This is a genomic window from Thermoflexibacter ruber (assembly GCF_900113045.1).
GTDB classification, from domain to species: Bacteria; Bacteroidota; Bacteroidia; order Cytophagales; family Thermoflexibacteraceae; genus Thermoflexibacter; species Thermoflexibacter ruber.
Genome location: NZ_FONY01000008.1, coordinates 115,344 through 164,367 on the forward strand (window position 1 = coordinate 115,344; position 49,024 = coordinate 164,367).

28 protein-coding genes (1 of these 28 running past the window's edge) are annotated in these 49,024 nt (G+C 38.3%); 12 read left to right on the forward strand and 16 right to left on the reverse strand.

All coding sequences use genetic code 11. From position 1 onward, the window contains the following. Nucleotides 1–12,287, reverse strand: partial view of a PKD domain-containing protein gene (locus BM141_RS06280; RefSeq protein WP_091541928.1) — the 5' portion only. The gene continues 4,720 nt to the left of window position 1, outside the view; the window shows 12,287 of its 17,007 coding nt (coding positions 1–12,287); it begins with the start codon at nucleotides 12,285–12,287; the stop codon falls past the left edge of the window. A 757-nt stretch (nucleotides 12,288–13,044) separates the two neighbouring features. Between BM141_RS06280 and BM141_RS06285 the strand changes: the two genes are divergently transcribed. Continuing rightward, nucleotides 13,045–15,471 (forward strand): tetratricopeptide repeat protein, encoded by a 2,427-nt coding sequence (locus tag BM141_RS06285; protein ID WP_091541932.1) that lies wholly within the window; start codon nucleotides 13,045–13,047, stop codon nucleotides 15,469–15,471. Between the two features lie 132 nt (nucleotides 15,472–15,603). After that, nucleotides 15,604–15,756, forward strand: a complete 153-nt coding sequence (locus BM141_RS23400) for a hypothetical protein (RefSeq protein ID WP_221407638.1) — start codon at nucleotides 15,604–15,606, stop codon at nucleotides 15,754–15,756. Nucleotides 15,757–15,807: 51 nt separating this feature from the next. On the opposite strand, the gene BM141_RS06290 is transcribed toward BM141_RS23400, so the two are convergent. The 3 genes from BM141_RS06290 to BM141_RS06300 all read right to left on the reverse strand — a co-directional run bounded on the left by BM141_RS06290 (nucleotide 15,808) and on the right by BM141_RS06300 (nucleotide 19,185). Then, nucleotides 15,808–17,166: a glycoside hydrolase family 140 protein gene (locus BM141_RS06290; protein WP_091541936.1), complete on the reverse strand. Its 1,359-nt coding sequence runs from the start codon at nucleotides 17,164–17,166 to the stop codon at nucleotides 15,808–15,810. A 30-nt stretch (nucleotides 17,167–17,196) separates the two neighbouring features. Further along, the gene (locus BM141_RS06295; protein WP_091542026.1) at nucleotides 17,197–18,573 is read right to left on the reverse strand and encodes a purine-cytosine permease family protein; all 1,377 of its coding nucleotides are present in this window, start codon (nucleotides 18,571–18,573) and stop codon (nucleotides 17,197–17,199) included. Nucleotides 18,574–18,738: 165 nt separating this feature from the next. Further along, nucleotides 18,739–19,185, reverse strand: a complete 447-nt coding sequence (locus tag BM141_RS06300; RefSeq protein WP_091541939.1) for a hypothetical protein — start codon at nucleotides 19,183–19,185, stop codon at nucleotides 18,739–18,741. Nucleotides 19,186–19,415: 230 nt separating this feature from the next. Between BM141_RS06300 and BM141_RS06305 the strand changes: the two genes are divergently transcribed. The 3 genes from BM141_RS06305 to BM141_RS06315 all read left to right on the forward strand — a co-directional run bounded on the left by BM141_RS06305 (nucleotide 19,416) and on the right by BM141_RS06315 (nucleotide 22,056). Next, on the forward strand, nucleotides 19,416–20,114 hold the full coding sequence (locus tag BM141_RS06305; RefSeq protein ID WP_091541942.1) for a DCC1-like thiol-disulfide oxidoreductase family protein: 699 nt from the start codon (nucleotides 19,416–19,418) through the stop codon (nucleotides 20,112–20,114). A 70-nt stretch (nucleotides 20,115–20,184) separates the two neighbouring features. Beyond that, on the forward strand, nucleotides 20,185–21,558 hold the full coding sequence (locus tag BM141_RS06310) for a caspase family protein (RefSeq protein WP_091541946.1): 1,374 nt from the start codon (nucleotides 20,185–20,187) through the stop codon (nucleotides 21,556–21,558). Between the two features lie 54 nt (nucleotides 21,559–21,612). Further along, a complete protein-coding gene (locus BM141_RS06315; RefSeq protein ID WP_091541950.1) occupies nucleotides 21,613–22,056 on the forward strand; it encodes a hypothetical protein in 444 nt (147 codons plus the stop codon). Nucleotides 22,057–22,199: 143 nt separating this feature from the next. Here the strand turns inward: BM141_RS06315 and BM141_RS06320 are convergent, their stop codons facing one another. From BM141_RS06320 to BM141_RS06335, 4 genes are all read right to left on the reverse strand, one after another. Beyond that, on the reverse strand, nucleotides 22,200–22,757 hold the full coding sequence (locus BM141_RS06320; protein WP_177217286.1) for a CAP domain-containing protein: 558 nt from the start codon (nucleotides 22,755–22,757) through the stop codon (nucleotides 22,200–22,202). Between the two features lie 85 nt (nucleotides 22,758–22,842). Continuing rightward, nucleotides 22,843–25,449 carry a SpoIIE family protein phosphatase gene (locus BM141_RS06325; RefSeq protein WP_091541957.1) on the reverse strand — a complete coding sequence of 869 codons (2,607 nt, stop codon included), beginning with the start codon at nucleotides 25,447–25,449 and terminating at the stop codon, nucleotides 22,843–22,845. 9 nt (nucleotides 25,450–25,458) lie between these two features. Continuing rightward, entirely contained in the window at nucleotides 25,459–27,552 is a 2,094-nt protein-coding gene (locus BM141_RS06330) for a TonB-dependent receptor plug domain-containing protein (RefSeq protein WP_091541960.1), read from the reverse strand. Between the two features lie 32 nt (nucleotides 27,553–27,584). Continuing rightward, on the reverse strand, nucleotides 27,585–31,496 hold the full coding sequence (locus BM141_RS06335; RefSeq protein WP_091541966.1) for a fibronectin type III domain-containing protein: 3,912 nt from the start codon (nucleotides 31,494–31,496) through the stop codon (nucleotides 27,585–27,587). Nucleotides 31,497–31,803: 307 nt separating this feature from the next. Here BM141_RS06335 and BM141_RS06340 point away from each other — a divergent pair, with 307 nt between their 5' ends. Together BM141_RS06340 and BM141_RS06345 are read left to right on the forward strand one after the other, a co-directional pair. Next, entirely contained in the window at nucleotides 31,804–32,487 is a 684-nt protein-coding gene (locus tag BM141_RS06340; RefSeq protein WP_091541969.1) for a hypothetical protein, read from the forward strand. Nucleotides 32,488–32,583: 96 nt separating this feature from the next. Then, nucleotides 32,584–33,324, forward strand: coding sequence for a ParA family protein (locus tag BM141_RS06345; protein ID WP_091541971.1), 741 nt, complete (start codon nucleotides 32,584–32,586; stop codon nucleotides 33,322–33,324). Between the two features lie 11 nt (nucleotides 33,325–33,335). Here the strand turns inward: BM141_RS06345 and BM141_RS06350 are convergent, their stop codons facing one another. Further along, a complete protein-coding gene (locus BM141_RS06350; RefSeq protein ID WP_091541974.1) occupies nucleotides 33,336–36,620 on the reverse strand; it encodes a ligand-binding sensor domain-containing protein in 3,285 nt (1,094 codons plus the stop codon). A gap of 89 nt (nucleotides 36,621–36,709) precedes the next feature. Further along, nucleotides 36,710–37,246: an inorganic diphosphatase gene (locus BM141_RS06355; RefSeq protein WP_091541977.1), complete on the reverse strand. Its 537-nt coding sequence runs from the start codon at nucleotides 37,244–37,246 to the stop codon at nucleotides 36,710–36,712. 168 nt (nucleotides 37,247–37,414) lie between these two features. Here BM141_RS06355 and gnd point away from each other — a divergent pair, with 168 nt between their 5' ends. Continuing rightward, on the forward strand, nucleotides 37,415–38,311 hold the full coding sequence (gene gnd / locus BM141_RS06360; protein ID WP_091541979.1) for a phosphogluconate dehydrogenase (NAD(+)-dependent, decarboxylating): 897 nt from the start codon (nucleotides 37,415–37,417) through the stop codon (nucleotides 38,309–38,311). Nucleotides 38,312–38,316: 5 nt separating this feature from the next. Here gnd and BM141_RS06365 read toward each other — a convergent pair whose 3' ends face one another. The 5 genes from BM141_RS06365 to BM141_RS06385 form a co-directional block, all read right to left on the reverse strand. Then, nucleotides 38,317–39,099 carry a glycosyltransferase family 2 protein gene (locus tag BM141_RS06365; RefSeq protein WP_091541984.1) on the reverse strand — a complete coding sequence of 261 codons (783 nt, stop codon included), beginning with the start codon at nucleotides 39,097–39,099 and terminating at the stop codon, nucleotides 38,317–38,319. 39 nt (nucleotides 39,100–39,138) lie between these two features. Beyond that, nucleotides 39,139–39,885 (reverse strand): WecB/TagA/CpsF family glycosyltransferase, encoded by a 747-nt coding sequence (locus BM141_RS06370; protein ID WP_091541987.1) that lies wholly within the window; start codon nucleotides 39,883–39,885, stop codon nucleotides 39,139–39,141. A 33-nt stretch (nucleotides 39,886–39,918) separates the two neighbouring features. After that, nucleotides 39,919–40,851: a GDP-L-fucose synthase gene (gene fcl / locus BM141_RS06375; RefSeq protein ID WP_091542028.1), complete on the reverse strand. Its 933-nt coding sequence runs from the start codon at nucleotides 40,849–40,851 to the stop codon at nucleotides 39,919–39,921. A gap of 71 nt (nucleotides 40,852–40,922) precedes the next feature. Beyond that, nucleotides 40,923–42,044 carry a GDP-mannose 4,6-dehydratase gene (gene gmd / locus BM141_RS06380; RefSeq protein WP_091541990.1) on the reverse strand — a complete coding sequence of 374 codons (1,122 nt, stop codon included), beginning with the start codon at nucleotides 42,042–42,044 and terminating at the stop codon, nucleotides 40,923–40,925. 101 nt (nucleotides 42,045–42,145) lie between these two features. Then, the gene (locus BM141_RS06385; RefSeq protein ID WP_091541993.1) at nucleotides 42,146–43,543 is read right to left on the reverse strand and encodes an undecaprenyl-phosphate glucose phosphotransferase; all 1,398 of its coding nucleotides are present in this window, start codon (nucleotides 43,541–43,543) and stop codon (nucleotides 42,146–42,148) included. 575 nt (nucleotides 43,544–44,118) lie between these two features. Between BM141_RS06385 and BM141_RS06390 the strand changes: the two genes are divergently transcribed. The 4 genes from BM141_RS06390 (at nucleotide 44,119) to BM141_RS22820 (ending at nucleotide 47,778) form a co-directional block, all read left to right on the forward strand. Beyond that, a complete protein-coding gene (locus BM141_RS06390) occupies nucleotides 44,119–44,742 on the forward strand; it encodes a T9SS type A sorting domain-containing protein (RefSeq protein ID WP_091541996.1) in 624 nt (207 codons plus the stop codon). Between the two features lie 102 nt (nucleotides 44,743–44,844). Beyond that, on the forward strand, nucleotides 44,845–46,143 hold the full coding sequence (locus BM141_RS06395) for a DUF5690 family protein (RefSeq protein ID WP_091542000.1): 1,299 nt from the start codon (nucleotides 44,845–44,847) through the stop codon (nucleotides 46,141–46,143). A gap of 74 nt (nucleotides 46,144–46,217) precedes the next feature. Next, nucleotides 46,218–47,594 (forward strand): high affinity choline transporter 1, encoded by a 1,377-nt coding sequence (locus BM141_RS06400; RefSeq protein WP_091542002.1) that lies wholly within the window; start codon nucleotides 46,218–46,220, stop codon nucleotides 47,592–47,594. 13 nt (nucleotides 47,595–47,607) lie between these two features. Continuing rightward, nucleotides 47,608–47,778 (forward strand): hypothetical protein, encoded by a 171-nt coding sequence (locus tag BM141_RS22820; RefSeq protein ID WP_177217287.1) that lies wholly within the window; start codon nucleotides 47,608–47,610, stop codon nucleotides 47,776–47,778. A 41-nt stretch (nucleotides 47,779–47,819) separates the two neighbouring features. Here the strand turns inward: BM141_RS22820 and BM141_RS06405 are convergent, their stop codons facing one another. Beyond that, nucleotides 47,820–48,917, reverse strand: coding sequence for an MFS transporter (locus BM141_RS06405; RefSeq protein WP_091542005.1), 1,098 nt, complete (start codon nucleotides 48,915–48,917; stop codon nucleotides 47,820–47,822). Nucleotides 48,918–49,024 lie beyond the last annotated feature (107 nt).

Consider the following 49,024-nt stretch of genomic DNA (forward strand, 5'->3'; position numbering starts at 1 on the left):
TTTGTCCAAGTCCCTGTACCTGTGATAGGTGCGGTAGCAGCTAAGGTAGTAGAAGTAATGCCTACCCCACAAAGGTTTTGGTCTAACCCTGCATTGGCAGGAGTGGAAACTACCACAATCACATCATCAAAAGAAGTAGCACAACCGCCTCCTGAAATTGTCCAACGGAACGTATAAGTTCCACTTGTTAAACCTGTTACAGTAGTATTTGGCGAGTTTTGATTATTAATGGTTGCACTTGCTCCGCCGATTTGTGTCCATGTGCCTATTGCACCTCCTAATGGCGTATTTCCCGATAGAGTAGTAGTCGTTACATTACACAAGTTTTGGTCAAGTCCTGCGTTTGCGTTTGGTGCAGCGGTTACGGTCATGCTTTGCGGAGTCAAAATACAAGGTGTTCCTGTAATAGTCCAAGTGAAAGTATAAACCGTTCCTATCGTTAAGCCTGTTACCGTAGAAGTAGGCGAATTAGGAGCGGCAATCGTTACTCCTGCATTTGGCGAAACCGTCCAAGTTCCTGTACCGACTACTGGAGCGGTTGCTGCCAAAGTGGTACTTGTTGTATTGCAAAGCACTTGGTTTGCACCAGCACTTGGCTCACCTACGACGTTGATTACTACATCATCACTGGTCGTTCCACAAGGACTTCCTGAAATTGTCCAACGGAAAGTATAGGTGCCTGTGTTTAAGCCTGTAATAGTTGGAGTAGGCGAATTGATATTGCTAATCGTTGCGGCAGCCCCCCCGACTTGTGTCCAAGTTCCTGTGCCTACTATCGCCGTATTGCCTGCCAAAGTAGTAGTTGTTACCGCACAAAGGGTTTGGTCCGGTCCCGCATTGGCTGGCTCAGCCACACGAATAGTTACATCAGAAGAAGAAGGAGAGCAACTTCCACCCGTCAATGTCCAACGGAATACGTAAGTTCCTACTGTCAAACCTGTTACAGTAGTATTTGCTAAATTTATATCTGTAATAGAAGCCAAACTTCCGCTAATTTGTGTCCAAGTTCCTGTTGCTCCTGTGGCGGTATTTCCTGCTAAAGTAGTTGATGTTACTCCACAAAGATTCTGATTAGCCCCTGCATTAGCTGTAAAAGTCGTAGGGATTACTGAAATCGTTACATTTGCCTGAGAAGGCGTACAAATACCGTTGCTGATTGTCCAAGTAAATGTATAATCGCCTGCCTGAGTCAATCCTGAAACCGTCGCATTAGGCTGGTTGGCATTGTTGAAGGTAACAGTACCCGTAAAGCCCGAGGGAGCAGAAGCCAAAGACCAAGTTCCTGTTCCTACCATTGGTACGTTTCCATTCAAGGTCGTAGAAGTTGCACAAATAGACTGATTTGTGCCAGCATTGGCAATGGTTGGTGCCTCTTGGCGAGTAATAGTTACAAAGGCATCTGTGAATCCACAAGAATTAGCAATTCTCCAACGGAAAGTATTGATACCTACTGTTAAACCTGTAACACCTGAATTAGGGTTAGAAGGGTCAGTAACAGTTGCTCCACCAGCAGTTACTGTCCACTGCCCTGTGCCTATGAGAGGCACGTTGCCAGAGAGAGCTGGGAATACGTCTGAACAAACTACTTGATTTGTACCTACGGTAGCTACAGTTGCGGGTTGTTCTCTGATGATACTTACTTCTGCAAACGAACTTCCACAAGAGTTAGCAATTGTCCAACGGAAAGTATTAACCCCTAAACTCAATCCTGTTACCCCTGAGTTAGAGTTATTCACATCTGTTACTGTAGCTGTTCCTGCTGTTACCGTCCAAGTGCCTGTACCAGAGATAGGGGTATTTCCAGAGAGGGCATTCCAAGTAGTAGCACAGGTAGTTTGATTTGTTCCTACTGTCGCAGTAGTCGGTGGACTTTCCCTCGTAATAGTCAAGAAAGCATCAGTGAAACCGCAGGCATTAGCAATTCTCCAACGGAAAGTATTTACCCCAATGGTCAAACCTGTAACTCCAGAAGTCGGATTAGAAGGGTCTGTTACCGTCGCCCCACCTGCCGTTACTATCCAAGTTCCTGTACTTCCTGCGTTAGGTACGTTTCCTGTAAGGTTAGCTGTGGTTAAACATGTAACTTGGTTTGCCCCTACTGTGGCGGTATTAGCCGCTTCTACCCTTGTAATATTTACGCTACTAACAGAAGGCGGACAAGAACCGTTGGTAACTGTCCAAGTAAAGGTGTTGATACCTAATCCTAAACCTGTAACCGTAGAGGTTGGGGAATTAGGGTTAGTAACTACCCCCGAACCGGCAGTAACAGTCCAAACGCCTGTTCCTACTGCTGGCGTATTTGCTGCTAAGGTGAAAGTTGTATTACAAGTGCTTTGGTCTGCCCCAGCAAAAGCAGTGCTTGGTGGTGCTTCACGCGTGATGATTACTTCACTTGTAGAAACAGGGCAAGTACCATTACTTGTTGTCCACCTCAATATATTTGTTCCTACGGAAAGATTAATGACTTGAGAAATAGGCGAATTAGGACTTACTACTGAGCCTGTCCCACTTACGACTGTCCAAGTACCTGTGCCTACTGTAACAGGAGTAGCATTTAAAGTAGTATTATCCGCACATATTGTTTGATTTATTCCTGCAAAAGAAGGGGTAGGTGGTTCTTCTCTGATAATAGTAACTTCATCAAAAGAAGGCGTACAATTCGGACTCGAAATCGTCCAACGGAAAGTATTTACCCCTATGCTCAATCCGCTCACTGTAGTATTAAATAGACCAGAATTGGCAAAAACTCCCGAGCCTGCTACTAATGTCCACTGTCCTGTTCCTACGGTAGGCTGATTAGCAGAAAGTTGTGCAGTAGGCGTACAAACAGTTTGGTCTGTACCTGCATTGGCAGGAGTTACATTGTCGTTTCTTGTAATAACAATACTTGAAACAGAAGTAGCACACCCGTTAGTAACCGTCCAAGTAAATATATTGAAACCAACGGCTAAATTCGTAGCTACTGCATTCGGATTGTTAATATCAGCAGGAGCAATGGTTGCACCTCCAATCACCGACCAAGTGCCTGTTTCCCCTGCGGCAGCATTAGGTACATTGGCATTGAGGTTATAAGTAGAGCCACAAATCGTTTCGCTGACTCCTGCTACTGAAAGACTTACGCTTCCTCTTCTTGTTAAAGTTACATCAGAAAAATTCCCTGCGGAAGGACACACTCCATTGGTAACCGTCCAACGGAATACGTTATCACCTAAACCCAAACCTGTTACTTGGGTAGTTGGGCTATTCGGGCTAATAATTGCCCCGCTACCACTTACCAACGTCCAAGTACCCGTTCCTGCTGATGGGGCAACCGCATTCAAGAAGCCATCAGCAGAGCAAACCAAAGAATTTGCTCCTGCATTGGCAGTAGAAGGAGGTGCAAAACTATTGACTAATAAATCTGCACTAGAAGCAGGACAAGTTCCATTGGTGATTGTCCATCTAAATCTATTGACACCGGGAGTTAAACCACTTACTGTAGAATTAAATTGGTTGGGGAAATCTACCGTCGCTCCCCCTGCAATCACTGTCCAAGTTCCTGTCCCTACGGTTGGATTATTTCCTGTTAAGGTAGTGGTTGAGCCACACACATTCTGGGTTGCCCCTACTATAGCAGTAGTTGGCGGTGCATTGACGGTAATGGTTACTGAACTTGCCGAACTTCCACAAATTCCATTGCTAATTGTCCAAGTGAAAGTATAATCTCCATTGACGGTTAAACCATTAGCGGTGGCAGTTGGGCTATTGATATTGGAGAAAGTTACGGTTGCTCCTGTGGGTGCGACTACTGACCAAGTGCCTGTTCCCACCGCAGGCGTATTTCCATTTAGCACAAAGGAAGTTGCGCAAACAGTTTGGTTTGCACCTGCATTAGAAACAGTTGGAGAAGCTAGACGAGTAATACGAACTTGACTTTCCGAAGGATTACAAGCTGTTCCGTTTCGAGATGTCCAACGCAAAATGTAATCTCCTGCGACTGTAAAACCTGAAGCTGTGGTATTATGCAAATTGGCATTACCAAAAGTAATTGTCCCTGCACCACTTGGCGCACTTACTACCGTCCAAGTCCCTTGACCTGAGGTGATTATATTTCCGTTTAGTGTTGTATTGTCTGCACAAATTATTTGGTCTGTTCCTGCATTGGCGATAGTTGGGGGAGCAGTTACTGAAATCTGAACAGTAGAGCTACTTGGAGTACAAGCTCCGTTGCTAATCTCCCAACGTAAGACGTAATTACCTACCACATTGAAGCCTGTGGCTACTGTATTGGGCAGGTTTGGATTGACAAAACTTATATCTGTTAAGTTCGCTCCCGCAGGCACGCTGACCACCGACCAAGTTCCGCTACCAATAGTAGGCGTATTGCCATTTAACGTAACACTTCCTATGGTTTGACAAACAGTTTGATTAGGTCCTGCATTGGCAGGAGTGGTATTTTCTACTCTTGTAATATCTACATCAGAAATGGCACTTGAGCAACCTGTACCTATGTAACCCACCGTCCAACGGAAAACGTTAGAGCCTAATTGTAAGCCTGTTACAGTAATAGTAGGTGTACCGTTTGCGCCACCTGGGACTCCCAAAGTCCCTGAAACAAGCGTAGTGCCAGGTGCCAATATCCAATAGTGATTTGTCCCTGCTGCAGGGGTATTGGCGGTTAAAGTTACTGTATTTCCGCATTGAATCACATTCGGACCTGCATAAGCAAAAACATTAGAATTTTGGCTGGTAATACTTACTTCGTCAAAAGTAGTAGGGCAAACTCCTCCTGTACTATTAGAAACCGTCCATCTCAGTACGGTAGTACCTACTTGCAAGTTGGTAACTACAGAATTAGGATTACTTGAATCTACAATAATTGGTGGAGGTCCCGAAGGCTGGCTCATGATTGTCCATTGACCTGTTGAACCCATAGGGAGTGGAGTTGCAGCTAAGATAGTCGTTCCACCGCAGAAAGTTTGGTCTGGTCCTGCATTGGCAACTGGGGGAGGAGGTACGACATTGATAGTTACTTGTGAACTTGATGTGCCACAACTGTTAGTGATTCTCCATTCAAAAACATTATTTCCATTAGAAAGTCCTGTTACAGTGGCATTAGGAGTATTATTATTTGGGCTAAAAATGCCTGTCCCAGAGATAATTACCCAAGTTCCTGTTTCTCCATTACTTGCATTTACGGTATTAGCGGCTAAAGTAGCGTTATTTACTGCGCAAAGCGTCTGATTAGCCCCTGCATTAGCGGGAGTGGGGGCGGCATCTAAGAAAATATCTACATCATCGGTAGAGGTATTGCCACAAGCATCTGTTACTGTCCAACGGAATCTATTTAAACCTGCAGTTAAGTTCGTAACTGAAGTAGTATTGCTTGCTGAATTAGTGATAGTCGCCCCTCCTAATATTCTTGTCCACTGCCCTATTCCATTTACTGGGAGGGTTGCATTTAAGTTTGTCGTTGTGGTTGTATTAACACAAAGCCTTTGGTCAGGTCCTGCATTGGCGGGAGAACCCAAAGGATTTACTGTTACAGTTACTTCGGTAAATTCGCTACCACAAGCATTGGAAACCGTCCAACGGAATACATTTGCTCCATTGGCTAAACCTGAAACCGTAGTAACAGGGTTAGTATTATTGCCAAAAACACCGCTTCCTGAAACTAATGTCCACAAGCCCGTTCCGTTGATAGGAGCCGAGGCTGTGATAGTAGTATTGTTTGTACCACAAAGATTAATAGGTGCTATTGAACTTGGTGGAACGACAGGGTTCTGAACATTAATCGTAACTTCGTCAAAGGTAGTAACATTGGTACATTGGTCTAAAACTGTCCATCTAAAAGTATTTGCACCTAAGGTTAAGCCACTTACTGTTGTATTAAACTGACTTGGATTATCAATGGTTGCTCCTCCACTAATCCTTGTCCAAGTTCCTGTTCCTGTGGTACCGGGATTGTTTCCTGCCAAAGTAGCTGAGGTAGGCATTGGATTTGCACATATTGTTTGGTCAGGACCTGCATCGGCGGGAACGCCCACAGGTTTACCTGTAATAATTACTTCTGAATCAGAAGGAGGACAAACCCCGTTAGTAACTCTCCAACGCAATCTGTTTGTTCCTAAACTTATATTAGTTACTGTAGCATTGGGGTTAGTAAGTTGTGCAGGGGCAATAGTGGCGGTTCCTTCTAAGACTGTCCAGAAGCCAGTACCTGTAGTAGGTACAGAAGCATTCAAAGTAGCAGTAGTTCCACAAACCTCGAAGTTCGCTCCTGCAAAAGAAGTAGAAGGAGGTTGATTGACAACTACAGTTACCGTAGAACTAAGTTGTTGGGAGCAGCTTACACCGTTAAAAGTAGGTGAAACGATTAATACATTGTAAGTAGCGGTAGCTGTGGGGGCGAATGCTGCAAAATTTTGAGCATTGCCATCGCCTGTAAGGATAGGCACACCTGATACTGGAGTAGCTCCTACCCTTAACTGGTAGGAATAACCTACCTTAGTTGTTGAAAGTCTGATGGTTACATTATCTCCCAAACAAATCGGGTTAGCACCCAGCACGCTTATAGTTTCTGTATTATTTGGCAGTACGATTAGCTGGGCATCGTTGCTTACATTGGTACAAGTAGTTGTTGGATTAGTAACTCTTACTCTATACCTATTCCCGTTGAACCCTAAAACTGTTGGATTAATCACTGTCAGGGTTTGAGTGGTAGCTCCTGCATAGTTCACTCCATTAGAAATATCTACAAAACCACTTCCACTGCCATCATCTACCTGCCACTGATAGTTCAAAGCACCTCCTGTTACTGAGAAAGTAGCATTTTGCCCTGCACAAACTGTTTGAGGTGCAGGATTAGTAACTGTAGGTAAAGGGCTATTTAAAACTTGGACATTGGCATTGGTAGTACCACAGCCCGCCGCGCCTGTAATTGTCCAACGGAAAATGTAAGGCGTAGCAGAAGCGATTACACCATTTACTGTAACGTTAGGCGAGGCATCATTAGGAGCAAAAGTAACTGCACTTGGTCCAGAAACCAATGTCCATTGACCTGTACCACCTCCCGAAAGAGCAGGATTATTCCCTGTTAAAGTAAAGCTACCTGCATTACACAGGTTTTGGTTGGTTCCTGCATTGGCAGGCTGAGAATTGGTTATAGTTACATCAGCAAAACTTGAAGGGCATGCCCCGCTTGTAATTTCCCAACGATATACATAAGTACCGAATTGTAAGCCTGTAACTGTGGTAACAGGATTTAGCTCATCTGTAATAGCACCACCTAGAGGTCCTGAAATCTTTGCCCATCTGCCCGTTCCTACTGTGGGCGTATTGCCGTTGAGCGTAGCAGTTGTCCCATTACATAAGTTAATTACTGAAGGATTGACAACTGCTGTAGTTGCCACTTGGCTTACAGTTAGACCTGCTACGCTTGATACGCCTACGCACTGAGTTGTATTTTGCTTAGTAATAGCCAATCTATATCTATAGCCATTCAAAGGCAAACTACCATTTGTAATAGTAAGCATATCGGTAGTAGCTCCCGCATACACCGCACCGCCTAAAGTTGCACCATTGACTACATTAAACCAAGTCATGCCTCCGTCATCGCTAAATTGCCACTGATAAGTGACTCCTGGTGCGGCTAATGAAGCGGCAGAGGGCTGAGCAGTAAAAGTAGCTGTACCGCCTACGCAGATAGACTGATTGGTAGGACCTGAAACAAAAGTAGGCAATGGGTCGACATTAACTACTTGGGTGGCTACTGCTCCCCCTGTACAAAATGCGGCATCTGTTACTATCAATTCTATGGTATAAGTACCAGAAGCAGAGAAAGCATAGTTTCCTATCATACCCCAAGGTGCAGGGTCAGGATTAGGCGTAACGGTGGCATTAAAAGTAGCTACTAAAGGTCCCGCAGTAGAGGGAGTAGTAACACCCGCAGGATTTTGATATACGTTCCAAACTCCTAATAAGTTTTTCGGATTTACGTTTGTATTGGCTTGACCTGTAAATAAAACAGGCTCATTAGGACATCTATCAAATGGCGTAACGGAGATAATAGAAGCTACTATGGTAGGGTCGACTATGGTAATGAATTTTTCTATTTCCGCAGGACACCCGTCAGGCACACCACCTTGATTGAAGGCACTACGTACCTGCAAACGCACTAAATAAGTTTTTGCAGTAGTAAAAGTAAAAGAAGGATTTTGGTCGCTGGAGGTAAATAAAACTGGGTTATCGGGACCTGGCTGATTAGGACCATTATCTCCATCATAAATTGTCCAAGACCACCTATTTACTTGCGGATTCATTACCGGACCTGTCTGCGGGTCAGGAGTACTTAAGTCTTGGAAATTCACCACTACGTTTCGGCATATCTGTCCCCCACCTGTCCAAGTAAAGTTCGCATTAGGATAACCACTTACGTTTACTCTCACTCCACCGGGAGAAGGATAAGCTACTCTACAAGAGGGAACAGAGCCATCTACTAAGGTAATATTAGGCAAGAAACTCCCTGAGGTAGTATAAGTATGGGTAATGGTTTTAGAGGTTTCGCCGGATGTAATTGTTTGTGTTTGAGTGGCAGAGCCATCGCCAAAATCCCAAATAATTTGTGTAGGATTTCCTGTAAAATTGGTAGCCGTAAATGTTACCATATCAGGTTTACAGAGGTTCGCAGGAGTGAAACTGAATGTGCCTCTGGGACCTGTAATTGTAACGAAGTTGGTCAAAGTCCTCACAATAGAACAGCCAGTAGCTGTATTAGTGGCAGTAAAAATCACATCAAATTGACGAGGAGCAGTAGGTGCATTGTATTCATTCGTAGCATTTTGGGAGTTAGCTTGGTTGCCATCACCAAACTGCCAATTGAAAGTCCAACCCGTTGGGTCGACATTAGAAGGAATAAAGCTACTTGTAAAACTGACGGCTTGTGGTGGGCAGTTTACGGTAATTCCTGAATTGCTACCATTCGCTCTGATGTCAAAATCCACATTGGTTACGGTAAAGTTTTGGCTTACAGTCCTCGAGCATCCTCCTACTGTATTGGTAACTGTGAGGCTTACGTTGTAAGTAGTAGAAGTTCCCGGTACAGTAGGAGCAGCGTAAGTATGCGTAGGATTTGCCGCAGTGCTTGTATTACCGTCTCCAAAGTCCCAAAAATAGGTAGCTGTGCCACCTGCATTGGTAGATGAAGTAAAACTCACGGGCGAACCTACACAAGCCGTTGTCCTATTGATAGTAAATGAAGCAGTGGGTCTATTGAAAATCTGCACAGTTACCGTTCTGGTTGCGATACAACCAGGTGCAGAAGGGCTGCCTGATTGCAAGGTATTATTATCTCTTACTCTTAAAGTTACTGTGTAGCTTCCTGCGGTATTGAAAATATGAGAAGCATTTTGTCCACTTGCCGTATTATTTATTCCAGAAGCAGGGTCTCCGAAGTCCCATTCCCAACTTACGATGCTATTGCTATTAGGTACTATATTCGCCACGCCAGCAAAGTTGATAGGTACACCTGTACACCCTGCCAAACTTGGGGTAGCGTTGATATTGATATTCGGACCTTGAATATTAACGGTCTTGACTGCTCCTGAGTAAGCCTTTGTACAGCCATTGCTCAATACCAAAGTAAGCGTAGGATTGTAAAGCGTGTTACTTGGGGCATAAGTATGCACTACATTAGCCCCCACTGGATGTGGTAAGGTTACAATAGGCGAACCATCTCCAAAATTCCAAATATATTGACTTATAGTAATGCCGGGAGCGGTTATTGTGGAAGTACTTGCAAAACTGACTTGGTTGGCTGAGCAAGAAATAGCAGGATTAGGAGAAATCGTAAAATCCACATTCACAGAAGCATCTGGCGAGATAGTGATTGTTCTTTGGGCAGTAGCTACGCACCCCATGCCGTTGTTCCCTGTGGCAGTCAAAGTAATGGTATAGGTGCCTGGGTTCAAATATGTATTACAAATATTAGATAGAGTAGCAGGCGAAGAGGCACTACTAAAAGTTTGTGTATTCCCATCACCAAAATTCACTACATAAATGGTAGGAGAGCTTGGTGAAGGAAGCGTACCACTAATATTTACACAAACTTGATTATTCGTAGGTGTTCCCGTACATACATCTGGTATCCCACCTACTACTTGCAAAGAAGGGATAGGACTTTGTATTCCACCGGGGACGCTGTAATTAAATGGGACAGAAATAGGGCAGCCATTAAAGAAGGCAGTAGCCGTAAAACCTTGCGTTCCATTTTGAGTAAATAACCGACTTACATTAAAAGGTGAATTGGTAACACTAACAGGCGAACCTCCATCACTGAAGCTATAGACTATGCTATCTGCTTCAAAACCAGGTGCAAATACAGGCGTAAAAGTAATTCCCGAGTCTTGACAGCCACCTGCTCCACCTGTTTGAGAAAAGCTTGTAATTTGTGGAGGAGTACCTACCTTAATAGGAACAGGAGAAGTTACTCTTTTCACACAACCGTTAATGGTAGTAATTTCTATGGCAGGAATATAATTTCCTCTGGTATTATAAGTATAATTCACCAGAGCAGTAAAAGGAGTAGGCGGAGTATGCGTAGGGCTTGCTGTTACCTCATACGTACCGTCGCCGTCATAGTCAATACGATACTGAGCAATTGGCTCTATCGCATTCATGCTTATATCAAAGTTGACCGTCAAAGGAGCGCATCCGATTCTTGGATTTCTTGGCACTATGGACAACTCTGGGTCAACCAAAGTAAGCACCCTTGTAACCGTAGTTTCACAGCCTGTAATATTATCTCTTACTGTAAGTTGTACATTATAAGTTCCAAACTGTTCGTAGATGTTGCTCAAAGAATAACCAGTTGCAATAGGTCCTGTCAATCCTGGTCCTATGTTTTCTCCAAAATTCCAAGTATAAGTATAGTTAGGATTTTGCGCTTGCAGAGGAATAAAAGTTACATTTTTGGGCGTAAAACAAAATCCATCTGTTGGGGTGTTGGTAAAATTGGCATCAGGAGGGCTAACTACTGTAACGTTGTATGGCTTGGTAACACTTCTTACGCAACCATCAGGATAGGTTACATCTAAGGTTACATTATACATGCCAGAGGTGGCAAAAGTTACATTGGGGTTAGCTTGAGTAGAGGTGGCAGGCGTACCTCCGGGAAAATTCCAAGAGAAACTCACTGCACCCGGCGAAGAGGCGTTAGTAAACTGTACCGTGCTTCCAGAACATATCTGATTAGTATTAGGCAAATTAAAATCTGCGGTCTGAGCGGCATTGATGGTAAATATTCTTGTAGCTATATCCCTACAACCTGTCGAGGAGATTGCCTCCAAAGTAATCGCATAAGTGCCTGGTGCATTGTAGGCATTGGGCGGTATGCTTGGGGGAGCGTTAGTAAGCGTAGTGATAGGAGAAAAAGGCAACTGGGGAAAAGTATTGTCAGGTCCGTTATAAAATCTCCATACATAACTGGTAATAGAACCCGCAGGGGCAGGGGTTGATGCAATCGTAGAAGTATTAGTAACCGAAGGTGCATAAGGGAACGAACAGGCTGGCGGTACGGGATTGATAGTAAAACTTGCTTGTGGGCGATGCCTTACCCTAATGTAAGCTGGTCTTTGGCGAATACCTACGCACTCCTCGCCGGGTCTGCCTCCAAAAGTGCGTGTAGTCAAAGTTACTTGATAATCACCTGGTACAGGATAAGTGTAGGTAAAAGTAGTCTGGTTAGGGTCGGTAATGTCAAAAAAGTTCCCATTTCCCATATTCCACCTTCTACTTAGTACATTCCCAACAAAAGGCTGCGCCCCGTAATTCGCAATATCTGTAAAAGTAACAGGGTCGCCTACACAAACTTCTGTAATGTCTGCTGTAAAATCAGGCGTAGGAGTAGTATAAACAATGACTTGCTTAGTTACCTGTGCCAATAAGCGGCTATCCGTAGGAAAAGCAGGCGGTGGTGGGGTACTATATACCCTCAGTAAAACAGAGTAAATGCCAGGGGATAGATAACTTCTGCTTGGGCTGCTAATAGGAAAACCTCCAGACAATGTCGTTCCCAACTCCTGCTGCGAACCTGTATTGGTACCGTTACCAAAATCCCAGTGGTAGTACAAAGTAGCTGGCGACTGAGGGACTCCATTATTCGTAACTGTAGAGGAAAAATTGTAAGTCGCTACCCCGCAACCATTGGCAGAAATGGTGGCAGTAAAGTCTGCTACCCATTGAGCCTTTGAAGAAGTGCTTACAAACAACGTGCTAAGCAAAAAAATAATAATACGTATATATGGCTTCATATAAATTAAAGAAAATTATCTAAAACAAAATTTGAAAGGAGCATAACAGATTGTTTAGGAAGAAGAAAGATGTAGATAGATGATAGCTTTTATTGATAAGTATTTTCCTTAGGTACAAAGGTATAGAGTTGTAGTGTTTGTTTTTTCTTTTTTCTATCAAACGGACTTTTACTCGTACTAATGCGTCTTTTTAAAGACTACTAACTTGTATTTTTAACTTGCGATAAGAATTTATATTAATAAAAGTTAATACGATGCTATTTTAATAGCAAATGTAGCTAATTTACAGCCCTGTGAGAAGCAATATTTGTTCAGTCAATAAAGTTTACTTTTTATCAATTATCATTATTCATAGTAACATTTAGATTTTTCAAATTTTGTATTATGTTAAAACTTTAACTTATGAATTTTTTACTGAGATGTAATGTAATTTTTCTTATTAAATGTAGAATTAAAAGATACTTACACATTTATTAATACTTTTTTAACCTTGTAGTGCTTTTCATCTACCTTCTAATAGTTTCAAGGGTTTTATTCATGCGAAAATAGGCATATTACCTTTCCCAAGAGCTATGTAAGTTTTATTTTGTAATAAGGAAAAAAAAGCAATAAATGTAACAACTTAATTTTCACTTATCGTGTTGTCTAAATATTAAATTCTTGTTTTTCAATATATTGTGTATATTTGTAAGAAAGACTTCTCCCCTTGTTGGACTTAATGCCTTTGATTTGTGAGTAAAAATTGCGATTTGAAATCATGAGAATAACATATTTATATTTTTTAACTTTCTGCCTTGCTCTGTTGTGTTGTATAAATACTCACACGCTGCTTGCTCAAAATGACGAATTGAATAATTTGCTTTATGAACTAAGCAAAGCACCAGATGCCAAAAGTAGAGTGTTGATTATTAATCAGATTGCCTTATGGTATCAACAGCAAAATGCTCCTAAAAAAGCGGCAGAGTATTTTATCCAAGCGTATCAAATTCAGAAAAATACCAATGATGAGGAAGCTATCAGTACTACTCTCCACAATATTGGGAATGCTTATAAATTAGCAGAGGAATATCAATCTGCGATTTTGTACTATAATGAGTTACTTAATCGCAAACAACAACAAGGCGATATACAAGGGCAATGGGAAGCGATGACTGAACTGGCTAACTTACACAAAGAAACGGAGAACTATAAAACAGCCATAGAATATAGCTTAAACGTATTGAGGTTAAGTTCTGAACTAAATAATGCCAAAGCTATCGCAGATGCAAGTAATAACTTAGGTTTTTTATATCGACAAATAGGCGACCAAAAGCAATCTTTGAACTACTTTCAGCGTGCCTTAGGTATGTATAATGTACTTACTCAAACCTCTGCCAATAGTACAGAAAAAATTATTGCCCTCACCAATACAGGACTTACCTACTCAAAAATAAAAGATTATAACAAAGCATATAGTTTTTATAATCAGGCACTTGATTTAGCACAGCAAAGTAAACTTCCCGTACAAGTAGCCAATGTCTATAACCATATTGCCGCAAACTATTTTGCGGCAGGAAATATCAACAATGCCTTGAACATTGTAAATAAAGCAATTCCATTAGCTCAGCAGAATAATGCAGATGATGTACTGATGTCAAGCTATCAGATTTTGTTTGAGATTTATCAAAAGCAAGAGGATTTTCGCGAAGCCAATAAATATGAGATACGCTACCAAGAGTTAAAAGAAAAAATAGCACAAAAAGAAAGAGATAAAATTCAAGAAACGCTCAAAGCACAGGTAGAGGTAGAACGCAAAGAAAATGAGCTAAAAAATCTAATTTCTGAAAAAGAAAGACAAGCCGCCGCACTCCGACAGTCCGAATTGGAAAGAGAAAAGCAAGAAAGAGATTTAGCACTAAGAGAAAAAGAATTGGAAGTACTAAGGAAAAACCAAGCTCTTCAAGAAGAACAACTTAAAAATCAACGTTTGGCTCAAGAAAGAGCGCAACAATTACTTATTATCACTCAGCAACAGGCTCAAGCAGAAAAGCAAAAGCAAGCTATGGCACTCTTGGAGCAGAATAGAAAACTGCAAGAAGCGCAACAAAGGGAAAAACAAAATCAAATAGAACTTTTGGAAAAAGATAAGAAACTGCAAGATGAACAGATTAAAGCCAAACAAGAGCAGTTAGAAAAAGCCAATGTCATTAGGAATTATGGGCTTGCCATAATAGGGCTTGGCACAGCGGTATTTATATTGATTTCAGTGGGCTTCTTTCAAAATAGGAAGAAAAACAGGTTGCTCAATCGGCAAAATATAGCCATACAACAACAAGCTAATGCTATTCAAGTACAAAATGAGGAACTCTATCAGCAACAAGAGGAAATCCTCGCCCAAAGAAGCTATATTGAGGAGAAAAACAAAGAACTGAATATTCAGAACTATAAAATGAGTAAAAGCATAGAAGCCGCTTTGGTCATTCAACAATCTATCTTGCCAACTGCTAATACCTTCAAAAAACTTTTTACCGACTATTTTGTCATCTTTTATCCCAAAGATGTGGTTTCTGGAGATTGCTACATGCTTGAAGCTATTGATAATAAAATATTTGCCATCGTGGTAGATTGTACGGGGCATGGAGTAGCTGGAGCGTTCATGTCTTTGATAGCCAATAACTTATTGGAAAAGATTTTGTATAGTAAAAATATACTTACTCCTAATCAAATTTTAGAACAACTTGACGAAGATGTCCGTATTGCACTGAAAAAAGAAGAAACAGGGAATCTGTACGGCATGGATTGCGTCATTACTTGTATAGAATACATAGGTGATGAAAAAGTGAAACTTACCTACGCTGGTGCGAAACGCAATCTTTTTTATAAGCTAAACAATACTAATGAACTCTTGGAAATTCATGCAGACAGACGCTCGGTAGGAACGAAAGAAAAGCAGAGGATTCCTTTTACCAACCATGAACTCTCCCTCAACAAAGGAGATATTATCTACTTGACTACTGACGGATTTATAGACCAGTGCAACATTAATCGTCAAAATTTTGGAAGTGCAAATTTCAAGAAACTTTTACAAACCAATCTGCATCTTCCGCTCAGTGAGCAAAAGAAAGCATATGAGCAGTTTTTTATGAATTATATGCAAGGGGCTGACCAAAGAGATGACGTTACTTTTATTGGGATTAGCCTGTAGTCTGCTTGTACTGATAGCAATACTTTACAAAATGAAATGTTGGAATCAACTTTGGCAAATTTCTAATGCAAATTTTTTGCTTTTAAAATTTGCCAAAGTCTGATTTCAGAAGTTGCCTACTTCACTAAACCTTTGCCTTTCAATCTCGTTCTCTCTGCTCCTGAAAGCCAAGCTCCTATCAAAAAAGAGCCAGCTATCAATGAAATGAAAAAAACGTATGCAAAAACTTCCATTGCTGTTATCATAAGAATCAATGAGTTAGGTTCAAAAAAATGTTATGGATAGCAAAGGTAATAAGACCAAGTTAAAAATTCAAGCTAATGAAAACAATTCTTGTCATTTAGGAACACCGTAGTTCTTACTCGCATCGTCTAAAATAAGTATCCAATCATGTCCATAACCCATACTTGGAGGAGTAAATTTCTTTTTCCCTTTATTTTCTAATTTTTCTATGAATTTACTTTCTCCATTTTTAGGATTGAACCAATAGGCGTTCAACTGATTTCCAGAAATTTTGCCCAAGTTTACAGTAAAAGGCTTACCGATAGTAGAGTAAATAAAGGCATAATCATTACCTCTGGTCGCCTGAATACGCTCCCCTACGTAGAGATTGTTTTCTTCTACCAATGACTGGTCGGGAACTCTGTCAAGCATAGGACGGGATTCCATGAGCATACGCACAAACTTCATCTGATTGGCAGCGGGCAGTTCCATAGCCTCCTGCCAATAAAAATGAGGGTTATTAACTGATTCTCTGTGTGGTGAATAAAACTGCCAAATGTCATGACAACCGTAAGTATGTCCAAAAGCCCCAGCAAAAAGGTCTAAATAAGCGAATTTTCTCACGTCATAAGCATTGGAAGTCCCTAAATCTTTGGCATTGAAACAAACGGGGTGGTCTTCGTAGATAGGCTCGCCATCCATAATAGGTTTGGCTGGTGTTTTTTGATAAGCCCTTGAAATATAATCATATACAGCTTTATCTCTACAATGTCCGTTTTGAAACATATTGAAGTCTAACCAGCTATCGTTGTGAAACCATTGGGCAGAACTCTCCTCATTGGGTTGGGGGTGAAAGGTCATCATTGCTTTGTCTGCGCCGCCTACACCCTCCTCTATACCCGCTGCCATAGCACGCCAAATGGCTACATCTGCTTCATTTCTTGGATTGCGGTCGCCTCCTAAAATCCAAATGATATTTTTGCGATTTTTGTATCTTTCTCCAAGCCATTTTCCATAGATTTTGGCATTCCCTACTGTAAAAATCTCAGGTCCTTTGCCCCATGTATTTTTGAAAACCTTATCTCCCCAAGTAGGTAAAAAACCTATCACCAAGCCATACTCTGCCGCTTTGTCAATGATATAATCTACATGTTGAAAGTATTTTTCCAAAGGTTTGGTAGGGTCATCATTCTCCAAAGGCAAATCTCCATAAGGGTTAGGTACATGTAAGCCATCAAATTCTGCTAATGCTACCGCTTGTATGACGGTAAAACCTTGCTCAGCCCTTCTTTTTAAGTATTGCTCAGCCTGCTCTCTATTTAGTCGATGGAAAAACTCCCATGCTGTATCACCCATGTAAAAAAAGGGTTTTCCATCTTTGAGTAGATAGCGTTGGTTACTACTGATACTAAATTGGGCTACTGCTATGGAGTAGCTACCCAATAGGCATAAAATAAATGCAATCTTTTTCATATTTACTTAGTTTTAAGATTTTTTAGAAAGCTAAATAGTTTTTTGCATCATCTTACTTCCGCCCAGATAGAGCAAACCTGCCAATATCCACGCAGGCAAACCTAAGAAGAAGATTTCTATGCTAAAGGTCAAATTCAGAATCAGACAAAGACCCAAAGTCGCTATCCAAGCCATGCCAGCTGACCAGTTGGTGTTTTTATTTTTTAATTCTGCAAAATTCTTTAAAAGATTTAGCTTGTCGAAAAAATAAAATTCTACAAAAATTACTGCTCCCATAGGCACTAAAAGCAAACCGTATAATGCCACAAAATCAAGTAGTTTCATCACTAAGGCGGGGAAGCAAGCCGCAAAAGTAGTTACTAAACCTGTAACTAAGGTTACTTTCCAACGCTTCCAGATAGGATTCAAGGATTGAAAAGCCAAACCAGCACGGTAGATAGTTGGGTTTGCGGTAGTCCAACCAGCGATGATGACGCAAAAAGCCCCTGCCACTCCTGCACTATTGTAAGCAATAACGCCCGGGGTTACGCTCCCCTGTGCCGCCGCACAAAGTACTCCAGAAGCCAGCCAAGCAATAAAATGCCCTATAAACATTCCAAAGACAGAGGCAAAACCGTATTGCCATTTCTTAGCATAGCGGAAAACTGACATATCGGCTAACCCTAAGTGCATTGCCATATTGCAAAGCCATGCAAAAAAAGCCACGTGCCAAAAAGTAAATTTGCTCTGTCCCTCGAAAGGCACGCCTGTCCAAATTTTAGCCTCAGCAACCTGCCAAAAATCAGATAAAGAGGTGATTCCTAATGAAGGCATAACTGCAAATGCAGAAGCAACAAAGACCAAAGTCATCCAAGGAGCCGCCAATTTGGAAAAGCGAGCAATCTCTTCATATCCTAAAATAGAAACTACCGTAACTACCGCCCCTACAACAAAAACGGTTAAAACCCAACCTATACTATTAGGTAGCCAATCGTTTAGCTCTGGCATTCGTATATCAAAAGGAATCCCCACCGCAGTAGCCGAAACAGCAATCATAGAGCCTGCCAAAAAGCAGAACATCACTCCATTCACTACGTTGTACCATTTGACTAAGTTTTTCCCACAGATTTTTTCCAACTGGTAATACAAAGTTACCCGTAGCTTGACTGCAATAGGAGCGCAAACCAATGCCCAACTCAGCACAGCCATAAGATTGCCAACAATTAGCCCTAAAAGCAAATCTAAGGCAGTAACCCCATGTGCCACAAACAAAGGACCTATGACAAACTCAGTCCCTGCGGTATGCTCCCCTGCAAACATACCAATAAAATTGTCTGCACCTTTAAGTTTATGCGACGGTACGGGTTCTCTCTCATACTCATTGATAGCATCTAATTTCTCAGAAAGTGTAAGAGGGCTTGTTTCCATTTTCATTATTTTTGCTTTATCAAATGTGATATTTCTTCGAAGCGTATTTTTTCCAAATCTAATACAAATTTTAAAAAAAATTTAAAACCATATTTATTTTCACTTGAAAGCAAAAGCCACAAAATGAAAAAGCGATAGTTTCATCAACTACCGCTTTCAATTTTATTAAAAATACAAATCTACATAATCCACTACCACTCCATCGCAATTTTTCATCTCTTGCAGTCGCCAATACCGCCGATTGCCTGTTTTTCTAAAAGTGTAAGTTCCTTCCTTCTCACAAGGTTTACCCCCATTATTGTAAGAAACCGTAGTGATAATTTTTCCTGTGAACTGTATTTCTTTATCGCTAATTACTTCCAAAACGCCGTTTATACTTACAGAATCTGTAGTATTTTCTCTACTTCGCTGAATACCTGTGATTTTTAAGACCTTATCTTCTTGTGTGATTTTTACTGTACCGCGATAATCCCAGCTAATCCATTGCAAGGTAATCCCATGCTGTCCCACTAAATTTTTTTTAAAAGCCTCTTTGTTGAACTTTACTGCCCCTTGCGAATATGCAGAGGTAATTGTTAAAATGTAAAAGGCTGTGAATAGTACATTTTTCATATAAAATAGGTTTTTAGTTTTATTGTAAAATCCATATTAAACTTTTCAATATTTTCTCAAAAACCTTGCAACTTTCTCTAATGTCTTACGTTTCTTATTATAAGAAATTTCAGTAAATTTTGAAAATACAAAATATAAATTATATTTGAAACATAAATTGAGAATTTATCTTAGAAATAAAGCCTATTATATGTTAGGTGAAGTGATAATACCATTAACATTTAATTCCTATGTTAAAAAACCATGTAATCATCTACGACCATGAGTGTCCAATGTGTGCAGTTTATACAGGAGCGTTTGTCAAATTTGAACTATTAGATAAAGAGGGTAGGTACAAATTTGCTGATTTACAACATTTTCCCATTGCCTCTATCATAGACAAGGACAGGGCAAGGCATGAAATTGCTTTGATAGACATTGAAAAGAAGGAGGTGAGGTATGGTTTGGAAAGTTTATTTTATATTTTGGGAAATCGCTTCCCCTTCTTACATCTCATTTTCAAACAAAAATGGTTTCAGGCACTCATGCAGCCCTTGTATTATTTCATTTCTTATAACCGCAAAGTGATTGCGCCCTCTTCTACACAAAATTCGCAGTCATGCAATCCAGATTTTCATTTGAAATACAGGATTTTATATATTTTATTGATGATGTATATAGTGGGTATTTTTGCCTTTTCTTTTGGTTTGTTTCCTATTTATTGGGCTTATTGGGCGATACAAGTAGTATTTAGTGTTTTGTACTTTTCTAAACAAGGAGATATGAGAAAATCTATTGCTTATTTAGGGCATCAAATCACTATTTTGCTTATTGGGTGCTTGCTTTTGATTCCTTCTATGATTTTTTCTAATTTGCTGGTTTACAATCTTATCATTGTTGGATTAGTGACAGGAAGAGAATATTGGAGAAGATGGAAAGCTATTTCATAAAAATGGCACTTATATTGAGCAATTATTACAGATGAATAAAATAAGTCTTTAGATTCAAACTACTTCCTTTATGTCAAAATTGTATCTTTATTTCATTGCAATACAACGTATTGTCTGTTTGATTCTCTTTTTTTGTAGCATTGCAAACCAAACGCAAGCCCAATCTCTTTATGAAATAGTATTTGAAGTAGGCAATATTTCTTATAAGGGCTTTTTAGTCTATTTTAACGAAGAGGAAGCCTATATGCGAATAGGCTACTATGATAATAAAAAATACAATGTTGTAGAGGTTAAATACAAGTCTATCATAGAAAAATCGGGCGACTACAATACCTTTGTCATGATAGGAAGCAACCCTACCTATATTACTAAGGTGGATAGAGGCGTAACGTATAATCCCGACCACTTTATTTGGGTTTGGAATGACAAATACCAGCACAATGAACCTTATGTAACAGATGACCCACATTTTCACGAAGATAATATTACATTAGCTAAATCATATAGAGAAATTACAATAAAAGACTTGACAGAATCTTACCTAAGGCAGTTTTTTGGCTCTGGTGAGGAGCAGTATAAATCGCTCTTACGCATGGGGACGGTTGTGAGTGGCTCTACCACTGCTACTCAGGCTAACACCAATCAAAATACAAATAATGGGACAAATACCAATACACAAAGTAATACAACAAATGCCACTCTTCACTTAGTTTTGGCAATAAATACAGAAATTCCAGACATAGGCAGAAGCTGTAGCGTCGACCAAAAATCAATGGAAACAGAGTTCAAAGAAATCTCCAAAGCCATAGGAATGCCTTTTAAAAAGTATGTGGTGGTGGGAGAAGAATTTACCAAAGCAAATTTAGAAAAGACCCTTGCTAATCTCAAAGTAGGAAGCAACGATGTGGTCATCTTTTATTACAGTGGGCATGGCTTCCGATGGTCAGACCAAACTGACAGCTACCCTCAGTTAGATATGCGTTACTCCGAATATACAAAGCTCAGTGCCAATACTTCCCTCTCCTTATCTGCTGTTTATCATGCTATTACAGGGAAAAATGCAAGATTAAACCTAATCATGGGGGATTGCTGTAACTCAGACATAGGTCGCAATCAGTTTACCAATAGTAGCTTCATGGTGAGTCGCTCTTTTCAGGGGGCAGAAGTAGAAAAACTCAAAAAGCTGTTCTTGCAAAGCAATGGAAATCTGATGTTTAGCGGGAGTAGCCCTGGAGAGTATGCTTGGTGCAATATCAATGGAGGATTTTTTACTTTGAGTTTTTTGCAGGCATTGAAAGAAGAAATTGGCTTCATGCGTAATGAAAGCCCAAGTTGGGAACGCATTGTGCAGAATACAAAAAAGAATACACAGTATAAAATCAACAATTGTGATGGTTGCCAAAGACAAACGCCCATTTCGTATATGACAATAAATCAAAAATAAACTTATCAAATATTACGTATGAAATTTTTAAGCCTTTTATTGATTATACCTTTCATGAGCAGTAAACAACCTCAAAAAGAGCATTTGATATTTTTGCAATATGCACACTTCATCAAAGATGCCAAGCAAACGACACTCTTTCTGATAGAAGATACCCCTACCCAACCCAAAGAACAAGTAGCAAGCAAGAAGTATTGCCTTGATTATGAAATCTTGAAAACAGTAGCTCTCACAGAGGCAGTTGCGGATTCTTTGAAAGAAATAGTTTTGGAGGAAAAAAACTATATCGCAGAGGCACAAAAAAGTTGCCCTATGGTTGCTAAGTATGCAATTACTTTTAAGAAAAAAAATAATCAATCTTTTACTCTAATTTTGTCCTCCGCTCCTTGTGAAAAAGTCACTGTGAGCTGCTCAAAAAAAGATTTCAAGAAAAGTTATTTTGACTTGAAAGAGAAAAATGAGATTTTAGTCTTCATTGAGAAGTTGGTAATGGAATGAAAGTGCAAGATTTTTCATAAAAAACTTAGAGGTTTGCTTGCTAAGCCTCACTAAGTTTGGTAAAGCAACTCAATGCAGAAAACTATATACTCTCTACAAAACAGAGATTATAATGAATTGTTATGTAAATAAATAAAAACAAACTATTTGCACTCTTGAATTTCTGCTTTCTCATCTATTTTCTCTCCAAACCAAATGACAGCAAAACCTTTATAAATACCTACCCCCAAAGCATTCCATTGGTAGCGTTTCCAAATTCCTGTATTAACGATTACCTCGTTGTGAAATTTGCTCTCCTTCCAACTTTCCAATGCACCTACAGCATCTGCTTCAAAGCCAAATGCTCCATAAGCACATTCGTAACCATCTCCTTGATAACCTGTAAGTGCTTTGGGTTTCCCCCACATACAAGGCTCAAAAGTGTTAGGGTTGTCTTTATCATACGCACAATTACTCCAGCCATGAGTAAGTTTTTTTACATTTTCTGCCAAATCTACCACATGTCTGCGGGCAACAAAAGAAAGTGAGCGCGAAAGTGGGATGGGTTTTAAATTTTTTTGTTTTCTGTATTCATTAATCAAATTGTATAATTTTTTTTCTTCTTTAGAAAGACAGTGATTATTAACCGCTTTCAAATTTTGTCCATAGATAAGATTGATTGAAATAAGCATGATGCCTATTAATAGAGACAATTTTTTCATTGTATAATTAATAATTATTTGAATATGTATATTTTCCATTGTTTTACAGAGTTTAGTATTTATGAATGAAACCCCTCAATAAGCATCACAATCTCACCCCAATCACCAAAATATCATCTCTTTGGTCTTCAGTTCTTTGGAAGTCGGTTAAAAATATTTCCAATAACTGCTTTTGCTCTTGCATAGGAAGAGTGGCATTTTGTCTAAGTAACTCTTTCAGTCGTGAAGTCCCTATTTTTTCTTTTTCAGGATTGTTTTGGTCTGCAAAACCATCGCTAAATAGATAAATGCTATCGCCCTTGAAAAGTTGGATAGAGGTTTGGGTATATTCAAAATCAGTCTTTTTTCTTTGAACCATACCTACAGACTTTCTGTCGCCTTTGATTTCTTGTAGTTCGCCTGATTGTTTGCTATAAAAGTACATAGGTCGCCCTGCACCTGCAAAAGTAACATCGTAAAACTCCATTTTTTTGTATTTCTCAAGGATACAAAAAGCTACATCCATGCCAACTTCTGTTCCTTGCTCTTGGTTGAGGGTTGCTCGTATTTCATGGTCAAAAGTATTTAGAATAGTTGCTGGCTCTATGATGTGTAATTTTTCCACAATTTTATCTAATAAACTATTGCCAATCAAGCTCATAAATGCTCCAGCCACTCCATGCCCCGTACAGTCCACCGCCGCAATCATCATTTTGTTCTCTATTTTGTCCACCCAATAAAAATCCCCAGAAACAATATCTTTGGGCTTATATAAAACAAAAAAATCGTCAAACAAAGAAGCAATGACCTCATTTTTTGGGAGAATAGCACTTTGTATGGTCTGAGCGGCTCTGATGCTTTCATTAATTTTGGTATTTTGCAAGTCCAAGACGCGATTTTTATCTTGAATAGCTACCCTTTGCAACTCTAACTCTTGGTTCTGCCTTGAAATTGCCTTGCTTTGATTTTCTATTTTTGAGTTTTTTTCTCGTAACTCTCTGTTATTCCGATAGGTGATATACATACCTATTACAATACCTAAGAAAACAACCGCTCCCAAAGCAATAATAGCTATACCGTAATTACGCAAGCGTTTTGCAGATTGTAATTGCCTTTTTTGTCCTTCTATGATTTCCTTTTGCTGTTCTTCCTGCACGTTCTTGGCTTTCATTTCTAAGGCAATGTATTCTAACTTTCTTTGCTGTCGTTCTGCCAAGTTTTTCTCCCGCAACAATTCCAACATTTGTTGGGCTTTTTCACTTTCTAACCTTTGATTGTTCAAGGCTATTTCTTTGATTTTCTGCTCTCTTTTTAGGATTTCAATTTGTTGGGACTGTATTTTAAGTTCATTTTCTTTCCTCTCATTTTCTCTGGCTTGCTTTTCTGTTTCTGCGGAAAGGCGGCGAAAACGTATTTGATTTTGCTCATCTAAGAGAATTTGCTGTTTCAAGTCATTTTCCCACTTGTCTAAAATATTGTTATTATCTATGCTTCTCTGCTCCTCAAATCGTTGTTTTTCTCGCATAGAAAATGTAATTCTTTCTACTTGTTCGGTATATTCTTGGGCTTTGGCGAGGTTTTCATTCTTATAAATCATCTCCAAAATCCTATAACTCGTAATAAGTACCTCCTCAGCATTGGCTTCATTAGCTAAACTGATGGCTTGATTGACGGTTTCAAGAGCTTTTAATTGGTTATCGCTGATGTAATAATTGGCGGCTAAGTAGTTGAAAGTTTTAGCTATTTCTGCTTTATTATTTGTTTTTTGCTTGATTTTTAGTGCATTATTAAAAAAAGTTTCTGAAAGTTCGTAGGCTTTTAGGTTGGCGTAAGCAACTCCAACATTTTCTAACAAAGAAGCATACAAGCTATCGGGTAGTTTCCCTTGCCTTTTTTCGTACAAACTCAAGGACTTATTAAAGTAGTCAATGGATTGATTCAGATTCCCTTGTCGCTTGCTAATAAATCCTAAGTTGTTGTAAATAGCTGATAAAGAGGAGATTTTAGAAGGTTCGTCGTAGAACTTTGCTAACTCTAAGAGGTGCTGTGAAGCATCTTTAAAATCCTCTAAAGCAGTTTCTATGGAAACCAATTTATTTAACACGTAGATGATTTGGGTAGTATCCTCTTCTTGCCTTTTTACCTCCAAGAGGATAGAAAAGTTTTTGTGTGCATTTTCCATATCTCCCTGTAGTAGTGTCGCTTTTGCTAAGTACTCCATTACTTGGTTAGCTTTATCAACTTGGCTTGCTCTTTTATAAACACTATAAGCATTGGAAAAATAGTCTATGGCTTTGGTATAGGCTTTTTGCTCGTAGAAAAGTAAACCTACTTCGGTAGTAGCCTCTGCAATAGCAATGTCATCATAGAGTTTTTCGTAGATACGCAGGCAGTAAAGTAAATTGCGCAGTGCTTCGTAATAATTTTTTTTTTGGCGAAAGGCTTTTCCTAAAAAGAGAAAACTTTTGGCTTGCTCGCTTTCATACTCTGTGGCTTCGGCTAGATTTAAGGCTTTTTTGGCGTATTCTATGGCTTTGTCGTTTTGTTTTTGAAACAGGTGTGTTTGGGCAAGTTGGTTATTCTTAGCAATTTCCATAGAATCTCCTGAGATTTGGGCAAGGCTCTTTCCCAATGATAAAAAGCAAAGCAGGCAATTTGTTAGTAGCACAAATTGTATCAATGTAGGGAAAATATCAGAAAAAAGCCTTTTCATAAAGATTTTTTAATACAACAAATTAAGCCCTATAAGGTACAAAGGAAATATATTTTCTCCTATCAAAAACTCACTTTTATTGTCAATTTTCCAAGAGCGAATATTTAAGTACAAGCTTTGTTGTTTCCAAAAACGATACATAAACTTGGCATTCAAAATAAACTGCCCGCTAATCGCTTGGTTTGTATTGACATTGGCTAAAAAATTATGGTCTTGGAAAATATAAGCACTCAGATTGAGATTGTACTTGTTTAGCAAAGAGCTATAATTGACGCTAAAACCACCAAACCATTGGGGGGTATTGGATACATAAACATTGCCGAGTTTACCAACATCAGTTTTCTGCAATGTAGTAAAAATATTGATTTGAAACTTCTTTATACTTGTTTTTAAATCAAAATTTAATCCAAATTGATTAACTCCTCCCTCAGAATTAGTATGATTCACGATTTGGTCTGTTCCTTCTAAGGAGACATTTTCCTCAACCAATCTGTTCAGATGGTTATAAAATACTTGTGTATTGAGTTCTATATTATTGCTAAACTTACTCCACCAACTTGCTTCTACAGCACTACTTCTCATCAATTGTAGAGAAGTATTAGGGCGGTAAATGCGGGTAGTAAGTGTAGCAGGAATTTGCAAGTCTGAGATAGTTTGCTTAGGAGCGAAAAAATAGTAATACACCGTAGGGGCTTTGTTTGCCGTAGCAAAGCCTATTCTTACGGTTTGATTATCAGAAATTTTGTAGTGAGTTGCTAAGGCTATATTGAGTAAAGATTGGGAAGGTGTATCCCAAAAATCATTACTTATGGCTAAGAGCATTCGCCATTTTTCCGAAGGGGACAGCTCGGCTCGGATTCCTAAACCTATGCTATTCAAAGAAACTCTGTCTTCTAAGCTATTGGAATAGTTGGAATCGTCCATGTGCAGTTTTTTCTGCGAATAAGAAGCAAAAGTATGTCTTAGCTGCGGCACGATGGAGAATTTTCCTCTTTCAAAAAGATATTCCAAAGAAGTATTAGACAAATGAGGCTTAAAGTCATAGCCGTTGTAACCTGTGGCTAAGTTTTGAGTACCTGCTTGGTAATTAAGGTTTAAGTAAAACTGGTTAATTTTTCCATTAAAATTCAAAAAATACTGTTGCATCTGTCTGATAGTCTGTGCGATTACACCTACTTCCTTGTAAAATTCTTGGGAAAAAGTGCGCTGAGTTCCTACCATTACCCTAAATGAATTTTTTGCGTTGGGTTGGTAGTGAATTTGGGCATTGAGGTTGTAGTTCTGATTGGAAAGGTTGGTGTATAAATTGGTTTCACCTGCATTGGCTTGGTAAAAAAGTAAGGAATCACTTTGTACCCAACGCTGGAGAGGATTTAAAAAATAAGTATCTTGGAAACGCCTACTCGACCAATAATTGCCTGTAACTTGAAAATTGAGCTTATCCGAAAGTCCATAATAGGCAGAAAAATTATGGATAAAGGTTTGGTAATTACCTCCTTGCAAGTCTGCTCTTGCTTTTAGACCTACTTCTTTACTTTGCTTGCTTAGCAAATGGATAATACCTGAGATAGGGTTTTGACCGTAATAAGTACCCAAAGGAGCAGAAAGCACCTCTATCTTTTCTATGTTAGCCACGCTTACGGGAATAGCCTCCCAAAAAATTTCTCCATTAAAATACTGATTCAGAGGCATATTATCCCAAAGTAAAAGAATAATATTTTGATGCTGTTCTTGGAGCATACCACCTAAGGAAGAAATTGCAAAGCCTTTCATTCTCACGTCATAATGACCGTTACTTTTTTGCCTTACCAATACGTTAGGCAAAAGGCGCAATGCCTCAGCAATGCAAGTGGCTCCTGAGTATTGAATCTGCTCTTGTGTAATGATATTTACCTGCCAAATAGCCTCTACTGCTTTTTCTAACTGTTTGCTTGACGAATATACTCTGATTTCTTCCTTTATACTAATAGGAAGCGTGAGCATATCATTCTCTACAGAAAACTGTAAGGGTTTAACTACGATGCTTGTATCTGCCTCATTTTGAGCAAAAACCGCGATTACACAAAAAAGCGTAGCATATATGAAAGTTAAAAGTCGCCTCATGCAAGCAAGCTAAAAAATATATTTGTAATATCCTATAAACTGCATCCTGTAAATGTGTAAGTTGGATTAGCCCCTCCTATACTTAGCCTCCTTCTGTTTGCAACTCCCTTAGTACTATAATTATAAATATAAGAAATGGAAGTAGCTGTAGGGTTGAAAGTCTCAGTCAGGATATTATTCATGGGTAAAAATGGCAAAATACGTGCATAACTCGGATTGGGCGTAGCGGGCGTAGGTACAGTATTCGTAGTATAATTTATCATCATTGCTAAATCCTTGCTTAACAATCTAAAAGGATTAATCTTTGTATCATATACCCAATCTAACTCATCTACCATGGTAGTCAGGTTTACAGAGCCTTTGGGGTTTAAAGCACCTGCATCGTACTCATAGCCTCTTTCTTCTATCAAAACTGTGCCTGCCGCATCGGAATATCTACGCCATGAGGTAACTCTGTTTTGTGCATTGTAAGAAAACGTCCAAAGCTCAACAAAAGTAGCGGCATTGTTTTCTATGCGTATAGAAGCTACATTTCCTGCCCCACTGTAAGTAAAAAACCAAGTCTGGTATAAAGGGAATGCACCTGAGTTTTGACGCATTTGAGCTTGTGTAATTTGTGTGCCTGAGTAAGTAATGTCAAAGCGAATATTTAATTCAGTATTGGTAATTCTATTAGGTAAGGTAGAGGCGGCTGTCGGATATGTGAAGTTGATTGAGCCTGTGTGTACTCCCATATCCGAAAGCAGGGGATAAGCAGTAATTTTACAGATGTTCGCTCCATTATTTACTCCATTATTAGCCGTAATAATGTTAGAATTAATAGAAATTGCTGTGCCTCTTTTTGCTCTTACTCTGTAAAAATGATTTCTACGAATATCTATCAAATCTGCTATTTGTGCTATCCCTAAAACTTCAAAATTATTGTAAGAAGGAAGGATGGCAGTGAACATATTGTCCGTAGCAATATCTAACAGATAGCTATTGGCTTCGCTTACTGTGTTCCACTTTGCTATAATCTGCTCAGCAGAGTTGATGGTTGGGGCAGTAGCCACAGGAGCAGGAAGAGGCAGTAAAGTAAGCGTAATGACATTGGAATTGGCAGAAGTAGAACCCAAACCTTTGGCTCTAACTCGGTAATAATAGGTCGTATTAGGGACAAGATTCGTAATCACATCTGATAAGCTAATGATTTCCTTGCCGTTATACCCAGGTATAAAGTTGGAAAACATCATATCAGTTGCTACGTCCAATATATAGGAACTTGCATTGGCGGCAGCCTGCCAATTGGCTTGAAAACTAAGTATGCCAACGCTACTTGCGGCAAGAGCCACAGGGGCATCTAAAGGGGTAGTAGTTACATCTATGACATTAGATACTCCTGAAACCGCAGCACCATTTTTGGCTTTCAAGCGGTAAAAATAAGTAGTATTAGGGACAAGGCTGCCAATGTTGAGAGAGGTAACATTGATTTCCAAGTCGTTATACCCAGCTAAAATATTGGTGAAAGTTGGATTGAGAGCAATGGTAATCAAATAAGAAGTTGCATTAGGTGCGGCGTTCCAATTAGCGATGAATGAGGTCAGTGTAACAGAAGTCGCAGCTGTGGCAACAGGTGGATTTAATGCTCCTGATACTACAACTATGATGTTAGAATAGGCAGAAACAGCAGTGCCTCCAATTCTTGCTCTCAAGCGGTAGTAGTAAGTAGTTTGTGGGAGTAGACCTACTACTTCATCTGACGTCCCTAAGACTTCTTTCGATTGATAACCTGTTACTTTATTGACAAAACCTACATCGGTGGCTACTTCTAATATATAGCTTGATGCACCACTGACCATTTGCCAGTTAGCTCTAAATGAGGAGAGAGTGATATTAGTAGCTTCCAGAGCATTAGGAGGAGTTAAAGCCAAAGTTACTACATTGATGATATTGGAATAAACAGAAACTGCACCCGCTCCCTTTGCTCTTATTCTATAATAATAAGATTTTTGTGGAGAAAGTCCTGTAATAGTTTCATTTGTACCTAAGAGTTCTTTAGGTTTATAATCACCAACTAACTCCTTGAAATTGATGTCTGTAGCTACTTCTAATAAATAGCTTGTTGCCCCTCTGACAGCTTCCCATCTTGCGTTAAAAGAAGTAAAATTGATGTTTGTTGCACTCAGAGCTACAGGTGCATTAAAATTCCTCGTAGCTACGGCAATCACATTAGAGTAAGGGGTAAAAAAACTTCCCCTGACCCCACGAATCCGGTAATAATAAGTTTTTCCTGCACTTAAGCCCGAAACTTCTATGCTTGTATTGACTAAACGCAAGCCATTATAGCTTCCCAATAAGGTGCTAAAATCTCCTATTTCAGATACTTCTACTATGTAGGCATCTGCTCCTTGTAGAGCTGTCCAATTTGCCTTGAACTTAGTAAACTCTATCTCCGTAGCAGGCAATGCGGTAACTCCGTCTAAACTTCTTGTTCCTACGCTGCTTACATTAGAGTTCCCAGAAGTGAAATTATCTTTTCTTGCTCTTACTCTATAATAGTACGTCTTGCCCATTTCCAAATTGCGAATAGTGCGCGACAAGCCCCTGACTTCTATGCCGTTGTACTCAGATAAAATTCTGTTGAACTCAAAGTCCTCAGCAACATCTAAAAAGTAACTTTCCGCCCCCTCTACTGCCTGCCATCTTGCTGTAAAAGAGGTAAAATCTATCTCATTTGCGGCAATAGTGATAGGACTTTCTAAGCCTCTGGTCGTAACGCCAATGATATTAGAAAACTCTGAGGTAAATCCTAATTTAGTCGTAGCGAGGCGATAAAAATAAGTAGTATTAGGTCGTAAGCCTGTAATTACTAAAAAGTTATCCTTTACTAAAATGCGATTGTATTGTGGTAAAGGAGTGCTAAAATTAGCGTCGAGGGAAATAGTAAGTACATAGTTATCAATATCGGCAACTGCCTGCCAATTAGCCCTAAAACTGCTTAACTCGACCAAAGAAGCAGGGAGAGCAGTAGGTGTTTCTAAGCCATCTGTTTGTACGCTCATGGCATTAGAAAACTCTGATAGGAAATTCCCTCTTTTGGCTCTTACTCTGTAAAAATAGTTAGTTTTGGGCTGCAAGTTCCTCACAATGCGAGAAGTATCTCTGAGTACCAGACCTTGATAATCAGGTAGAATCTGCTGAAAATTTGCGTCTTGGGCTACATCTAAAATATATTCGTTGGCTTCTACTACTTTATTCCAATTGGCTTGGAAAGTATTTAAACCTACTTGATTGGCTATCAGTATATTAGGTTTTTCTAAGGTATTAGTTTTAGCACTAATGATATTGGAAGGAGGAGTAGAAAAATTCCCTCTTTTGGCACGTACTCGGTAAAAGTAAGTGGTATTGGGCTGTAAGTTATTAATAAGCAGTTGAGTATTCTGTACTTCTAATTGATTGTAGTTGGGCAGAATATTGGTAAATTCTGCATCGGTGGCGACATCTATGGTATAGCTCCTTGCGATAGACACTCCTCGCCAGTTGGCAATAAAACTCTCTAAAGTGATTTGAGTAGGGAAAAGTGCTAAAACACTCCCAAAGCTACTCTCATTGGTAGTAACTTTGATGACATTAGAAAAATTGGAAACTACATTATTTATCTTGGCTCTTACTCGATAATAATACGTATGACCTACCTCCAAGTCATGCACGAGCAGGCTATTTTCTGTAACTTCTAAAGAACGATAACTGGGTAATATTTCATTAAAATTAGCATCTTTGGCTACGTCTATCAGATAGCTTTGTGCGGTTAAAAGCACCTGCCAATTAGCGCGAAAACTAATCGCTTCTACCTCGCTTGCCTCCAAAGCTACAGGTTTGGGTTGGATAAACTCTTTCTCAGCTACGGAACAAGCCAACGTAAAAAGTATCAATAAAAACCCAACCTTATTCTTAAACGATAACATGATTAAAAAATTTTCATGCAAAATGTATGCAATTCCCTAAATTGATAGGGTTGTGAAGTTTTCTGTATTGTTAGATGTAGGATATATTAGTTTTTTTATGGCAACTTGTAGGGGTGTATAGTTCTACTCGCAATAATAGTGCAAAAAACGTAATTTCCCAATTTGCATACCTAATCTTTTCATACATTGTTAGATATTTTGTATTTTTGAATAAAAAAGAGCTATGGTAGTGCATAAAATTTTTTCATAAGTTTAAAACAACGGATGGCATAAAAACCTCGTTAAAAACTTCAAAATCTAATTCAACATGGAAAAAACAGCTATTTATAAAAGTACTACCGCTATTATAAAGATAAAGGAGGACAGTATTTTTGTAAGCGAAAGAAAAGAAAGAATTTCTTGGTGGGGAAATGAAATTTTTGACTTTAATAAGCAGTTCTCTTTCAAAGATATAGAAGAAGTAGAATTCAAGCAAGATGCCTTGCCCACTCCCATCAAAGAAACCGCATTTGTGCAATCTCTTACTATCCGTTTCAAAAATGAAAAGAATAAGGTTGTAATAGCAAGTGCAGAACATCAAGTAGGAAATTCTTTGTTTAGAATGACAAAATGGGTAAAAAATGAAACCTACGATGACTTTGTGAACGTTTTTGTTGCTCAACTTCATTTTTATCCTCATATTAAGGTTTATGCTTATACAGGTATGAATGGAAAAGTTCTTCAAAAAATGAGCAAGTTCATGCCTTCTTTTACCATTGGTTCGCTGGTAGTAGGCACTCCTTTTTGGATAAAAATATTACTCAATATGTTGAAAATAGGTACAGGTATGATTACGCTTTGGGGCTTTGAGTATATTTGGGTGGCACTTATGGTAGGTGTATTTGGTACAACCTTTTTCGTAAATAAAAAGAAAAAGCAACAATCTTTGCTCTCGTCTGTAAGCGAACTTCCTGTTTATTTTCTCCCCTCCCCGCAAACTGAGGTAAAATAGGATAAGATAGATTAAAAAAAGGGAAAAAGTAAAATTACTTTGTGAATCTGAATAAGATTACTTTACTTTGGAGCATCAAAAGTTAATTTTTTTAAGATGCAAAAAGGAGTAATTGCCATCATCAATCACAAAGGCGGAGTAGGAAAAACTACTACTACATTGAACTTAGGGAAAGCACTCTCCCTGTGTGGGAAAAAGACCCTCATTATTGACATAGACCCGCAAGCCAATCTTTCTCAGTCAATTGGGGTAGAAGAACCCAATGTGCATATCGTCCAATCCATGTTAGAAAATACGCCACTGCCCATACATCACTTAGCAGAAAACTTTGATTTGATTCCTGCGGACTTGGACTTATCAGAAGCAGAGGTCAAACTGCAAAATGATGTCAATGGCTACTTCAAACTTCGCAATGTTCTCCGCAACGCCAAAGAAAAATATGATTTTATTTTGATTGATTGTCCTCCCTCTCTGGGTATTCTCACGACTAATGCTCTTATTGCAGCAACGCATATCTTGATAGTAGTACAATCAGAATACTTGGCAGTCAAGGGCTTGCAAACTATCCTACGCTTGGTGGAGAGTGTCAGAGAAAACTTAAATCCTGATTTAGAGGTAGCGGGTATGCTTATTACTCAACTCAATAAAACTATTTTCCGACAAAATATTGCGGATACTTTGCGGAATATTTATCAAGGCAAGGTTTTCCAAACAGCTATCCGCCAAAATATTAGCTTAGCAGAGGCATCTTCGGTAGGGCAAGATATTTTTACTTACAGTAATCGGTCAGCTGGGGCAGAGGATTATATGAGTCTGGCAAAGGAAATTTTGAATTAGGTGGCTAGGCATTATGCTTTATGAAGTGTAAAATCAATGATAAATCCCTTATCCACATGGCTTGTAATAGTTACTTGACCTCCCATTTTGGCAATGTAATCTTTGGCTATTCGCAACCCTAAACTTGTATCTTTCTCATTATGAATGGCTAAAGTGTCTTCAGTACTAAATTTACTTAAAAGTTTGATTATTTGTTCATTGGTCAAATTACTTTCTGATGAATGAATAGATACGCCTATCATTTTATCATTTTTGATTTCCGCCGAAATGCTAATCACGCCCGCAGAGGTAAACTTAATCGAAGTAGAAAGCAGGTCGCGAATAGCCAAGTTTAAAATGTTAATATCTGCTAATACCTCCGTTTCTCTGGAGATGTAGTTATACAGAGTAATACTATTTGAACGAGCTAATGCCTTGAAGAACTCTATGTTTTCTTCTATGATTTGCCAAAGGTTAATAGATACAAAAAACGGAGTGGTATGGTGCAGCTGCTCCAAAGACCAGTGCAAAAGGTTTTGCAAAAGCACCTTAGCATGTTGGAGATTTCTTCCCATTTCCTCTGTAATTGGTTTGATTTCTTTACTTTCTATATTTTTTACTCTACTGCCCAAAGAATCAAGTTGGGATTTAAGGATATTCAAAGCACTACCCACGTCATCAGAAACCACCGAAAGGAGTCTATTTTTTGTAGCATTTGCCAATACAAGTTCTGCTTGCTGCTCCATAAGCGTACCGTATTGCTTGTTTATTTCTTTTTGTTTTTCTTCGATTTGCTCTTTTTGCCTTTTTATTTCTTGCGTCCTTTGCTCTACTAAGTTTTCCAGTTCTAAATGATTATCTTTTACTTTTGCAATCCATGCTTTAAAGCTCAAATAGCTTACAATCGACAAAGTCAATACTAAAATACTTATAAACCACCAAGTAGCCCAAAAAGGAGGCAAAATGATAATCTCAAGAGTAGTGATATTTTTTCCCCAGTTACGTATATTATTACTTGAACGAATTTTGAAAATATACTTGTTAGGAGCTAAATCTGTATAATTGACAAAAGTACGGTTCTCTGCCAGCACCCAATCTTTTTCTAAACCTTCTAACTTATAAGCATATTTGATTTTACTGTTATCGCTGTAGTTTAAGGCGACAAATTCAAAGCTAATATTATTTTGGTCAGCATTTAGCAGTATTTTTTTCTTGTAATTAATCATCGTATCCAATACAATATCTTGACTGCCTACTTTGAGAGAGGTAAGCATTACTTTGGGGAAAATTGGCTTTTCCATGATGCTATCAGGGTGGAAAGCAATGATGCCTTTATCTCTGCTAAAGTAAAGTTTTCCACTGTTGTCTTTGTAGAACACTGAACCGTCGAACTCGTCCATAGGAATCCCTATTGCTTCACTGAAATTTTCTATGACATCATCTTTTATAGATAAATGACTAAAACCCGCTCCGTGAGTAATCCAGATATTGTCTTGGTCAATAGTAAGTATAGAGTGTACCATTTCATGCAACAAACCATTTTCTGTCTTATAATGCTTGAATTGTTTTTTTTTAACATCAAACTTAGTTATGCCATTGATAGAATAAGCAAGCCAAAGTGTATGCTCATCGGATTTGGTTAGAGAAGTAACCCTATTAGTAGATAAGCTATTGATACTGTTGGGGTCATGCTTATATATATTGATTTGATAGGTCTGTAAATCTACTTCTATCAAGCCGTTATTAGTCGCCCCCCATAAAGTTTGCTTATCGCCTTGTGAAGTAATTAGTAGTTGGTCGAATAATTCTTCAGGCATAAGTTCGCTAATCTTGTATATAGGTTTAGAGTTCTCACTTTTGATTTCTATTTTGTAAAGTCCTTTTGAAGTTCCTACCCATAGTATATCGTTACCATTTTTACTCTTTGATTTTGTTAATGAATGAATAGATTTGTTAGACAGCCCGTAAATGGTATCCTCACTGAAGTCCGTGAAAGTTTGCTTTATTACATCAAAATAGCATAAACCCCTTACCGTTCCTATCCAGACCTTGTCCTTGATTTCTGCGATACTGTAAAAAATATTATTGTCCTTACCTCCTTTTCTTTTAAACACCTTAAACTCTTGAGTTTTTGTATTAAATAAATGCAAACCGCTGTAAGTTGCTATCCATGCAAAGTTTTTTCCTTGGGAGGGGGCATCTATCATTCCTGTAGTGGCTGTACTTTGTAGCCAGTTTTCTTTATTGGGTATAGGGGTAAATACTGTAAAAGGAGAGGCTTTGAGCGAGAGGATATTGATGCCTCCCCCCGCAGTTCCTATCCAAAGCCCGTCTTTAATTTCTTGAATACTATTGATAGAATTATTGCTGATACTGAGTGGATTAGCGGAATTATATTGAAATGAGCTGGTTTTCTTGTTTTTAGTATCATAAACAAATAGACCGCTGCGTGTGCCTATCCATACCTGAGAAGGTCTATCAAAGACAAATTTGACTTCTTCATAACTAATTTCTTTTATATTAAAATTAGAAAATTGCTTAGAAGATAAGTCAAAAACTCTCAGCCCTTTGTTTGTACCTACTAACAAATGGGATTTATCTTGGCTAAAAGAAATATGCTTTACTGTATTTTCGTCAAGGAGTTCTTGTTTAGAAGTATTTTTGACATAATAAGTTTTAAAGGTTTCATTATCAGGGTCAAACTCATATAACCCTTCTACACTTCCCAACCAAATTGTTTCTTTACCCTCTTTGTTGTGATGCACAAGAACGCTCGCATTTTCTCGGTCATAAAAATTCTTGAATTTGTTAAACTGATTGAATATTTTAGCTTTGGACTTCTGAGGCTCTATTTTTACTAAAATTGTGTTGCCAAACTTATCCGCTCCTGCCGCCCAGATAGTATTACGGCTGTAGGCAAAGAAATTGATAAAAACAGCGTCTTTCATTACGCCGGCAAGATAAGGGACTTTACTGTGGTGGGTAAATTGGTTTAGTAATTTATTGTAAATATACAAACCGTCGTGATACATTCCAAGCCAAAGCGTATCCCCTATCTCGAGTATATCCAAGATACTAAATTCGTAGTATTTATTTTTAGGGCTATATTCTTTAAACTGCCGACCATCGAAGCTATTCAGTCCATTAGCTGTAGCAATCCATATCAGGCTATCCTTATCTTTAAGAATCTTGCGAATATTATTGTTAGATAGCCCATTTTTTACCCCTATTTTTTGAAAAATAGCTTCCTGTGCTAGGAGTATATCCCAAAAACAAAGCAAGCTAATCAAAAGAATAATGGCTTTTACTCTTTGCATTTATGTATTATATTTTGCCTGCATCGTGGTTAGTTTTGTATAGTACTAACCCAATTATATATTTTGCAAAATAAAGTTTCAGGTAAATTTTAATAAGGTCGTATTTTCTCTTTATAGTCAATGACTGCTTGCTCTACAATCTGATAAGCAATCTCTTTGTTTAAAAAATGCTCAACTACTACGCTCTTATTTTCTAATTTTTTATAATCTTCAAAAAAGTTTTTAAGCTCCTGAATCGTGTGTGGAGGAAGTTCTGATATATCGTTGATGTGATTTACGCTGACATCGCTATTTGCCACTGCAATAATTTTGTCGTCTGCTTCTCCATTGTCCAACATTCGCATAACACCTATCACCTTAGCATCTACTATGCAGAGAGGCTCTAAGTTAATCAATGACATCACCAATATATCCAAAGGGTCGCCGTCATCACAGTAGGTACGCGGAATAAAGCCATAGTTAGCAGGATAGTAAACAGAGGAATACAACACCCTGTCTAAACGCAAAAAGCCAGATTCCTTGTCCAATTCATATTTTGCTCGTGAACCTTTGGGAATTTCTATAATGGACTGTACTACTGAAGGATATTTACGTCCAATACTTACCTGATGCCATGGATTTGTCATTACTTTTATTCAAAATTTAATGAGATTTATTACCTAATTTTTTACTTATCCCCTAAATTTCAAGTTTTAAACTGATATTTCAAAATTTTATATGTTTTTCTCCAAAAAAGTGAGCAATTTTACGGGGGATTTATAGATTTAAAAAAACTCTATTTACTCATTACAATCATGCAAATCGGACTGATAGGATTAGGAAAAATGGGCTTTAACCTCGCCCTTAATCTTCAGAGAAATAAATATCAAGTAGTAGCTTATGATATTAGTGCATCGCTGGTGGAACAGATTGCCACTAAGGGAATTACACCTGCTTACGACTTATTAGAACTTACCTCCTCCCTTCGAGGGCGTAGGGTTATTTGGCTTATGATTCCCGCTGGGAAGGTAGTAGATGAAACGATTGAGCGACTGTTACCCTTACTTAGCGAAAATGATATAGTTATAGACGGCGGAAACTCTCATTTTAAAGATTCTATTCGCCGCTACGAATATCTCAAATCTTTGAAAATTAACTTTTTAGACTGCGGCACAAGCGGAGGGCTAAGTGGCGCACTCAATGGGGCTTGCACTATGATAGGCGGGGACAAAGAGGTTTTTGACTATTGCTCACAGGTTTTTACCGATGTATCTGTGGAGCATGGCTCACTTTATACAGGAAAAGCAGGAAGTGGACACTTTACAAAAATGGTTCACAATGGCATAGAATATGGCATGATGCAAGCTATCGCTGAGGGCTTCGAGGTTTTGCAAAAAAGTGATTACGAATTTGACTATGAGGCAGTAGCTAAACTTTGGAATCATGGCTCGGTAGTGCGCGGCTGGCTTATGGAACTAACTGCCAATGCTTTTAGCAAAGATAAAAATTTGGACAAAATCAAAGGCATCATGCACTCCTCTGGCGAAGGAAAGTGGACTTTGGAAACAGCGTTAGACATAGGAGTACCTACTCCTGTGATTGCCCTTTCGCTCATGATGCGCTACCGCTCCCAAGAGGAAGATACTTTCTCTGGCAAAGTAGTTGCTGCTCTGCGAAATGAGTTTGGCGGGCACAAAGTAGAAAGCAAATAGGTGGGTTATTTTATCCAATATCCTATTAACCTTCTCAAGTAGCCTTTGATGAGCTTATAGGGTAGCTTGTAGGGAGTAGTATGTTTTAACTCAAAATTAGTAAAATCTTTTAAGTTTCCTCCACCTCGCATGTGAAAAAGGTGGTTATAGTAGTTTTTCCAAGTTTTCTTTTTTCTATTTTGAAAGTTCCCACTTTCATCAGGGTAAGTATAAAGCAACGCATCATAGTTTAAGAAAACTTCAAATCCGTTTTTGTGGGCTGTGAGGGTAAAGTCATAATCAGCAAGGTAATGAGGAAATCTTTTTTCATCAAATAAGCCTATTTTTTCAAAAACTTCTTTTGGAATGAGGCAGCCTCTTCCAGGTAAATGACTTACTCTTTTCAAGCCAGTTTTTTTCCCTTCTGATTCAGAAGTGCTTGTATTTTGTTCGTCAGGATTTGCTCCAAAGATAGCCAAAGGTTTTTCTTTGGCACTTTGCATCAACTTCTCCAAAAAATCTACGGGAGCGAGTGTGTCATTGTTCAAGGTCAATACATAAGTCATAGCACTGTCTTTAAGTGCATATTCTATTCCCCAATTAGTAGCTTTTGTCCACCATAAGTTGCCATCTCCTTTGATAATAATTACTTCAGGGAAATCATTTTTTAACATTTCTTCCGTTCCATCGGTAGAGCCATCATCAACTACAATAGTTTTAAACTCTTGATAAGTTTGCTTTCTCAAAGATAATAAACACTCTTGCGTAAATTTTTTCCGATTAAAAACGGGAATGACTATGTATATCATAAGACAGAGGTGGTTTTAGATGGTGTAAGGTTATGTTTTTCAATAACTTCTAAATATTAAGCGTTTTAAAATGAGAAATAAAAATAGACTATTCCCTACTAAATATCTTTTCCAAAGTCTTTGAGGTTCTAAATAAAGGCGGTAAGCCCACTCCAAAGACCAATCTCTTGCCCACTTGGGTAGTCTTTTTTCTAAACCTGTATATGTCAAGAATGCCTGACCTACACCAAGCATACAAGCATTTACTTTACCAGTATGCGCCGCCATCCACTTTTCTTGCTTAGGGCAGCCCAGAGAAATAAATAATAAATCTGGTTTGGACTCATTGATTTGCTGGACTATGGCTTGGTCTTCCTCCTCGCTCAGAGGGCGGAAAGGTGGCGAGTAAGTACCTGCGATGCGTAGCTGTGGAAAATCTTGGTAAATCTGCTCTCTAATTTTACTTAATACCTCCTCTGTAGAGCCATAAAAATAAACAGATTTGCCTCGTTTTTCTGCTTCTGCAAGGAGTGCAGGCATCAAATCCATACCTGCCACGCGTTCTTGATTAATTTTATCGAAGAATTTGATAGCCAAAGAAATAGGACGACCGTCTGGAGTAACCAAATCCGCATTGTTGAGTATTTCATTAAAAGCCTTGTCTTGGTATGCCTCAATCACCATGTGAACATTGGCACAGCAGACATAAGACGAGCTTTGCTTTTCTGATAAGTCAAAAATAGCATTGACAAAATCATTGAAACTACCTGTGGAAATAAGAGAACTAATGACTTTTACTTTTTCCATGCTCGTGCCTATAAGGAATCTAATAATGTGCTTTTACAAAATACTACTCCAGTCTATGGATTCATAAACAGATTTAATGCCTTCTTCTAAGGGAATCTTGTGCTTCCACCCCAAGTTATGCAATCTACTTACGTCCATTAGCTTGCGGGGCGTTCCGTCTGGTTTTGAAGTATTAAAGTAAATTTCTCCTTCGTATCCTACTATTTTCTTGACCAACAATGCCAAATCTTTGATAGGAATATCCTCCCCTGTACCTACATTAAGAAACTGCTCTTCGTTGTAGTTTTGCATGAGGAAAAGACAGGCTTCTGCTAAATCATCTACGTGCAAAAATTCTCTGCGAGGAGAACCTGTCCCCCAGATTTCCACTGAGGGAAGATGATTAATTTTGGCAGTATGAAACTTGCGAATCAGGGCGGGCAATACATGGGATTTCTCTAAATCGTAATTGTCATTAGGTCCGTACAAGTTGGTAGGCATGACCGAAATATAGTTACAACCGTACTGGCTGCGGTACGCTTCGCACATTTTGATTCCAGCGATTTTAGCTATGGCATAGGGCTCATTGGTCGGCTCTAAAAGTCCAGTCAGAAGGTACTCCTCTTTCAAAGGCTGAGGGGCTAACTTAGGATAAATGCAAGAAGAGCCTAAGAACATGAGCTTTTTTACTCCATGCAAATAACTTTCTTGAATTACGTTGTTTTGAATCATTAAGTTATTGTAAATGAACTCTGCTCTATAAATATTATTGGCATTAATTCCACCTACTTTTGCTGCCGCTAAAAATACATACTCGGGTTTTTCTTGGTGAAAAAATTGGCGCACTGCCTGTTGGTCTTCTAAGTTTAGCTCTTTGGAGGTACGATAGACAATATTTTGATAACCTTCTTTTTCTAATTTGCGTTTGATAGCAGAGCCTACCATTCCTTTGTGGCCTGCTACATATATTTTGGCATTTTTTTCCATTTTTAAGTAGGTAAAATAATTAGCTTTCAACTTTTGTTTAGCAAAAGTTAAAAGCTATTGTATTCAATTTATTAATATGAATCATCGTGATAACGTAGTGTAGCGTGTCCTCCTGTTTGTAGGTATTTGTCTTTTCTAAACAGCTCTACATCAGCCCAAATCATGTCATTGACTAAACCTTTAAGGTCATATTTGGGTTTCCAATTGAGTTTAGTTTTTGCCTTGGTGGGGTCGCCAAGTAGCAAATCTACTTCCGTAGGTCTGAAATAGCGTTTATCTACTCCAATGACTTCTTTTCCTATGGGCAGTTGGAAGTCTGGATTAGCGCAACCTACTACATAGGCTTTCTCGTCTGCTCCTTCCCCCTTAAATTCTACTTCTATGCCCAACTCCTCGAAGGACATTCTTACGAAGTCGCGTATGCGTGTGGTAATCCCAGTAGCAATTACATAATCCTCTGGAGTAGGTTGCTGCAAAATTCGCCACATTGCTTCTACATAGTCTTTGGCGTGTCCCCAATCTCTTTGGGCATCTAAGTTTCCAAGAAAAATTTTATCTTGCAAGCCCAAAGCGATACGTGCTACCCCTCTTGTAATCTTACGAGTTACAAAAGTTTCGCCTCTAAGAGGGGATTCATGATTGAAAAGGATACCATTTACAGCATACATATTGTAGGCTTCACGATAATTGACAGTAATCCAATATCCGTACATTTTAGCCACAGCGTAAGGAGAGCGTGGATAGAATGGTGTTTTCTCGCTTTGAGGGACTTCTTGGACTAAGCCGTAGAGTTCAGAAGTAGAGGCTTGATAAATCCTTGTTTTATCAATCATTCCTAAAATTCTTACTGCCTCCAAAATTCTCAATGTGCCTAATCCGTCGACATTGGCTGTATATTCAGGACTGTCAAAACTAACTTTTACATGGGACATAGCTCCCAAGTTATAAATCTCGTCAGGCTGTACTTCTTGGACGATGCGGATAATATTGGTAGAATCGGTCAAATCCCCGTAGTGCAATACTACTTTCAAATCTTTTTCGTGTGGGTCTTGGTATAGGTGGTCTATCCTTTGGGTATTGAACAGAGAGCTTCTACGCTTAATGCCATGCACTTGATAGCCTTTAGAAATAAGTAGCTCTGTGAGATAAGCCCCGTCTTGACCAGTAATCCCCGTGATTAATGCTTTTTTCATTTAGTTTGGATATTATTTTTAGCTCTGCAATTTACTAATAGAAAAAAAAATTACAAGTATTCTTACTCAAAATATCCTATAATTTCTTTTGGACTAATAAATTAGTAAGCATTTTCTTCTCCTTTGATGACGTTCCAAACGGTGAGGAAAATGATTTTAAGGTCAAAGAGAAGACTCCATTTTTCCATGTATTTTACATCGTACTCTACCCTTTTTTCCATCAGGTATTGTTCTTTGGTTTCTCCTCTAAATCCGCTTACTTGGGCATAGCCAGTAATACCTGGGGTTACAAAATGACGAAATTGATAGTTATTAATAGTTTTGGAGTATTCTTCTAACTGTTTTTGCATATTTGGGCGAGGTCCTACTACCGACATATCGCCAAGTAGTACATTAAAAAATTGAGGAAGTTCGTCTAAACTTGTTTTTCTTAGGAAAGCTCCTACTTTGGTAATTCGGTTATCTCCTCTGGTTGCTTGCTGTTCGGTTTGCGTATTGACCCTCATACTACGAAACTTATAACAGCCAAATGGTTTATTTTTCCTGCCGGGTCTTTTTTGCACAAAGAAAATAGGACCTGCGGGGTCTTCTATCTTGATACACAAGGCAATGATTGGAAAAAGCCATGGAAAAATAAGAGAAATGACCATAAAAGAAAAAACAATATCAAAGGCTCGTTTCAGTATTTGATTTACTTTGGAACTGAGAGGTTCGCGACGCACACTGACAACTTTTATTATATCAAATACAAATACATTGACATTTTCATCTAAATATTTTTTGTTATTCTCATTGACCACTATGCGTAAATAAATAAAATTGGCATCTGCAAACTTTTGTAACTCCTCGATAAACTCAGGCGAAGGCTGGTCTAAGGCTACATAAATCTCGTCAATGTTTTCTTTCTTACAATATATCTGCACATCTTCTATCCCTCCTCTAATCAAGTGATTATAAGGATTATTGCGAGTTTTTTGGTCAAAAAAGCCCATGAATTTATAGCCAAAAGACTTATAAGAGTTGAAATAATTGTAAAGCGTAATTCCCGCAGGCGTAGTACCTAAGATAATAACTTTGGTATCGTTAATGCCCGATTGTTTGTAGTACTTTACGAAATTGATGTATAAAAATCTGAAAACAAAGGTCAAGCAACTTACTAAAGCATAGACGGCTACTACATAACCCACATGAATCCCTACACTCAGATTCATCACATAAATAATCATTATTAAGAGGTGGAAACCATAGGTGAGCATTAGGTCTTTTGCCATAGTATTTACCTCCATAAATCTCTCTATTTGATAGGCACGATTAAAAAGAGTAGAAACCAACCAAGTAGCGCAGAATATAGTGTAAAATGTAGAATATCTATCGTCAAAGCTAATATCTGGATTTACTAACCAATAATAAATTAATCGTAATGAGAAATCTATCAAACAGACATCAATGATGACAAGCAAAAACGCAACAAAATTAAAAGTGGGTAACAGCTTTTTCATAATTATTCCTTTTTAGGTATGAATTATTTGATACAAGCACAGTAGAGTTAAATTAATTTATGACAAAATTAAGATGTTTTTTTTTATTTGCAAAAAATAATAGAAATTTTTATAAAATATTTTTTTGAATTTTTTTAATGTTTTTGATAGATTATCTATTAGTGAATAGCATAGTAAAAGGATAAAATTATATATGTAAGTAATTTATAATAAATATTTTAATAATAAAATTTAGTCTTTTGAATAAAATTTTTACTTTACGAGTATTGGACTATTTTAATATTAACATAGGATAAAATCTATATTTATATCAATTAAAATAGAGTTTGTCAAAAATACATATTAAAATATTTAATTGTACTTTTCTAATAATTTTGTATAATTTTTTCATTACAGGTCTTTTTTGTACGGAAACGGGCTAATGGTGTACGAAAATGAACTGATTTTTTCTTAATCTATAAACGATATTATAATTAAGATGCTGTTTTTTAAGTGTTTATATAAATTGGCACACTCTTAGACTAATACATTCACGTCAATTAATTTGTGTATAAAACTTTAAAAAACTTAACGCGATGAAAACTGTAAGAAATTTATTTGCTTTTATCTTTGCATTAGCATTTGTAATTGGTGGTAACGCTTATGCGTTCAATGGTACTCCAAATGAGGGTTATGAAGTAACAGCTTCTGAGAAATTTGCCTATAGCATTTTTGCACTTCAATCCTCTCTCAAGTTTAGATTGAATTTTGACAATGAAGATGGTAGTGATGTAACAGTGAAAATTTTTGACCCTAACGGTAAGTTGGCTTTTGCTGAAACTATTAAACGCAAAGTAGAAGTTCGCAGAAACTACGACCTGTCTTCTATCGGAAAAGGTATTTACACTGTTGAAGTAATAGATGGAGATTTTAAGGCTTCTCACAAAATAGGGGTAGGGGTAGCTGCTCCCCAGGGCGAGTTTAACGCATACGTTTCTAAGCTGCATGAAGGCTCCGTGAAAGTTGCGTATCAAAATGCTAATGATGGATATGTAAACATTGTTTTGAGAGATGAGAAAGGTAATGTTGTGTATGATGAGGTAAGTCAAGACGCTCAGTATGCTCGTAAGTTTAACCTTTCCAAACTCAAGAGAGGAACTTATACTATGAGTGTAACTTCTGGGAAGAAAACAGTGGAACAAGTTTATAGCATACAATAAGACTTTGCTAAAAAATGAAAAGGTGATAGGCTTTTGTCTATCACCTTTTTTATTTTATCAAGTATATATGTTTTATTTGTATTTTCTATAAAAATACAAAAGATGACTATAAAAAATCGCTGGCTTTCTCAATGGCTTGTTCGTGCTAATCCTTTTTTCTTTTCTGTGTATGCTTCATTAGTTGCTTTTTGTGCTTATACGTGCATTTTTGCATTTAGAAAGCCTTTTACGGTAGCTACTTTTGAAGGAGTGAGTTTATGGGGGGTAGATTACAAAATCTGGTTGATAAGTGCGCAGGTAATTGGCTATATGATTTCTAAGTTTATAGGCATTAAAGTTATTGCGGAGATGTCGGGAGAAAAACGAGCCTTGGGGATTCTTGTCATGGTAGTTTTTGCAGGTTTTTCTCTATTAGGATTTGCTTTTGTCGCTCCGCCGTACAATATTATTTTTATGTTTTTGAATGGCTTGCCTTTGGGTATGGGCTGGGGCTTTATGCTGGGCTATCTGGAAGGAAGGCGAGTAACAGAAGTATTAAGTGCAGGGTTATCAGTGAGTTTTATTTTTTCCTCTGGCTTTTCCAAAAGCATTGGCAAGTGGGTAATGGAAAAGGGTGGCTTTTCCGAGTATACTATGCCCTTAGTAGTAGCAAGCCTGTTTGCTATCCCTTTGGTTTTTTTTGTGTATCTTTTAGATCACCTTCCTCCACCTTCTGCCATAGACGAAGCCTACCGTACCAAACGACAACCAATGAATGCTAAAGAGCGAATTAACTTTGTCAAAACTTTTTTGGGAGGTTTAATTTTGCTAATAGTAAGTTACATATTTTTAACTATTTACAGAGAATTTAGAGATAACTATGCGGCAGAGATTTGGCAGGCTTTGGGCTACGGTAGTTCTGCAAATATTTTTACCCTTACAGAAACGCCAGTGGCTTTGTGCGTGATGATTTGCGTGAGTCTGGTCATGGCAGTCAAAGACAATAAAAATGCACTTATCATCAATCATATTATGATTTTTGCTGGTTTTCTTTTGATAGGATTAAGTACTTTTGCATTTCAGCAAACATGGATTAGTCCCGTGTGGTGGATTATTTTAGTAGGTTTGGGCTTGTATTTAGGTTATGTGCCTTTTAACAGTGTACTGTTTGATAGGTTGATTGCCACTTTCCGATATGTAAGTAATGTAGGTTTTTTGATTTATTTGGCAGATTCTTTTGGGTACTTGGGTAGCATCAGCGTATTATTTTACAAGAATTTTGGACAACTTGAAGTAAGCTGGTTGGCGTTTTTTATTAATATTAGTTATATCGTATCTATAGTAGGAAGTTTACTTATGTTGGCTTCACTCGGATATTTTTTAAGAAAGTATCAAATACAATTTTCCTTTCCTAAGCGATAAATCAAGATGTTTTTTACATATTTGCTTTTCAAAATATATTATTGTAGCAGATAAATAAAAAATACCAGAACATAGTGCTACTATTCTCTATCATTATTTACATCATTTTCACGCTCTTAATTGGGGTGTACGCTTCTCGCTTTGTTAAGACAGCCAGCGATTTTGCCGTGGCAGGTAAGCGTTTGCCTTTATTTTTGTCGGCTACTACGCTTTTTGCGACATGGTTTGGTGCAGAAACTATTTTAGGAGCAACTTCTGAATTTGTAGAAAAGGGAGTCTTAGGCATTATAGAAGAGCCTTTTGGGGCGGCTCTATGCTTGTTTTTAGTAGGTGGCTTTTTTGCTAAACGCTTGTATAGAATGGATATGCTTACCTTTGGAGATTTTTTTCTTAGTCGATTTGGCAAGAAAGTAGAGTTAGTCTCCAGCGTACTGATGTTTTTATCTTTCTTAGGCTGGACGGCAGCTCAGTTTGTAGCTTGGGGAATTATGCTTTCGGTAGTTACCGATATTCCTACCCAATACGGTATATTTATTGGTGCATTTATCATTGTTGTTTATACTTACATTGGGGGAATGTGGGCTATTTCCTTGACAGACTTTATTCAGACTATAGTCATAGTTGTTGGTTTATTATTTTTGGCTTTTGACTTGATGGCAGAGGCAGGAGGCTGGACAACTGTGATTGGGAATACTCCTGAGGGTTTTTTTGACTTTTTCCCCGAACCTCGTTTTGAGGCGATAAGCCATTATGCAAGCGAATGGATGGCGATAGGATTAGGCTCTATCGCAAGTCAAGATATTTTACAACGCATCATGGCGGCAAAAAATGAGAAAGTAGCTGTAAGGGCTTCGTATCTGGGCGGATTTATGTACTTGACGATTGCTGCTTTACCCTTGCTTATAGGATTGTGTGCCAAAGAGTTAGAGCCTACTTTGTTGGAAGAGGACATACAGAAAATATTGCCAAGCGTAGTTATGCGGCATACTAACGTTTTGGTGCAAATAATGTTTTTTGGGGCTTTACTTTCTGCTATTATGAGTACGGCAAGTGGAACGTTGCTTGCTCCTGCTACGGTCTTGGCAGAAAATCTAATTAAACCCTATTTGAAAAAAGAACTAACGGATAAGCAACTACTTAGACTTTTTAGATTTTGTGTATTTGTATTTGCTTGCTTATCAGTTATCGTGGCGAGTATCAAAGGAAATGTTTATAGATTAGCAAGTTATGCTTCTATTGTCAATTTGGTTTGTCTATTTATCCCTTTGGTAGGGGGAATGTTCTGGAAAAAATCTACTGCTCGCGGAGCGATGCTTTCTATGCTGTTGGGCTTAGCGGTTTGGTTATTTTTTGAAATCAGTGAAGTGGTGCATTTCCCTGCCTTGCTTATTGGACTGATAGTAAGCATCTTGGGCATGATAGTAGGAAGTTTATCAGAAAAAACAACATAAAACTCAATAAAATATGAAAATCATACTAAGTATTATTGCGGCTATTGGCTTAGGACTGACCGTTATTCCTGCATTTTTAGTATTTAGTGGACTAATGACTTTGGATTCCTATAAGAATCTAATGGTAATGGGAATGTTATGTTGGTTTGTAAGTGTCCCTTTTTTGTTGAAAAAGAAGCCGTAAAACCCAATAAGGTTCTACGACTTACGTTAAATATTTTCAAATTATGTCAAAAAAATATTCATTAATCCGTCAGCTACCTCAAAGCTACCAAAAAACAGCCCTGTACCAAAAGTAACATTTCTATCACTAACATTCTCCAAGACAAAGGGAAAGGCACTTACAGCAATCATGCTAAAAGCAATGGCAAATAACAAGGCAGAAATTACAGTAAGTACTTCTACCTCTGAGGCAAATATAGCACTAATAAAGCTAAATGCCAAAGCCAAGCCTATAAGTACAGAACGTTTTACCCCGATGTTCTGAACATAGCTACTCATGGGGACAGCGCATACTGCACTGATTACCAAAAGTACAGAAACATATTGCTTACCTTCTAAGCTTTCTGATGTAAAAAAAGAGATTTTATCGTTCAAAATTTCAGGAAAAACATTCATCAAAATAGCATTTGCTAAACCAAAGGCTAAACCTATCAAGCCAATTTTGCCAAAATGGTCATCTCTATAATCATCATCTGATGAGGTATTTCGCACAAACTCAATTTCTTTAGTAGTGCGCCTGAAAATAAACCCTGCAATCAGCAATAAAACCCCGCCTGTTATAAAAGTAGAAGCTGCCCCTATTGTGTCTATAATATTCACAACTACGGGTTCTAAAGCATATAGCAGTTCAGTAATCACTGCCAGCACAGACATTGCCAAAGGCAAGCGATGCGCTGGAGCAAAAAGTTCCAGCATAGAGTTTGCTGGACTATGAAAGATATTCATAGAAACTAACCAAAGCACTATCATCACGGGAAGAATAAATTTAAGACTTTCCATAGGGTTGCCTGCCACAGTAAAAGCAACAGCCATGAAAATCATCGCAGTAATGCTAATGCCTACTGTGGTAACAACAAAATGATTACCATTTTTGCGAATCATATAATCTCCTATTAGCCCCGCCAAGGGAGGAATGCAAGCTAAAATGAGTGCTTGAGCAATATTCAAGAAAAGTGTGAGGTCTGTAACTTCAAATTTTTCAAGTAGTTTGGGTTGATAATTGTGATAGGCTATCCAGCTAATGACAATCGCTGCATTGAGCGCACCTAAACTGAAAAGTTGTTGCCAATTAATTTTTTGATTTGCTAATGAGTGCGACATAGAGTTTTAAAGAGTTATACTCAATAAAAATTGGTTTTGGTTTTAGGGATATGAAAATTCCAAGAAATTAAGGTTTCTAATTCCTGCTTATATTGGGCAATATGGGT

What these genes read in the sequence shown, in the direction of transcription:
- BM141_RS06285 (WP_091541932.1), top strand. Translation starts at nt 13,045, where the DNA reads ATGAGAATAACATATTTATATTTTTTAACTTTCTGCCTTGCTCTGTTG.
- BM141_RS06290 (WP_091541936.1), bottom strand. Translation starts at nt 17,166, where the DNA reads ATGAAAAAGATTGCATTTATTTTATGCCTATTGGGTAGCTACTCCATA.
- BM141_RS06295 (WP_091542026.1), bottom strand. Translation starts at nt 18,573, where the DNA reads ATGGAAACAAGCCCTCTTACACTTTCTGAGAAATTAGATGCTATCAAT.
- BM141_RS06300 (WP_091541939.1), bottom strand. Translation starts at nt 19,185, where the DNA reads ATGAAAAATGTACTATTCACAGCCTTTTACATTTTAACAATTACCTCT.
- BM141_RS06305 (WP_091541942.1), top strand. Translation starts at nt 19,416, where the DNA reads ATGTTAAAAAACCATGTAATCATCTACGACCATGAGTGTCCAATGTGT.
- BM141_RS06310 (WP_091541946.1), top strand. Translation starts at nt 20,185, where the DNA reads ATGTCAAAATTGTATCTTTATTTCATTGCAATACAACGTATTGTCTGT.
- BM141_RS06315 (WP_091541950.1), top strand. Translation starts at nt 21,613, where the DNA reads ATGAGCAGTAAACAACCTCAAAAAGAGCATTTGATATTTTTGCAATAT.
- BM141_RS06320 (WP_177217286.1), bottom strand. Translation starts at nt 22,757, where the DNA reads ATGAAAAAATTGTCTCTATTAATAGGCATCATGCTTATTTCAATCAAT.
- BM141_RS06325 (WP_091541957.1), bottom strand. Translation starts at nt 25,449, where the DNA reads ATGAAAAGGCTTTTTTCTGATATTTTCCCTACATTGATACAATTTGTG.
- BM141_RS06330 (WP_091541960.1), bottom strand. Translation starts at nt 27,552, where the DNA reads ATGAGGCGACTTTTAACTTTCATATATGCTACGCTTTTTTGTGTAATC.
- BM141_RS06335 (WP_091541966.1), bottom strand. Translation starts at nt 31,496, where the DNA reads ATGTTATCGTTTAAGAATAAGGTTGGGTTTTTATTGATACTTTTTACG.
- BM141_RS06340 (WP_091541969.1), top strand. Translation starts at nt 31,804, where the DNA reads ATGGAAAAAACAGCTATTTATAAAAGTACTACCGCTATTATAAAGATA.
- BM141_RS06345 (WP_091541971.1), top strand. Translation starts at nt 32,584, where the DNA reads ATGCAAAAAGGAGTAATTGCCATCATCAATCACAAAGGCGGAGTAGGA.
- BM141_RS06350 (WP_091541974.1), bottom strand. Translation starts at nt 36,620, where the DNA reads ATGCAAAGAGTAAAAGCCATTATTCTTTTGATTAGCTTGCTTTGTTTT.
- BM141_RS06355 (WP_091541977.1), bottom strand. Translation starts at nt 37,246, where the DNA reads ATGACAAATCCATGGCATCAGGTAAGTATTGGACGTAAATATCCTTCA.
- gnd (WP_091541979.1), top strand. Translation starts at nt 37,415, where the DNA reads ATGCAAATCGGACTGATAGGATTAGGAAAAATGGGCTTTAACCTCGCC.
- BM141_RS06365 (WP_091541984.1), bottom strand. Translation starts at nt 39,099, where the DNA reads ATGATATACATAGTCATTCCCGTTTTTAATCGGAAAAAATTTACGCAA.
- BM141_RS06370 (WP_091541987.1), bottom strand. Translation starts at nt 39,885, where the DNA reads ATGGAAAAAGTAAAAGTCATTAGTTCTCTTATTTCCACAGGTAGTTTC.
- fcl (WP_091542028.1), bottom strand. Translation starts at nt 40,851, where the DNA reads ATGGAAAAAAATGCCAAAATATATGTAGCAGGCCACAAAGGAATGGTA.
- gmd (WP_091541990.1), bottom strand. Translation starts at nt 42,044, where the DNA reads ATGAAAAAAGCATTAATCACGGGGATTACTGGTCAAGACGGGGCTTAT.
- BM141_RS06385 (WP_091541993.1), bottom strand. Translation starts at nt 43,543, where the DNA reads ATGAAAAAGCTGTTACCCACTTTTAATTTTGTTGCGTTTTTGCTTGTC.
- BM141_RS06390 (WP_091541996.1), top strand. Translation starts at nt 44,119, where the DNA reads ATGAAAACTGTAAGAAATTTATTTGCTTTTATCTTTGCATTAGCATTT.
- BM141_RS06395 (WP_091542000.1), top strand. Translation starts at nt 44,845, where the DNA reads ATGACTATAAAAAATCGCTGGCTTTCTCAATGGCTTGTTCGTGCTAAT.
- BM141_RS22820 (WP_177217287.1), top strand. Translation starts at nt 47,608, where the DNA reads ATGAAAATCATACTAAGTATTATTGCGGCTATTGGCTTAGGACTGACC.
- BM141_RS06405 (WP_091542005.1), bottom strand. Translation starts at nt 48,917, where the DNA reads ATGTCGCACTCATTAGCAAATCAAAAAATTAATTGGCAACAACTTTTC.